Source organism: Cytobacillus mangrovibacter (assembly GCF_042865275.1).
Classification (GTDB): Bacteria; Bacillota; Bacilli; order Bacillales; family Cytobacillaceae; genus Cytobacillus; species Cytobacillus mangrovibacter.
On record NZ_JBIACJ010000007.1, the window covers coordinates 230,686 to 287,582 of the forward strand.

Sequence of the window (56,897 nt, forward strand, 5' to 3'; positions counted from 1 at the left end):
CTGTATTGTTTGGATGTTAAGAGTTCACAAGTTTTTTATGTTGAATAATAATTATTAGAGCATGACTTTCAGTTGATAAATTTTCTATGTAATCAGGACAATACTTTTATCAGGTATTGTTCTCTTACCTATTTGAGGATATTAGAGATATTATCATTTGAAAAAAATCATTTTATATTTATAATGTATTAGAGATATATTAACTCTTTAATATCTTTTATAAGGAAGGTAGAAAATGAAATATTCTAAAGCCACAAATTATGCCCTACACACAATGGTATATTTAACAATTGCTCCAAAAAATCAAACGGTTGGAGTAGATCAATTAGCAAAGGTTCAAAATTTATCGCCCACTTATTTATCAAAGATACTTACAAAATTGGTAAAGGCAGGACTAATTGAATCAACTCCAGGTGTTAAAGGCGGTTACAGCCTTACGAAACGTACTACTGATATCTCTTTTCTGGATGTTATATATGCAATTGAAGGAAGAACGAGCTTATTTAGTTGTTCACTAGAACATAGTGAGGCAAGAAATGGAGAATGTCTAATAGAAAATGTAATGATAGAAGCTGAAAAAAGGATGACAGATGAATTAGCAAATAAACATATTCGTAGTATTGCCAATCAAATTGAATCTAAGATGTTTGAAGAAAATAATTGCAGCAGCTCCCACTAATTTTTTTGCCCTAATTATAGATATTAAGAGTCCTTTATATGCTTAATTAAATGATGTTAGACTGCGCACTTATCGGTGGAAGTCCAACAGGATCGAATGCTTCTCAATTAATTGTAGCCGCAGCTAACGGAAATAAGGCTGGTATGGTAGTGCATGATCTAATAAATGAAGACTTTAGATTATACGGGGTTAGTATTGTAAATTCTAAAAGTAATGGGAGGCAGAAATAAAATGGAATTCTGGGAATCAAGTTTTATTGAAAAACAAACAATGTGGGGATTTGAACCAACAGATTCAGCAATTTTGACAAAGGACTTTTTCCTTGAAAAAAATGTTAAGGACATACTGGTACCAGGTATTGGATATGGTAGAAATGCGAAGGTTTTCATTGAAAATGGAATAAATGTTACTGGTATTGAGATTTCAAAAACGGCAATTGATTTGGCGAGGAAAAATGGACTTGATAGTAGGATATTTCATGGTTCAGTAACTAACATGCCTTTTGATAATAAACTTTACAACGGTATATTCTCCCACGCACTTATCCACTTATTAGATAAGCCTGAGAGAGAGAAGTTTATTAAAGATTGTTATAATCAGCTAGAGCCAAATGGATATATGATTTTTACAACTGTTTCAAAAAAAGCCCCAATGTTTGGTAAGGGTAAACAATTGGATAAAGACTATTTTGAGATAATGGACGATGTAAAAATGTTTTTTTATGATACTGACTCCATAAAACAAGAATTTGGAGAATATGGCCTAGTAGAATTCTCAGAAATTGATGAGCCAAATAAACATATGAAAAATAAACCTTCAATAAATTTTATAATGGTAAAATGTAAGAAAAGATAGATATAATCAATGTATAAACCCGAATCTTAGATAAGAATGAAACCAAAAAGGAATCGAAAATAATTCGATTCCTTTTTAGTTGCCATAAAACATGAATGTAATAACTAGAATCTACTTGTCCATGAAAAAAATAAAAGTGTTATAAATTCTTATATAGAATTCTAAATATCTTTAATGCTATTTGAATCCGCAGTAATTCCTCTGAATGCTTCAAATCTGTGTTTAAAATTTCTTTAATCTTATCTATTCTGTAGATGAGTGTATTTCTATGCAAGAACATTGCTTTGGCAGTTTCAGACACATTTAAATTATTTATAAAATAGTTCTCTAAGGTTGCTATATAGCTTGTGCCATGCATTTTATCATGCTCAAAGATTTTCCCGATGCATTTTGTGAAAAAGTCTTCTAGCGCTGAAATTTTAATATTAGAGTCTAACAGGTGGTAAACAGAATAATCTTCAAAATGAGAGATTTCCTTTTTTTCATTGACCTGCTGCATCAGTCTTATTACTTCATTTGCTTCGGAAAAACTTTTGTGAAGAGAATTAATCGTGCGGTATTGTTGTCCAATTCCTATTAAGAAGATTGTCTCCTTAATCTTATTTGTGAATGTCTCATGCAAATTCATAGCAAATTGCTTTACATTGATAACTGAAATAGGAGGTCTTTCATTGCTTTGACCAACTAAAATAATGATTCGATTGTTTCTGTAAAAGCATGTAATCTCCCCATCTGCTTTATATGATAAATCATATACCAATTCAACGCATTTTTTAGCGATATTCTCCATTCTGTATTTTCCACTTATCATATCTTCGTTTTTATTAAATCTCTTAGGTTCAACATTAACAACCATGCTGTAATACATATAGCTCGGATTCAACCCATGTAGATCACATAAGGTTTGTAAGGTTTCATTAGATGTGATTTTTCCAGAAAGCAAATCATCAAAAAAGTCCTGTCTTATTTTTAATTCGACAATTTCAATTTCTTTTGCTTTTATCCTTTCAAGTGCCATGACAGTAGAAGCCTGTTCTAAAATTATGTAGTCAAATTCAGTTAGTTCACGAACCGTTTGCCATACGACGATATATCCATATACCTCTTTGGATACGGCAGCGGGTAGAATTCGGCATTTTATTTCCATATTTTCTAAATGATATTTCCGTTTTATGGATTTTTTTATTTCGCTAATATTTTGTGGTATGGATTCTATGAATTCATTATTAAATACTTGTCTATTTTTTTGCAGATCAAGGCAATATTCAAGAGGGATCTTATTATCCGTATGCTCTGTGTAGTGTAATAAATTCCAATCTTTGTCCACTATAATTATCGGATTATTTATAGTCGCAGATAACATTGAAGATATTTTTTCGATTCCACCACCTTCAAGTGTAATTCTAAAGAATAAATTATGCATATCTAACGTTTTCCGATTTAATTGATCATATCTCCCAGACGCCTTTTCATTAATGATTGATATTACCCTTGAAAGTGTATATTCAAACGGTAACTCTATTAGTGGTAATCCATATTTATTAGCCTGATCAATCATATTTTGAGGGATCTTATCAAAGTATCGCTTCATCTTAATAACGAGCCCAGCACAGTTAATTTCTGCAAGCTCCTTGATTATTGTGTTTTGCAGTTCTTCATTTTCCTTGAAAATATATCCAGTCGATAAAAGTAGTTCATTAGGTGAAAGCCAATCAAATGAATCAGGGTTTTCTATTATATTAACAATAGATATTTCGTTATTAATTCCGTCTTTTCCAGCAATTATTTTTATTCCATCAATGGCTTTTATTGAAAATAATTCTTCAACTGTTAACAAATCCACTCAACTCCTTGACATAATTTTACCACAATTCATTGTACAACTTGCACAAAGAGGATAGGTTCTTTTTGGTTTTGGTACACGATGACCAATTTACACAATGTATCTAAAATGAGTATGTAAAGTTCATTACTATTCTAAAAAATCCAAAATCAAATTTGAAATGAAATGCGAAGGAGGTACTTAATGATAAATTGGACAAATTTTATTACTGGAAATAACTAATAGAGTTTGATTCAATGAGCCTTTCTAAACAGAGGTGACTTATGTGATACCTGCTATAACTGGTGATAAGGATTTTATCCACCAAATTAAACATTCGAAAATCAATGGCTTTGTTCATAGCACATTCAATCGAACATTCAATTTCCAATGTATCGAAAATGGTGAGTTATACACGATTGCTTGCAGTGAAATGGATAATGGACCTAATAGTCTTGTCATAGAAGTGGATAGCTTTGAAAAGATGAATATCGAAATTAATGACAATGTATGGACTGAAAATAATCGTATATTCATTTCAAATAAAATGGTAATAAAGATGGTCAATGTTCGTCAGTGGGAATCAATTTTACCGAAATATCCTACTGATAACAAAACATTAAAAATTAATTTAGCAAAAATGAAGAATTACATTGAAATGCATGGCAAAAGTGGTGGAATGAAGCAAAATTCAAGCTCTCAAAAAACGTTTGATTCCGAAGTGTCCAGAATGCTTAATGAACGAACGAACTTGTTAATAAAAGAGCTGCAGAACAACCAAATGTTAAAGGCATTGCAGCATGCGATTTCTCTAATAGGCCTTGGCCCAGGATTAACCCCATCTGGTGATGATTTTTTAGTTGGCTTGTTTACCATTTTGAAGATGAAAAACAGTCCTTGTTCTTCATATCAATCCTTTTGTGAAGAAGTAGTTAAAATAGCAAAAACCTTAACAAATGATATTAGCTACATGGCACTAAAAAAGGCATCAGTTGGTAAGGTAAGAGAGTCAATTATTCTATTAATTGATCATTTGATTAATGGCAATGAAGAGGAGTTACTTCTCTCATTAAATAAAGTACTAAAAATAGGTTCTTCATCCGGTACGGATATAGCCTTAGGGCTTATTGCTGGAATAGAAATAAATTTAAAAGATGGAGGTAAATGATGACTGTACAAGTTGTGATCAAACCAAACACATATTTTGACTCTGTATCATTAATGTCGTTATCAACAAAGGCAAATCAAATTGAAGGCGTTGAACAAGCGATTATTGCAATGGGTACTGAAATGAATAAAGAGGTAATTAGGAATGTCGGTTTAATGACTCCTGAAGTAGAAGAGGCAAAGAATAGCGATTTGATGATTGTTGTTAAGGCTGTTAATGATGAGCAATGCGAAAGCGCTTTCGTAAGTATTAATGAATTACTCACAAAAAAAAATACTTCCAAAAGTAAGAGCCAGGTAAAGTATTCAACAATTACATCGGCTGCACAAAGTATTCCTGAAGCTAACTTAGCGATCATAGCTGTTAATGGAGCGTATGCACCTAGAGAGGCAAGAAAAGCTCTTGAAAATGATCTCCATGTAATGATGTTTAGTGACAATGTGAGCATTGAAGACGAAATTGAATTAAAGAATTTAGCACATGAAAAAGGTTTATTAATGATGGGACCTGACTGTGGAACAGCTATTATAGGCAATGTTGCTCTATGTTTCGCAAATGCAGTGAGAAAAGGGAATATTGGTATCGTTGGTGCATCAGGAACTGGAAGCCAAGAGGTAAGTGTCCGTATTCATGAATTCGGAGGCGGTATTACTCAATTAATTGGAACTGGTGGAAGAGACTTAAGTGAAGAAGTTGGCGGAATTATGATGCTAGATGGTATTAAGGCGCTTGAGGAAGATGAAGCGACGAAAGTTATCGTTCTTGTTTCTAAACCGCCTGCATCAAGTGTGGAAGAAAAGGTGTTAGCACAAATTAAACAATGTAAAAAACCAGTTGTTGTTTGGTTTGTTGGTGGAGATGAAGAAAAGGTCACAAAAGCGGGCGGACATTTTGCAAAAATGTCAAAAGAGGCAGCGCTTAAGGCAGTTCTATTAGCTGGCGCAGATGAAAGCAAGCTTAATAAACGTGCTTTGAATATCCCACTTATTGAAGAAGTCCGTACGAAATTAAAACCTGAACAAAAATACATTCGTGGTTTATTTAGTGGTGGGACTTTGTGTGATGAAGCCATGCATGCTGCGATGGAAAAGTTTGATAATGTCTACAGCAATATACAAAGAGATCCTCATTATCGTTTGAAAGATGTGAAAGTGAGCCAGGAGCATACATTTATTGATTTTGGAGATGATCAATTTACACAAGGTAAGCCTCATCCGATGATTGATCCGTCCACTCGTATTGAGAGATTTAACCAAGAAGCGAAGGATCCATCAGTTGGAGTTATCGTAATGGATTTTGTTTTAGGATATGGTGCTCATGAAGATCCAGTTGGCGCCATGCTTCCAGCGATGATTGAGGCAAAGCAAAATGCAGAACTAGAAGGTAGACATTTGGAGATTGTTGGCTATGTACTTGGAACAGAATTAGACCGTCAAGATATCGAGGAACAAGTCAATAAATTATTAGCTGCTGGAGTTACACATGCAAGCAGCAGTCAAAATGCAGGTCTATTGGCAAGAGAATTTGTTGTGAAAGGAGAATAGCTATGAGTAAAATAAACGAACTTTTTACTAGTAAACTCAATGTTATCAATGTGGGAATAGAATCTTTCAAAGACGATATGGTAGAGCAGAATGCGAGTGTTACCCATTTGGAATGGACACCGCCTGGAAGAGGAAATCCGGAAATAATTATGGCTCTTGATAAGCTTGATAACCCTGAAACGATGGAGAAAATCGAAGCTGCAAATCAATTAGCTGTAGAAAGAATTGTGAACTCACAGCCTGTTTTAATTGGATTCGACCAAGCTATTAATGTCGTTCCTGGTATGACAAAAAAGACAATCCTTCATGCAGGACCGCCAATTACATGGGATAAAATGAATGGACCAATGAAGGGTGCAGTTACAGGAGCTATAGTTTTTGAAGGTTTAGCTAAGGATATTGAGGAAGCTGCTGAGCTTGCAGCATCAGGAGAAATTACCTTCTCGCCTTGTCATGAGCATAATTGTGTAGGGTCAATGGCGGGTGTAACGTCTGCTTCAATGTTCATGCATATTGTTGAGAATAAAACATATGGAAACATTGCCTATACAAACCTAAGTGAACAATTATCGAAGATTTTAAGAATGGGTGCTAATGATCAAAGTGTTATTGATCGCTTGGTATGGATGCGAGACGTGTTAGGACCTATGTTGAGAGATGCAATGAAGCTAAATCCAAATGGAATAGATTTACGCTTAATGCTAGCACAAGCTCTTCATATGGGAGATGAGTGTCATAACAGAAATATCGCTGGTACAACGTTATTAATTCAAGCTTTAACTCCTTATCTTCTACAAACAGATTTTACTACAGAACAGAAGAAAGAAGTATTTGAATTTGTAGCAAGTAGTGATTATTTCTCGGGCCCAACTTGGATGGCTCTTGCAAAATGTGCTCTTGATGCTGCACATGGTATTGAAAATAGCACAATTGTTACAACAATGGCTCGTAATGGGGTAGAGTTCGGAATCCGTGTAAGCGGAATGCCTGGAAATACATGGTTTACTGGTCCAGCTCAAAAAGTTGTCGGACCAATGTTTGCCGGTTACAAACCAGAGGATTCTGGTCTTGATATTGGTGATAGTGCTATTACTGAAACATATGGAATTGGTGGATTTGCAATGGCGACAGCTCCGGCAATTGTTGCACTTGTTGGCGGTACTGTTGAAGAAGCGATTGGATACTCTACTAATATGAAAGAAATAACAACAACAGAAAATCCAAATGTTACAATTCCACTCCTTGACTTTATGGGTGTCCCAACAGGAATCGATGTTCGAAAAGTACTTCAAACAGGTATTATGCCGATAATCAATACAGCAATTGCTCATAAAGATGCTGGGATTGGGATGATTGGAGCGGGAATTACAAATCCTCCAGTAGAGGCATTTGAAAAGGCTTTGCTTGCTTTTAGTGAAAATATTAATTAATAAAAACAATTTGGGAAGCTAAATGAATCTTTTATTCTAGAAAGATTTACTTGCTTCCCTGAAACTAGAAAAATGTTTAGGGAGATAGAATGTATGTATGATCAAACCTTACATGAGAACCTAATTATTGCTAGTAAAAGTGGTCATTTACCAGAAGTAGAACGTCTTTTACAAGAAGGTGCAAGTGTTAATTTTAAAGATGTGAATGGCAGTACTGCTTTAATGGCTGCCACACAAAAAAATCAAATTTCTGTAGTTAAGCTTTTATTAGAAGCTGGAAGTGATGTTAATACAAGAGATATTACCCAGTTAACTCCCTTTATTTGCTCTGGTGCAAACGGATTTCATGAAATATTAAGCTTGATGCTCAAATATGGCGCTGATCTCAAAAGCGTCAATCGATTTGGAGGTACTGCATTGCTTCCCTCTAGTGAAAAAGGATATTTGAAAACCGTTCAAATTTGCTTAGATGCTGGAGTTCCAGTTAATCACGTGAATGATTTGGGTTGGTCAGCATTATTAGAGTCAGTAATCTTAGGGAATGGTGGACGATTATATTCTGACGTTATCCAACTTCTTGTCGAAGCTGGTGCAGATATAAACCTTGAGGATAGAGATGGTAAGTCATCACTTCAGCATGCAGAAGAGCTCAATCAACAAAAGGTCGTAAAGATCCTTACCAAAGAGTATGTCGAAACGAATGCTAGCATCCAGCAAGCAAAAATGCTTTATAGAGAAAATAAATTTGTGGAAGCTATCATGATACTTAGCAAAGCACTTGAAACAGATCGTGAAAACCTAGATTTGTATTTTTATAAAGGGTATTTATTACAAGAACTAAAGAAATATGAAGAGGCTCTTGAACAATACAAACTTGCATTACAAGTAGATTCTAATGATCTTGACTTTTATTTCTATACAGCGAATTGCTTACGACTCATGAAGCGGCAGGATGAAGCGCTTGCTGAATATGATAAAGCTTGTAATCTTGATCCGAATGAGACCTTTTACCGTTATCATAAATCAAATTATTTAAGAGAACTTGGAAGACACGAAGAAGCTGTCACTGAGATGGACAAGCTTTTAGCTCTCCAACCGCATCGATATGACTTTTCTTTCCATAAAGCTAACAGCCTTAGATCTTTAGGAAGACATGAAGAGGCGATTGAAGCAATTGAAAATGCTATCAAACATGATTCGACTAATCCTTTATATCATTTACACAAAGAGCAGTCGATCGAATTACTAGGAAGAAAGTAGACAATTAATTAGGAGGTATACCAGTGGGAAAACTAGTTATTGTTGCTATCGGTGGCAACTCATTGGTTAAAGATAATGGTTTAGATTCAGTTCAAGACCAGTATGAGGCAGTATGTGATACTGCGGTAAACATCGCAGATATGGTTGAACAAGACTTTAATGTTGTAGTTACTCACGGAAATGGTCCACAGGTCGGCTTTGGATTGAGAAGATCTGAAATTGCTGGTGAAGTAGCCGGGATGCCTTCTGTACCGCTTGTTAATTGTGTAGCAGATACACAAGGTGGTATTGGTTACCAAATTCAGCAGGCGTTGACGAATGAATTTTCGAAAAGAGGCATTAACAAAAAAGTCGCTACTGTCATTACCCAGGTCGAAGTAAGTATTGATGATCCGAATTTCAAAAATCCAACAAAACCTGTAGGCTCATTCTTTACATTAGAGCAAGCTGAATTAATGAAAAAGGAGCATCCAGATTGGATTTTTATTGAAGATTCCGGTCGTGGATATCGAAGAGTCGTTCCATCACCAAAACCAATTGATATCCTTGAGAAGGATGCGATTAAATCATTGATTGATGCTGGTTATGTGGTTATTGCTATAGGTGGCGGCGGTATTCCAGTTGTCAAAACGGAAGAAAACACATATGAAGGCATAGACGCTGTTATTGACAAAGATTTTGCAACTAGTCTATTAGCGGAGCAAATTAATGCCGAAATATTGATCATAACAACAGGTGTTTCAAGAGTTTGTATCAACTTTGGAAAGCCTAATCAAAAGGCACTTGAAAACATTACAGTCGAAGAAACGAAGCAATATGTTGAAGAAGGTCACTTCCCTGCAGGAAGTATGTTACCAAAAATTGAAGCCAGTTTACATTTTATGAAAAAGAACGGTTCGCGAGTTATTATTACAGATCCAGAAAGCTTGAAAGATGCGATAATTGGCAAGGCTGGCACCCATATCATAAAGTCTGGGCACTAAAGCAGAAAGTAATCAAAATATAGTAATCTAGTACATGCTGAAATCTTGCAACATTTTTAGAAATCTAGTTTTATATGACATTTAATCGGATTGTCTATAGTTGTACACATTCCATTGTATAACATGCATAAATGAATCTATTCTTTTTGGGGTTTACTTTGCGATGACACTTTTGGGCAATATGTTTAATCTGCTATTGTCAGTCTAATTTTATCAACAGTGTTTATAGAATTGAAAGATTATTCTTGCAAAAAAAGAATTTAGTCATGAAATAGAACCTGCAATTCCTAAAATTGCTGATTGATGAAAACGTTTTCAAAGGTGAAAAGGTACTTCATTTTGAATCCCATACTTTAATTCCTATTCCAGTTTGCTGTATTAAAAAATAATACATTTTTGAGGAGAATTCACATGGGGAATGTAACTTTTTGGAAAAAGGGAGACATTGCTGCTTCCTTCGGTTTGTTCGTTAATGTTTTGACAGACTTTTTGGTTATGATCTCATTATTAATTGGTGTAGTTGGTATGCCAACAGAGTTTGTTTTTAAACGAATTGTTCCTGGCTTTGGACTTGCGGTATTGATATCCGGTGTTATTTTTGCTTATTTTGCTTATAAATTAGCTAAGAAAACAGGTAGAACAGATGTTACCGCACTACCCTCAGGTTCTAGTTCACCAGGTATTTTTCTTATCGTATTTGTGATTATGCTCCCTTTATATCATCAAACACAGGATGCTGTTTTCACAACATCAGTCGCTGTGCTTTGGGGCTTTATAGAGGCTTCCATTTTATTTTTAGGTGCATTCATAGGTGAAACGATTAGAAAGATCGTCCCAAGAACTGTATTGCTAGCAGCCTTAGCAGGTTTGGCATTTGTATTCTTAGGCATGAACCCAATGCTACAATCTTTTGAAATGCCTGTAGTGGCATTTGTTGCCTTAATAATCATCTTCATGAACTGGTTAAGTAAACACCCAATATTAAAAAAGATACCTACAGGTTTATTATTGATCGTAGTTGGAACTGCAATTGCTTGGATAGCTGGATATCAAAATCCTTCTGATGTTACTGAAGCTTTAAAATCATTTGGCTTTAATCCTCCTATGTTGCATTTAAATGGTCTTTTCGACCATATTGACGCTGCTTTGCCATATTTATTAACTGCTATACCTTTAGGGTTATCAAACTTCATTTTTAATCTAGAAAATGTTGAAGCTGCTGCTGTTGTTGGGGATGAATACAACACTAGAGACGTTATGCTTGCGAACGGTTTTTCTACTGCAATTGGTGGCATTTGTGGGAATCCATTCCCAGTAACAGTATATGTAGGTCATGCCGGTTGGAAAGAAGTTGGTGCAGGTTTAGGCTATTCCATTGCTAGCTCTGTTGCCATATTCTTATTATCGATTTTCAGTCTAATGGGTCTTTTACTAGCTGTAGTTCCAATAGCCGCTATTGTTCCGATGCTTGTGTTTATTGCGATTGTAACAGGGCATCAAGTTGTTAAAGAAAGTCCGAAATTTGAAGCTCCGGCAATCTTTGTATGTTTCTTCCCATGGGTTGCTAACTGGGCACTTGTTGCTGTTAATAATGCACTTTCAGCTACTGGTATGTCAGTAGGGGAAGCTGCTGGTCAAGTTTCTTCACTTGCTCTGCACAATGCAGGTCTTTTCTATGATGGCTTGGTTGCTCTAGGTAATGGCGCTCCTATTACTAGTGTACTTTGGGGTTGTATAGCTGTATTTACTATCCGTAATACGCCTATTGGAGGTATAATTGCTGCAGTGCTTGGAGCTGTTTTAACTTTTGTGGGTGCAATTCATACAAACACTCTCGGAATGGCACAAGATATTGCTATGCCTTTCGTTTGGGGATATCTACTAATTGCAGCATTTTTAGCGTATAAACTCTATGTAAATAAGAAAGAAAATATTGGTCCTGTTACAGAGTAAATATAGAAGCTAGTGAACATAAATTGATGGGAGGCTTTTATGATGGATTACATGAAATTAGCTGTGGATGCAACAATTGAAGGAATGAATAAAAAAATTGGTGGACCATTTGGTTCAACAATTGTACGAAATGGTGAAGTTGTTGTAGCGATAGGAAACACTGTATTAAGAGATACAGACCCTTCTGCACATGCTGAAATGGTTGCAATCAGAGAAGCATGCAAAAAGTTAGGAACATTAGACTTATCAGATTGTGAGATTTATGCTACATGTGAGCCATGTCCTATGTGTGTAGGTGCAATTATCTGGTCTGGAATTAAAACCGTATACTACTGCAGCACAAATGAAGATGCTCATGTGCATGGTTTTTCTGACAAACATCTTCGTAACTATTTAAAAGGTGAAGATGATAGTGTCCTTAATATGGTTAAAGTTGAAAATAGAGAAGATTGTGATCACTTATGGGAGCATTTCCATAAATTAAACGAAGAGAAGTAATCTAGTTTTTCATATATATTTGATCCGGCCCTATGAATCTAGTGCCGGATTTTACTATTTTTATTGTTTCTCTAAACGGAAGGTGAAAAAACATCAATGAAATCGGAGAAAAATTATTTAAGTATCATTCAATGGCTTGTTTATTTACTAGCCAACTCTATAGCGATCCCAATTGTTATCGGTGATATTTTTCAATTATCAGGTGATGAAATTTCCACACTTATGCAACGAGTGTTTTTTATTGTTGGTCTCAGTTCATTGATCCAAGCAATATTTGGGCATCGATATCCAATTGCAGACGGTCCCGCCGGGTCTTGGGTGAGCATTTTCGTTATTTACGCAAGTATAGGGATACAGCAAGGAAAACCTGTGGTCGAGACATTGCAAATACTTGAAGCTGGGCTACTGATTTCAGGCTTGATTTTATTCTTATTAGGGATAACAAAGTGGGTTCGGTATATCTTATTCCTTTTTACTCCGATTGTCACGGGGATTTTTCTACTTATATTAGCTGTTCAACTAAGTTGGGTATTTTTGAATGGAATGGTCTCAAGTGCCAATTCCGAAGTTCAAATTAATATGAACAGCATTTTGCCTTCTTTATTGGTATTTTTTCTAATCATTTTTTTAATAACAAAGGGTAAGGGATGGTTGAAGAACTATGCAATTCTAATTGGCATTTTGTTTGGGTGGGTGCTATTTTCCATTTTAGGAGAAGGAAGAATATCTTTATCGACATCAGATGAACTGATAAAACTACCAAAATTATTTGCCTGGGGGTTCCCTGACCTTAATGGCAGTATTATGATTACGGCCATACTATTTACTTTTTTATTAATCTCCAATACAATTGCTGCTATTTCTTCAGCCGAAGAAACCATAACTAATCAAAAAGGCTTGTTTCAGGAAAGGCTTTATTCGAGTACATGGGTAGGTGGAGTGTCACATCTATTATCGACCATGTTTTCGAGCATTGGTGTAGTCCCATTACCAGCAACTGCTGGCTTTGTAAAGTTGACAAAGCAATATCGAATGTTTCCATTTCTTTTTGCTTGTGTAACATTAATTGTGATTTCGGTATTCCCGAGCATTGTAGGCTTACTAGCATCACTTCCATTACCAGTTGCTAGCGCAGCACTATTAGCTACACTAATCGAAATGTATGGAATTGCACTCCGTTCACTAACAAAACAGCGATTAAATAAAAGAAATATGTCAATTATCGGTTTATCAGTCCTTGTGGGAATTGGCACTATGTTTCTTCCTGAGGATTTCTTTAGTGGTTTACCAAGTGTAATACAGTATATATGTTCTAACGGGTTACTAATGGGTACATTTATTGCTGTTTTCCTTGAATTACTTTTAAAGAATAATAAAACTTTAGTAGAGAAGATACATGAATAACCCATTTGGGTATTAGGAATTTCCATTGCTTCATCTGTTCCAATCGGAAGGCTTGTAATGCCGATACCTTTACTTCAAAAACAGGGAGTAAACGTTCTGCTTGGAAATGACAGCATTACTGATCACTGGTCACCATTTGGAATTGGAGATATCCTGCAGAAGGCACATCTTGCTGCACAATTATATAATTGGAGCAATGAATATAACCTATCTCGCTCACTAACGCTCGCTACTGGTGGCATTACTCCGTTAGATGAATTTGGAAACCAAGTTTGGCCAAAGATTGGTGACGATGCATCTGCGGTACTCGTTCCAGCAAGTTGCTCGGCAGAAGCTGTAGCACGTTTGCCAAAGCGTGTCGCTATACTGCATAAGGGGAATTTGTCTTCAGGTTCTTTGGAAAGAAGTAATGAATAAGAATTGGTAGGCAAAGAGGAAAATGTCAAGGGGAAATAGTAGAAATAAAAAAGGCTGCTAGTATTATACAAAAGCAGCCTTTACTATTTATTTCACAGATTTTTATTATTTAATCCAAATGAACTTGGAGAAACTCAATAACCTGCTTAAGTGCATTTTGCACAACAGGATGATGAAAATCTTTGTCGAATGTGTGCTCTCCGTTTGGAATTGTAATTAACTTCGTTTCTATTCCCTTTTTAAGTAATGCGGCCCTCATGAAGACAGATTGTTCATATGGCACATCCATATCATTCGTTCCGTGTAAAAATAAAGTAGGTGGATAACCTTCATTAATATTATGAATGGGGGAAAATGATAATAGCTTCTCCTTATTAAATTGCAGGTTTGTACCTGTTACTTCTTGAATCCATTCACCAGTTTGTCTTGCATATAAATATAAAAGAAATCGTTCTTCAACAGTTCCCTTCGTAATAATATGATTTGACACAAGCTTCCAAGCAATTTCTTTGGGTACGGAGTCTTTTTGACAGTAGTATTTATTGGGGCTGGTTGCCCATTTTGTACTAATATCACCGTAACCATAAAAGGAGACTAGTGCACGAGGTTTGTTTATAAAAGTTCCTGTACTAAGTGCAAGAAAACCACCAGCAGAACTTCCCATTACAGCTATTCTTTCAGGATTAATTGAAAAATATTTTGTTCCTTCCGATTCCACCCAATGTAAAGCATCCTGAACGTCTTCAAGTATGTCTGGTAATTTTGATTCCGGTGCTAGTCTGTAGTCAATTGAAAACAACGCAAAACCATTTTGAGTATATAGTTGTACCATTTCCTCGGTAAGCTCTTCTCTAGTCCCCCAAAGTAGGCCGCCTCCATGAATGTAAACAATTACTGGAGCATTTTTACGGTTTGTCCCGTAAAAATCAGCTTTAAGGGTATAGTGATCATTTTTTTTATATATTATAGTACTCTTCATTGGTGTCATTCACATCCTATTAAGTAGATCATGCAAAGAATTTATATAAGTATAGCAAACCGTTAAATTTATATCATTGTTCATGTTGCACAATTAAAGTCACTTTCATTTGGGAAGGTTATACGATGATTAAATTATTATGAAGCTTGTATAATATAAGAATCAGAATTTATGAACAATAGGATTGGAGATATCGGTATGGATAGCAGGCAGAGATATCAAGTGCTTCTTAATAAAATCAATCAATATAACTCAGGTGATAAAGGAATCACAAGAATTGCATATACAAATGAAGAACAGACTTGTACACATGCTTTTATGCGTATGTGTAAAGCAGAAGGATTAGACATACGGATGGATCAATGCGGTAACATTATCGCTAGAAGAGAAGGAAGAATAAAAGGTCTTCCACCTGTGTTAATGGGATCCCATCTAGATACTGTTTACCAAGGGGGTAAGTATGACGGAGTAGTAGGGGTTACTGCTGCATTGGAAGTTGTTAAACGACTCAATGAAAAAGGAATTGTAACAGATCACCCAATTGAAATTATATCATTTGCTTGTGAGGAGTCGTCTAGATTTGGTGTTTCAACCCTAGGGAGTAAAGCGATGGCTGGTCTTTTTGATAAAGAAAAAGTTGGAAATTTAAAAGACCGTGATGGAATGACATTGGAAGAGGCTCTATCCTTATGCGCATTTGAAATTAATAGTATTGAATTTGCAAGTAGGAGAGATGAAAAAATAAAGGCTTTTTTCGAATTACATGTAGAGCAAGGTCCGGTACTAATGAACGATAATAAAAAGATTGGTATTGTTACAGGAATAGCGGCTCCTGTGAGATTATCACTAATAATAATGGGAACACCTTCACATTCAGGTACGACTCCAATGAATATGAGAAAGGATGCTTTTCTTGGTGCCTCCGAAATAGCTCTGGAGCTTGAAAAAATAGCAATTGAAGAACAACCTTATGGAACTGTTGCTACTGTTGGTGTTGTCGATATTCATTCGGGTGCAATGAATGTTGTTCCAGGAGAAGTTGAGATTAAAGTTGATATCCGATCAACTTCAGTAGATTCAAGGCAGAGGGTGTTAACCCATTTATTTCAAACTATTGAATTAGTGGGAAGAACTAGACAGCTAGAAATCATTAGTCATGAAATAATCTCTGAGGAACCAGTATTGCTATCTGCTGAAATTAATGATGTAATACAAAAAATTTGTGAGAAAAGGAATCTCCCGTACAATATGATGCCAAGTGGAGCAGGGCATGATGCCATGAATATGGTAAAACTATGTCCTACAGGACTAATCTTTGTTCCATCTGTAAATGGTCTTAGTCACCATCCGGACGAGTATACCGATCTAGATGATATATTAATAGGTATTGAAGTGCTAGAAGAAGTTGTTCTTCATTATTCTAAAATTGATTCTGATTTTAGTTAAAGAAACGAGAAAGTTACACTATTATGACACTTTGGTAGTCCTTTTATTCTTATTATTGGTTCTTTACTGACATTACATTTTGTTCCATTTAAAAAGTCTTTAAAAAATTTTTAAAACCGCACCGATGGAAGATCCATTATTAATAATTCAACAATCTCACACTAGATGAATATATTGCGAGTAATAGCTTGATGGGCGGTGTGAGTAATGGATAAAGATATGGAACTGCTCTTGACGGGGACGGGATTTTTAGTGGCAGGCACGTTTTTCTCCGCTGTTGGAGCAACAAAAGTACTTGTGACAAGGGAAGACGATGGCCTAGCGTTTGTTGTGAAGGGGAATACGATTGAAGGGATTGGAAATAGTCTGCAGGCGATTGCTCGTGAAAAATTAGTAGAAGATCGAGAAGCAGATGAAAAGGAGCTTTTGGCGATTATCGGCTGCTGGTTTCAAGCGGGGGGCAATGCTGCAAATGCGATTGCGAACGAAATGATTCTGAAGGGTGTGGAAGAAAAGGCTGGATTGCAGTTGAATGCACTTGGCAGCGGGATTCAAACCGTCGGTGGTTCGTTTGAGGCATTCGGGGTGCAGGATGAGGGGAAAGGTGTAGTTCTAGGGGCTGCGCTTATTTCACTTGGCTCCCTGCTCGATGCGATTTCCAATCTTTATATTCTTCGGGAAAAGGAAGATAAGGGCAACTCCATTGCAGTGGCGGGTACATATATTGAATTTGCTGGTGCATTGATTGCTTTTGCAGCATTGACACAGCTCATACAATCAGAAGAAGCCGAGCGCTATCATAACTCAAATCATATGCAAGAATCATAAAATCTTATAATAGGGAAATTAGCAATATAAATAACAAGTAAAAACGCTCAGAGTAAATTCTGAGCATTTTTGGATGTAGAATTAACTATCTTCCATTCAATTAAAAGCTCCTAATTGTCAATGGGGGCTAATAAGTGCCTTCTACTCTACCTTAATAATATCTAAACTTTTGGTAGTAGAAATCAAATCAATTGTATGATTTCCTTTTTTGTATAAAACGGAAGCCCCTTCTCTTTCCCCTTTTTTCCAACCATTTGCTTTAAGTGCGATTTTGTAATCAAAAGGTATTCCATTTTCTTCAGAAGCCCTCGCCCAATCATAACTTTTTGATTTGTTACTTTCTTGAACTAATTCGCCTTTTTTAGGAATTGGGAAACCGTATAAATCTTTTGACGACTCATATAGTGATAATGTAATGAAATAGTAACCAATACCAATTCCTATTAAAAGTACCATTATAGAAATTGACCATCCTACCTTTTTCTTTATTACACCCACCTCATTTAAAGTTTTTGGTAACAACTTTTTAGTAGTTTATAAAATGATTTTAACATAAATTTTCCATTTGTCTTTAAGAAATAGTTCGCTAATATTCAGCAAACTACCTAAAGTAAAAAATATCTTTTGAGGGAACAACATATCTCCTTTCATTAAATTAGAAACCTTTTATGAAAGAAAACGTAATAATAAAAGAGTCATCATTAGTATAACTAACCTTTAAAAGGGGTGATTTTATGGCTGAAATTATTATTACAGTAATTCTTATGATTCCTTTATATGCAGTGTTGATTTGGACTTATTTTTACCCGGAAGAAAGTTTGTTGTTTGGAAAGAGATGGATGTACAATGAAGAACCAGAAATTTCTAAAGCAGCTATCCGTTATACTAAATTCGTCTCAATTATTGCTATAGTTGGATTGCCTATCTTTCTATTAAGTTTCATATTTGAAATACACGCTCTCAGATTACTGTTAGTGATATTTCCAATAGTATTTATATTAGGGGCATTTAAAATTTTTACGGATGATTGAGAGGATTAAAAAGAGTGGTAAGTATTGACTAATGGTAACTATGACGACTCAATAAACAGATAAGGAGGAACAATGTTGAAGAGAATTTTAATCATTTGCATCAGTTTGGTTATAGTACTGTTTGCTGCCGGTTATTTATGTCTGAAATTCCTTCCACCTTTTACTGCAATACAGAGTGCTAGTGCAATGGAAAATCAAATTGTATTAGTGGACGTAGGGAACAATTACCCTTTCGGTGATATCCAGATTCAAGATGTGATGGTAAATAATAATTCTAAACCATCAAAAGCAAAAGTTCAGGTAAGCAATCACTCTAAAGGCTTCATTATCTCTGACAATTTTGATGGGGAGGAAGCAAGAGAGTATTCTTTTAAAGATTTAGATGAAGTAATGCTGAAACCAAAGACGAACCCCAAAGAGCAGCTTAAAGAAGTAAATGAAGGCAAAGCAGACAAAGCCGCTATTATTTATGCGATTACATTGAGCCACGAGGAGCCAGTTCATAAGGTGATTATTAAGTATCGGTACCTATTTTATGAAGGAGAAATGGAGCTTTCTATAGATTAATAGAATTAAAGGGTCTAAAGAGACTTGAGTAAATTTCGTTTAATTAAGTGACGGCAAAGAGCAACGTTCAACTTTTTTCGCTGCTCTTTAAATTATCTTACTGGGACACGTGAGACGAAACACCGTCCCATTCGGAATTATTATGCTTATTTGCTTTTTGTTTTTGCTTGAACCAAAAATCTGGTGGTTGATAATTAATTAGAGAATAGTCAAGTTCGCCTCCATTAGTGGCTAATTGAACTAATAAATATTTTTCCTTGTTACTGGGCTGCAGATCGCCCGTTTTAATTGTTAATACTTTTACTCCAGTTCGTTTTGGTGTTCCGACAACAACCACTTGATTCCCTTTTGTATAAATACCTGTCACATCTGTTTGAAAAACAATTAAATATAGGTCAAGGTCTGTTTCATTCTGAAATGTGGGAAACGTAATTCCTATATTCTGTTGGAAATTTAATTCTCCTGAAAGCCCAATATCATAAAAAGTGAATAGCCGATGGAGAGCATAATGAATTCGAGATGGCATATAACTCCATCTTCCTCCCCAATAGGTGCTATGCCATTGTTCTTCGTAAATGGGTCTTATATAGTTCGAATCGGTTTTTATCGTTTTAAAAGGAATTTTTGTCCCTTGCTTTAACACTTCAGAGATAGGAATGATATCGGTAGGAAAATAGACTTCTGTACCTGTCTCAAAGGGAAAAGGTGAATCAATGATAGATGTAGGTTGCGGTGGTTCAAGGTTATCTAAACGCCGTTCCAGTTCTTGAATTCGCTTATCTTCACCTGTCGTTTCACTCGCTTTTGAATGGGGTGAAGGACTGAATAAAAATAAATATAAAATCATGGAAAAACAAATAATAACTTTTTTCTTCGTTTTTAACATAATCTTATCACCTCACCATATGTTTCTACTCTGGCGAGGGAGTTATACGATATATTTGAACGGATTAAATGAAGTTCTTGTAGAAAATCCAATTGCAATCATTCATAAAAATATGAGGATCAAGTTAACAAAGGAAGAAGACAAATTCACTTTAGATGAGGATCCCCTGATCAATGAGAAAGGAACAGAAAAATGATAATCAATTGGGGATGCTTGGCTACTGAACTGAAGAAAACTTTTAATGAAATCAGGCAGGGAACGTTCAAATGAAGGAGTTTTTTTGATAAAGTTAAAGTGAAAAAAGATATACGGAGGATACATAGATGACAGAAATTAATATTCAAGTTGCCCTAAGAACAGGAAATTTAGATGATGCAGAGGCTGTGTTTGAAATTCAAAAGGAAGTAATTTCAGAAAATGAATTTATGATTTCTGTAATAGAAGAATTTAATGAAACAACGGAGCAGCAAAGAAGTTGGATACAAACAATTTTAGAGAATGAAAGAGAAACAATTATTGTTGCAGAAAGCAAAGGGAAAGTAATTGGTTTAATTGTATTTCGGTCAGAAAATACGAAAAGGCTTGCCCATACTGGTCATTTTTTTATTATGATAAAAAAAGATTATCGAGAAATGGGTATTGGTAAACTCCTTATTACAGAACTATTAAACTGGGCTAAACAAAACCCTCTAATTGAGAAAGTAAGTTTAGGTGTCTTATCAACGAATCACAGGGCAATCTCCTTATATAAAAGTATTGGATTTATAGAAGAGGGGCGAAAGATTAAAGAAGTGAAGTTCAGTGAGGAATTATATGTAGATGACATTTTGATGTATAAATTGGTCTAGCCTATTTTAAATAAAAAGTTATATACAAACGAAAAAATAATGGAAAAACGCAGTAATTTACCTGCGTTTTTTTGATTTAGAAATATTATTTTATTGTCTATTTTTCCTTTGTCATTTTGATGAGTGTAATAATATCTTTTGATACTTCATCATATGGAACAGAATCTGCTTTTATATCGTTTTTAATCTTTTCAATCAGAACGATAGCCGCAGGATTTGTTACCGTTAGCGTTTGCACATTGCCATTAAAGACCTTGTTCATATAACTTTTAGCTTTAATGAGGTTATCATCCTCTTCATCGGCAGCAATGTTAACTGTATCTGCTTGGTTTTGGTCTTTTCTAGACATTCCATCCACACCATTCAGGATATGTTCCTGCATGGAATCGTATTGAGTGGAGGTCACTTCAGGAGTTGCTCGTGCAAGAATAACCGTGTCATCCAGAACAAACACCTTGATTCCGTTGATTCCTTCACCACCTAATCTTGATTCAAGATGGGAAGAGATTCCTCCATCATGTAATCCTGAGCTCCCAATTAAGCTGTATACATTCGTTCCTGCTCCATGAGAGGTTCCTCCATGTTCATCGGTTGTCTGTCTTTTTTCCCCGTTTTCACTTGGAATAATTAAGCCATCATTTATATTTCTAGTTGACACACTTGTATCATAGACGCTTGTTTCGTTTACTCCATGTGTATTATGCTGCTGACCTCCTTCTGCTTTAACCGTTTCATCAATTGCATTTTCCTGACCTGCACATGCAGTGAGGAATAAAAATCCGCTAATTATTAACGTATTTTTCCAGATTATTTTCATTATTTTCCACCTCGAAAAATTAGATTTAATGGTATCTTGCCCAAATTTTTTTCATGTATGAATAGATTTTTTCCGGGCAATCTATCCTTAAAATGTAGGAGGTGGACTTTATGCCAGAAAACACCAATCATCAGGATAAGAATGAATCTCTTTCGCGTCGCAGGTTTCTTAAGAGTTCTGGTATAGCGCTTGGAGGTTTGGCAGTAGGTGGTGCATTGGGCAGTTTAATTCCATTTAAAGAGAAAACCAATGTAGAAAATGTTAAGGTCGACAAGAAAACTGAAAACTATAATTTAGCATTAATGTATTTTACTCAAGAGCAATTTAAAATAGTTGAAGCAGCAACCGAACGTATTTTTCCAGCCGATGATAATGGACCAGGTGCGAAAGGATTAGGTGTGGCCTTCTTTATTGATCATCAGCTAAGTGGAGAATGGGGCTTTAATTCAAGGGAATACATGCAGCCTCCTTTCTTCAAGGGTGAAAAAGTCCAGGGGTATCAAGGTCGAATTAAGCGTCGTGAAATATTTGATATTGGTTTACGAGAACTGCAAAATCATAGTTTAACGAAGTATAAAAAGAGTTTTATTGAGCTGAGTGAGGAAGAACAAGACGATATTTTAACAGATTTTGCAGAGGACAAAGTCAATCTTACAACGATTTCTGCAAGCGGATTTTTTTCTATGCTAAGGAGCAGTACATTAGAAGGGGCGTATAGTGACCCATTATACAGCGGAAACCGAAATATGGAGGGCTGGAAAATGAGGAACTACCCAGGCAGTCAAATGGCCTATACGGGTATCATAGATAAAAAATTCACAGTGATTCCTCCGGTAAGTTTAAAGGATCACCTAGGACATTAGCTAGGAGTTTTCCCACAAATGGAACTACGAATGAGGTGATTGTAATGGCAAAGAAATTACCAAAGATTGATGTTGTTATCGTTGGCGTTGGATGGGCAGGTGGAATTATCGCTGCCGAGCTTACGAAGCAAGGCTTGAATTGTGTCGGATTAGAAAGAGGGAAAGAACGAAAAACTGAAGATTATTTTATGGTGCATGATGAACTGCGTTATGCGTTAAGATACGAACTGATGCAGGATCTTTCGAAAGAAACGATTTCATTCAGAGGAAATGAGAAGATCCGTGCGCTGCCTATGCGGCAATATGGATCATTCCTATTAGGGGATGGACTAGGGGGATCGGGTGTTCATTGGAACGGGCAAACCTATCGTTTTCTACCTTATGATTTTGAAATTCGCAGCAAAACAATTGAGAGATACGGTGAAAAAAAGATTCCAAAGGATATGACCATTCAAGATTGGGGAATTACCTATGATGAATTGGAGCCCTATTTCGATAAATTTGAAAAAATGGCTGGGATTTCTGGAGAAGAGAACCCGCTAGGCGGGAAAAGATCCAGTCCATATCCGACCCCACCGATGAAAACAACACCATCACTTGAAATGTTTAAGAAGGCAGCAACAAATCTAAAACTGCATCCATACAATCGACCTTCTGCAAATCTTTCCGAGGCCTACACAAATCCGGACGGGGTATCGCGTGCTGCATGTCAATATTGTGCTTATTGCGAGAGGTTTGGGTGTGAATATGGAGCAAAAGCAGATCCTGTAGTTACCGTTCTTCCAGTAGCAAAAAAGACAGGGAAATTCGAAATTCGTACGCATTCTAATGTAAGACGCGTGTTAAAAACAGGTAATAAGGCAACTGGAGTTTTATATGTAGATACAACAACCGGAGAAGAAATTGAACAACCTGCGGATATTGTTGTGTTAACTAGCTATGTGTTTAATAATGTTCGGTTACTATTGCAATCAGGCATTGGCCGTCCATATGACCCAATGACAGGTACAGGAGTCATCGGAAAAAATTACGCTTACCAAGTTCAAAAAGGAAATGCGACAGGTTTCTTTGAAAAAGAAGAGTTTAATACTTTTGCTGGTGCAGGTTCATTAGGGATGGTGATTGATGATTATAATGGAGATAACTTTGATCATTCCAATCTACAATTTATTCATGGAGGCTCCATTGCCATATCTCAAACAGGTTTAAGACCGATTTCAAATAACAAGGTGCCTAAAGGAACTCCGTCATGGGGCAAGGAGTTTAAAGCAAATTCAATAAAATATGCCAATCGTACGCTATCCGTTGGAGGACAAGGGTCCAGTATGCCATTTAAGCATCATTATTTGGATCTTGATCCAACCTATAAGGATGAATTTGGAGATCCGCTTATTCGGATTACATACGATTTTGAGGAACAGGATCGCCAACTGGCGAAGTATTTAACTGACCGATGCGTAGAAATCATGAAAGAAATGGGAGCAGACCAGATTGATTCGATGAATGAGCTAGGTCCTTACGATATTACAACGTATCAATCTACTCATAATACAGGCGGTGTTATTATGGGAGCAGATCCGAATACTTCTGCCGTTAATAATTATTTGCAAATGTGGGATGCTGAAAATGTCTTTGTTATTGGTGCTTCAGCTTTTGCCCATAATGGTGGTTATAATCCTACTGGAACAGTTGGTGCGTTATCTTATCGGGCAGCTGAAGGTATTTTATCCTATAAACAAAAGGGCGGCATCCTAGCTTAATCGACGAAATGAGGGAGAAAATATGTTATCGAATATAGGAATCCCTGGCTTAATATTGATTCTAATCATTGCTTTAATAGTCTTTGGTCCAAAGAAGCTTCCAGAAATCGGATCTGCATTTGGAAAGACATTATCCGAATTCAAACGAACTGCCACTTCCATCATTGATGATGAAGAGGAAGTTATCGAAACGAAGAAAAAACAACATTCACTATATGAGGATAAATAGTGTAAATTAAAAGGAACGCGATGATCCATAAAGGATTAATAAGTAAAAAGCCGAAAGGGGACACGTATTTGTCAACGTGTCCCTAAATATTTACACTGTTGCTTTTCTCAGCATCAAATAAGATAACCCAATAAATAATAAAGTAGGTAATATGAGCGTATAAGCTATTTGGATAGCTGTATGGGTGGCGAACCAATTAAAAATATTTATCCAAGCTCCGTAATAGTTTACTAGCAATAATGCAGCACTTATTATTAATAATAGTGATATTGCTGCAATAAGAAGACCTTTTCCTCCAAAACGACGAGTAAAGCTGGATATTAGGAATCCGAGAAAAAATAAATGAATCAATACAATAATATAGATCATTAATTGTTCAAATAATGTTCCATCATTCAAGTAGGGGAAGTGAAAGAAATGCACTCGGCCGCCCCATCCATTTGTTGCGTTTTCGATAAAGGACAGGATCACTAGCAATATTCCAAATAATATATTTGTAGCTACACTCATTGCAACTGTACCAAGGAAGTAATCCGTTCTTCTAATTGACATCCCGATTGCATAAGGGAAGGTCTGTTTTACAACCGTTATTCCAATGATCAACATATAGAAAAAGATGTAGGAAGCTCCTCCGGTGTAAATTTGTTCACCAGCTGAAATAAGTATGCTCACTAATAAAGTGAAAAGAAACACTGAGAAAAGGATAATATTGGGTATTAAGAACCAAGTCAATTTATCCTGAGAGTACATTTTTAATACACTTTGTATATTCATTCAGCATTCGCTCCCCTATGAGTAGATTCTCCCTTTGTTAAATGAACAACTAATTGCTGTAAAGACACAGGAGAAATTTCTAGTCCATTAGCTGCCCCTTGATTGTGAATTGTACTGTATTTACTTTCCATTACTGTAGCAGAAAGTAATCCACCAAACGGTTCCCGATGGATAACCTCTTTGTCTATTAGAAATGCCTCTACTTTCGATGCTTGCCCAGTTACCGTATACGCACTTCCACGTAAGTTTTCTGCCTCTTCATTAATAATTAGTTGCCCTTTATCAATCACGAGAATGTGCTCAAGTAGGTTACTAACTTCATCAATTAAATGGGTCGAAAGGATAATCGTACGTGGATGGTCTGAATAATCCTCCATTAGTCTATCGTAAAATAACCCCCTAGATACAGCATCCAAGCCTAAATAGGGCTCATCAAAAATTGTTAACGGCGCTCTGCTTGCTAGGCCAATAACAATCCCGACTGCAGAGTGCATGCCTCTTGATAGCTTTTTTGGTTTCCTTTTTAATGGAAGGTTAAAATCCTTTATTAAAGAATGTGCATATTCCTCATCCCAATTAGGAAAGATTGATTTTGAGACATTTAAAATATCAATCACCCGGAAATTATCTGGATACTGTTGACTCTCTTTAATGAAACAGACTTGACTTAATACCTTCTTATTTTCTTCAGGATGCTCACCGAAAACTTTTAATTGGCCACTGGTTGGAAATACTTGTGCTGTAATCATCTTCATTAGCGTTGTTTTGCCAGCACCATTTCTTCCGAGTAAACCGTAAATTTTATTTTCCTCTATTGTAAAACTGACATCATCAACTGCTTTGAATTCTCCGTATGATTTATCAAGTTTATTAACCTCGATTACCTTTTTCGTCATTTCTGTTCACCTCTTTTAATCATATCGGTTAATTGATCTACCGTAATCCCAAGTTTTTTTGCTTCATGAACCATCGTAATCACATACTGTTCAAAAAACTGTTCTCTTCGCTTGTTAATGACTATTTCACGTGCTCCCTTCATAACAAACATTCCAATCCCTCGCTTTTTATATAAGATTCCTTCATCCACTAATAGATTGACGCCTTTCGCTGCAGTTGCAGGATTAATCTTGTAAAATGAGGCGAATTGATTAGTCGATGGAACTTGCGATTCCTCTGGCAATCCACCATCAATAATGTCGTCTTCAATACGTTCTGAAATTTGTAGAAAGATAGGGCGACCATCATCAATTAATTGTTTCACTTGCTCACCACCATATTGGTTAATTACTTATGTAACTAACCATACAACGTTAATGAATTGGAGTCAATAGTCAATCGTAAATAAAAGTGAAATTATTGGAAAATTATTAATTTAGGGGGTTAGCGGAGCTACAGATTGAAATATCACTAATGACAGCTGGTAGGGGATAAATAGGTGGTGGAATAGTCATCATATTACATAAGAGTAAATGATGACCAAGATCAATTAGAATAGAGAAAACGGGAAAGGTTTTGGAAAGGGGTGGCACCTGTTAAAGATATAATTCTAATGCTAAATATTTAGGAGACACGGGGAAAGAGAGCTGGTTTTAGAATTTTGAAGAAGACTTTAATTATACGATTGCCTTAATTTTTCTTTTTCCTATAGGTGATAATGGTTGTCTTCAATGAAGCATATGAACCGATAGCGGCATAACCATAGAACCATCCCATAAAAAGTCCAGCAACTAAATTGTGACGGTGGCTTATAAAAACAGAAATGATTAGTCCTACAGCAAGTGCAATAGTTGGAATATATATTTTTGGTACTTTAAAAAAGACTTTAAGTAATTGGGTAACGGTCATTACAACTGGAACGGCTATAATTGCATCCCAAAAGTTTGTGTGTATTAAAGGAAAATCCATTATATTACCTTCCTTATTCGTTAAATGTGAAGGAGGTCATGTGGATATTTGACCGCAATCGATAATGTTATCGTTTCCTATCAATTGGGCAAATATCCATTTGATGCACACTGCGATTTTTATTTTCAAATAGTGTTGATTTAAATACTTACAATTTTTTATACATCATAATATGAGGGCCAATTGGAGGATAGTCAAAAACCTCACCATGGGCTTCAAAACCTAATTTGTTGTAGTATGCTTGAACAGTCGTTCTTCCTTTACACCATAATAAGTCAATTCCTTGTTTCTTAATTAAATTTTCGGCAAAAGCAATTAGAGTTCTTCCGGCACCTAACTTTCGATATTCCTCAGAAGTTGCCATTCCCCGCAATCGATACTGCTTTTCATAAGAGAAATCGAGATTTCTTTCTAGACAAAAGGAAGCAACACTAATTAACTTCCCTTGATAAAATGCGCCAACATGAAAAGCTCCACTCTCAATGTCAGTATCATATTTGCAGTCCTCAACCGTCTGATGGGGACGTAAAACGGAATGCCTTAGATTGTAAGTCATCTCAGGTTCAATAGTTCTAACATCAATCATGTTATACCTCCAGTTTATAAAAGTACTTGAATATGTATAAGAAAGTTCTAGTATCAATCGTGAAATCCTCCTTATATAAATACAAAATTATTAATATGGAATCTTATTATCGCAACTATAAGGAATAACCCTCTATCAATTTAGGAATAAGAGGTGCTTGGCTACTGAGATGAAGGAAACTCAGTGAGTTCGGTCTCCAATAGGGGTGCTTGGCTACTGAAATGAATAAAACCCAATGAGTTCGGTCTCCAATAGGGATGCTTGGCTACTGAAATGAATAAAATCCAATGAGTTCGGTCGTCAATAGAGGTGTTTGGCTACCGAAAGGCCATGTATCTCTAAGGTAAACCCTTTACTATTTATGAATAGGGGGTTATTCATGCTTGGTAATCTGATGAAAACCCTATTTAAAGGAATTAATAATTCAAAAATTATCTATTAGAGTATACTTTAATGATAAAATAGTTTACTCTAACAAGCGGAGTATACATCAAAAATATAGTAAAAAGAAAATAGATTATTTTCTAAAAGCACCAGGAGGAACAACATGAATATAATAAGTCAAGCTCGGATTAATCAGGATATTAAGTCAAATCCAAGCGTTCAAAAATCAGCAGCTGTTTGGCTGATCATCGTAGGGATTATCTTTATCGCAACAAATTTACGATCACCTTTAACTTCAGTAGGACCTTTAGTAGGGTTTATTAGGGATCAATTGCATATTTCAAATACAATGGCCGGTATGATTACCACGCTGCCTTTACTTGCTTTTGCGCTTTTTTCACCGATTGTACCCAAATTAGGAAGAAAGTTTGGGATGGAACCGGTTATTTTAGTTTCCATCATTGTTCTCTCCATTGGCATTATCCTGCGTTCCCTTTCAGGAGTTGCTACTTTATATATCGGGACAGCTGTAATTGGAATGGCTATTTCCGTGTGTAATGTATTATTGCCTAGTCTCATTAAACGGGAATTTCCGCAACGAATTGGTTTAATGACGGGTGTCTATTCTATTTCTATGAATTTATTTGGTGCCATGGCATCAGGTATTAGTGTGCCGATTGCTGTTGGTTTAGGGTTTGGATGGCAAGGTGCATTGGGAATATGGGGAATTCTAAGCTTTGTATCTATTTTATTTTGGCTGCCTCAAATGAAACGCCGCAATGAGAATGCAGCATCTGTTCATAATCAAACATCTTCAAGCAATGTAAACATTTGGCGTTCTTCGTTAGCATGGCAAGTATCATTGTTTATGGGTTTACAATCGATGGTGTTTTACGTACTTATCGCCTGGCTTCCAGAAATTCTGTTGCAACAAGGAATAAGTTCAGATCAATCTGGCTGGATACTTTCCATCATGCAGTTAGCCTTGCTTCCGTTTACATTTATCGTTCCAATTATTGCTGGACGAATGTCCAGTCAGCGTTCTTTAGTTTTCATTACGTCTAGTTTATTTTTTATTGGAACCCTTGGATTGCTTTACGGGAGTACGAGTTTGATTGTTTTGTGGGTAATCTTATTAGGAATGGGTGGAGGATTTGCCTTTAGTTTAGCTATGATGTTCTTTGGCTTGCGTACAGAGAATGCACAGCAGGCGGCAGAACTGTCTGGTATGGCGCAATCAGTCGGTTATCTGCTTGCTGCATCTGGGCCAGCACTATTCGGATATATACATGATGTAACAAATAGCTGGACGATTCCACTTCTCATTTTGATTGGCGCATCGATCTTACTCTTGCTATTCGGACTAGGTGCAGCGAGAAATCAATATATCGCGTCTAACAAATAATAATTATTTGCTGTTTTTCTTAGAATATGATAATGTAATTGGAAATTAGAGGTGGAATATAATGGTTACTTATAAGAAAATGATTTCATTGTGTCAATTACATCATCATTTAAATTAGCCTTGCTATACGATTTTTTATAAATCGCAAATAGGAAGGCTATTTATCATTAAACCGTATTTGATTAAGTTCAACACTTATATCAAGTGCGGTTTTTTATTTTACAAAAAAATAGGTGGAGGTAACTGAAAATGAGAAAAATGAATTATCAAAATGTAAAAGGTACACAAGATTACTTACCAAATGCTGAAAAGGTAAGAAAGGAAATAACAAAGATTTTAGAATATACGTTTGTCCAATATGGCTGCAAACCTCTGGAAACACCCATATTAAATTATACTGAATTGCTTGCTTCAAAGTATGGCGGCGGGTCTGAAATTTTAGAGGAAATGTATACATTATCAGATAGAGGTGGAAGAGATCTTGCCTTAAGATACGATCTCACAATCCCATTTGCAAAGGTCGTTGCAATGAACCCTACATTACGCATGCCTTTTAAACGATATGAAATTGGAAAGGTATTTAGAGATGGCCCAATAAAAACGGGGAGGTTCCGTGAATTTACTCAATGCGATGTCGATCTTGTCGGAGTCGAATCTCAGATAGCAGAAGCCGAATTAATGAAAATGGCTTTAGATGCCTTTAATAAGCTTGATTTGGCTGTAACAATCCAATATAACAATCGAAAGCTATTGACAGGAATGCTAGAATTTTTTGAAACAGATAAAAAGTTGATTAATAACGTTGTACTAATCCTTGATAAACTTGAAAAAGTTGGAGTGAAATCAGTGATTTCTGAGCTTAATGGTCTGGGATTGGCAAAGTCACCTATTAAATTAATTGAACAGTTTTTGATCGATAAAAATAATATAAGTTATAGCTATTTTGAACGAGCTTCCAAACAAAATGAACTTGTTAAGCAGGGGTTAGGCGAATTAAGAGAGCTTGATACGTATTTGGAATATCTTGATATAAAAGGGGAATGTGTCTTCAATCCATTTTTAGCAAGAGGCTTAGAAATATACACGGGTACCATTTATGAAATCTTTCTATTGGATCAATCAATCAAATCCAGCATCGGAAGTGGAGGTAGATACGACAATGCAATCGGTGGACTGTTAGGAACGGATGAAACATTTTCAACAGTAGGCATTTCATTTGGCTTAGACGTTATTTATTCTGCTATTACTTCATTAAACAAATGTATTTTTGAACAATTGAAAGTGGATTTTTATATTATCCCAATGAATACAAAGAAAGAATCACTGCTACTGGCAAGTTATTTAAGGAATAAGGGTTATAATGTTGAATTGGAGCTAAGTGACAAGAAAATTGGGAAGGCTCTTGATAAAGCAAATAAGGAAAACATTCGTAATGTTATCATCATTGGTGAAGACGAAGTTAATAATAATCAATTTATAATTAAAGATATGATTTCTGGTGAAGAAAGGACAGAAGAATTTGAGTTTAAAAAATAAGTATTGAACAAATAAATAGGGAAAACAATTGGGTTAATTGGTTATATGTGGTAAAGTTAAGCTGGGGAGGGGAGAATTTTTGTATGGGTTAGAAGCTAGCTTTTTTCTGAAATTAATTCTTTTGATAGCCATTATTATTCTTGTGTTTGTTTTGTTTGATATATTCATGAGAAAATTACTGAAAGTAGAGAAAAAGAAATTCTTTTCATATAATCATGTGAATGAGAAACACAAAAAAATCGAATGGATGATTAGGATTACTTTTGTTGTCATTCTATTTGGATTTTACATTTACAGCATGAGCGATCCGGTAGGGGGATTTTTGTATTTGCAATTTGTACCAATCGCTATGCTTATTTTTATCCTTGTAACTGAAACTTTAAGGGCATTTATGGAATGGAAATATGCAGCAAATAAAAAAGCATATATTGTAACCGTTAGCCAATTAGTTTTCGCTTCTATTTTAGTAATATCGATGTTTACGACAGATTTTTTCGGTTGGTTTGGTTAACGATCTTTAATTAAAGATAAATTTTATAGTAGAATAAATGATCAGAGAGTCATACTATCTAAGGTATGACTTTTTTAATGGAGTAAGATCTATGTTAGAAATTAGTAAAAAGGGATGGGGTTCTAAGCATTAGGAATAGTAAAGCCTAATATCTTAATAGATTATCGGGAAATTAGGCTTCTAATATAGATAAAGATTTTATTTTTGATTTATACCTGAATAATCGAGTTTATAATGTGCATGGAGTTCCATTCCCCTGAAGAAAACATAGTGATCGGGTATTTTCTTGGGAAGAGTGTGCTGTTAATCTGGTTTGGTGTCATTCCATTGTTATGTAGCTTGATCACTTCCTCCTGTAGATTTAACAAATAATCAAGCTTTTTTTGTAAAGCCGTACGCCCCAGTTCCAAATAGCCTGCATGGCTGCAAAACACATCCTGAAAATCATAGGTTAATACTTTATATAGGGATTCAATGATTGTAGGAATGCTTTCTTCTCGTAATATGACTTTTGTCTTTTCCTGGCAAAACAAATCCCCAGTGAATAATTGTCCAGTTTCACGATTCAAAAAAGCTAAATGATCAATTGCATGACCAGGTGTTTCAATCACGTCCCATGTTGCATTTTTGGATGAAAAGGTTTCGCCAATGGCCTTTGCATGGAAAGGGCTACGCTTCCCCCAAAATAATTTCCGATACAAGGGATAATCTGCCTTCTTTTTACAATAATCAAGCATCGTATTACTCATATGAATAGGTAACTTCATTTCTTTCTGTAAATAGGAGGCGCATCCTGTATGATCCTCATGAAAATGCGTAATGATTACTTGATTAATATCCTGTTGATTAAAAAAGGGCATAAATTGCTGTTCTAATGATTTTGCCCCTGTATCAATTAAAACTCCATCAACAACAAAGCAATGAACATTTAATTGGACTCCCTGAAATGCAACCGTTCCGTTTCCGATTTGAACCCCATTTATCTTTTGTTCTTTGAAGTTCCTTTTTAATAACATGATGTACCTCCAGTAACAACTCTTTTGTTAAATTTTAACACAAAGTGAATAGCGATTCATTAATGTTTTTTAAAAAACTTAATACAAAAGATTAAAGATATTGAAGGGGAGAAGATCTAATGATAGCGAACACGTTATCAAGGGGTTGTACCACATTCAAAATGTTAATGGTCTCCATTCTTGTAAGAAACAATGGATAGACCGTTTTAAGGGGGTGGCTACGAAACACCTCGATACCTACTTTGCTTGATTCCTGTTTGTCGATGGACCAGCACAGAAATCACAAAACACAATATCAAAGAATTCTTGCTTACATCATTTGTATTTGAAATGTTCAATAGTTATGGTAGTAAAGGGCAGGTTAGTTAATAAACAAATAGTGATTAAGAGTGCCATTGCTAATATAAATTATTCTTTTTATAATTGATGTGAAAAGACTAGTAAGAAGTAAGATTTTGGGAGGAAAAAAAGTGGTTTTGGATTTTGGTGCAATAAGTTATTTAGCAGTAATTTTAAGTGCGGCTGCTATTTGTATTCTCGGTTCATTCTGGTATTCACCTATGGTATTCTGGAATACTTGGCAAACGTTAAAGGGGTTGAAGCAGAAGGATCTTCCCAGCGTGGGAAAAGTAATGACTGGTTCGATTTTGATGGCTATTGTAAATTCTTTTTTGTTAGCGATTATTGCTCAATGGTCAAATATAGATGGTTGGGCAGATGGTTTGTGGCTCGGTTTAGTAGTAGGTCTTGTCATTGCCGGCACCTCTGCCACGAATGCCCTATATGAAGGGATGAAGTTGAAACTTTACTTGATAACGGCTGGTTTTCATGTTATCAGCATCATAATTGCAGGGATCATTATCGGCAGTTTCTCTTGATATTTTTCTCGAATTTAATGGATATCTTTTGGAATAGGGATAATAGTTAATTGCTGAGCCGTTAAACTAGCGGGTACTTTAATTCAATGAAACCTGCTGCAAAGGGAATAATACCGATACTCAACAATTGGGAGCGATTGTTAAATTTATAAGCCTAGTTCTTCGCTAAAAATATGAAGGGGTTAGGCTTTTTTATTTTTCAAAATCTTAAACGGCTTAAATCAACAAAAATTTAATTAGTTCAGATAACGTGATGAGAATGCAAAAAAACTAACCAATTAGTAACCATAAGAAAAAGACCAACTCAATTAAGTATCCAAAATATCCAAAAGATTTATTGAAATAATCTGCCCTTTACTTCAATAAGAATAGGCATTTCTCCTTTAAGAAACGCATCTGTCTGAGAAGTCACTCTAAATTCATTACAATTTCAAGACCTGTTGGTTTATCCAAAAAGGTGTCGCTATATTCTTTAAAAACTAACTCAATTTCTGAAATATCATCAGGTAACGGTGGTGAAACAATGAAATTGTATGTTGAATGACCTATTGAGCCTCCTGCCCGATCCTTCCAACAATTATATTGCTTGTTTATAAACAATTCAAATGTATTATTATTACGTTTGTTAATTCGATCAATTGGTGAATCATCAGGCTCATCCCAATCGACATGAAGCTGTACTATGCTGGCATTATTGTACTGCCGAATAGCAGTAACTGAATAAAAACGATCATCTATTTCTATTGATTTTAAAACAGGTAAGTGCTTTCTAAATCCAGTGGGTTCAACACGAGGTTTAAAGAAATCTTCCATTCTCAGTGCTCCAAATAATGAACTTAAATATTCTTCATAAAGATTGTACTTTATAGCCCAATTTGAGATAACATCATCAGGTGGAAAACCTGGATTATTGTTTGAAATCTCCTTACGCTGCTTCAATAAAGCACAAATTTGTTCATCAACTTGGTAAAGTTTTTTATCATAATGGTCTGTTGGACGGGGATGTCGATTTAGTTTCATTTGGTCACTACCCTTCAGAAAGTTAAGAATTCCCATCATTATTACTTTAACATAAAAATGGATATTTTGTGATTGTTTTACAAAACATTAACTGCCCGTTAGGCCAATATATTATCAGTCGTTATCTTCCGCCTAAAGAAGCCATCGTCCTCAACAAAGTCACCATAGTATTATAAATTGAATCGGAAATGAATTTTATTTATGGAATAATTACTCAACAAATTTGCAAATGTCTGAATTTCTTTTGGCTAACAAAATTCTATTAAATTATTTTTAATTCCTAATTATCGATTTAACAATCCTGCACAAATAGTTGAAGAAGCGACAGCACTTTTAAGTTATCGCCCTCGTTAGTTTAAAATCCCAAACAATTTTCCCCTTGATTTCTTGTCCTTAAGTTTATATACACCTTCCCTAGTATCACTCTCTAATAGGTCAAAATCCCGTCCCATATTTCCCCAAATCCTGATGATTTCAGTAGTTTTATCCTCATACGTTAAAGTTAATTTAAAGCTTTCGTGATTAGCCTTCTTATATTGAATATTTTGGTGTTTTCCTTTGTTAAATATCTTCGTAATTTGGATAATTCGATCATTGTCATCAATTACAATTACTTCACCGAAAGTGCCATTAGAGTGATTATACTTTTGGTATTCTACCTTTTTGATATTTGAAAAATCATTTGTAAACATAAGGACACTTACAAGAGAAATGATAATTACCAAACCGGCAACTCCTATAACCTTTTTCAAGTAAATCTCCTCCTCTATTAGTTAGACGTTTGTGTGTTTATAATGTTTCAACAGTTTGTTCGTTGTTTAGTGTAGCTATTCCGTCCGATGGTTCAATACTTTTGTTTCCATTTCTAGAATCTAGGCAATAATTCCTCCAACACACAAAAAGGAGGATATTATTTTGTTATTTTATATTTACGATGTCCATGCAAGTTGGGAAAAGGGAAGCTCAAGTTATGCTTTTATAATTGAAGTTCGATAAGGCATCTTGACGTAATAGGGGCAAGAGTTAAAGAACGGAGCTGTTGGTTAGTCAGCTTTTCTTGTATTACTAACGGATAAAATATATTGAACATTAATTTGGTTAATTAATGTCGATCGAAACAATAAGGTTTGGAAATACGGATTACTGTTGTTGTGGATAATATTATTTTAGAATGCTAAATCTAACTGTATTATTTCATGGGAGTGATATCATGAAGAAAATGATTGTTCTCTTTACGATTTTATTAATGTTATCCGTAAATATTATAGTAAAGGCTAAAAACCTTCCAGAAACAAAGGAAATTAAACCGTATGCAGATGACTGGTATGTTACACCAGAAGACATTATTAGAGATATTATATTTCCATATATAGATAAAAGGGTGATGCAAGAGTATCCTAGTAATGATTATGCTGCTTTTCGTTGGCAAGCACAAAGGATTGTTGGTATTGTGTATAACAACAATCATTCATATGATATTTCTATAAGTCTTCAAGTTCCTGACGAAAGAATTGCCCCAGTCAACTATGCACAAGACTTGGTTAAAGTAAGAGTATCTCCGAGTTGCGACAGCCCCAAAATTGGATGCGGTCATGGGTTCAAAGTGGAAGTATTAGATTATGAACATATGAATAAATAAGTAATGAGATAAGATGGTACCTTTATTCATAGCACCCTATACGAGGCAAAGGAAATTTCTATAATTAAAATATCCAAATAATTATTGCAAATTCGATACGAACGGCTATAATAATTGAAAATACTTTTTTAAAATCAATGACAAAGAGAGTAGTTGTTTGTTGCAGCAAAGCGAGTCAGGGATGGTGGAAGCCTGATCATGTGGCAAATAATGAACCGCACTTTGGAGATGCTTTTCTGAACGTAAGTAGGAGAAGTCGGGGTAGACCCCGTTATCAAATTGAGTGGTTTTTTATGAAACAAGTAGAGTGGTACCGCGGGTTAGTGAAACACCCGTCTCTTTTCTTCGGAAAAGAGACGGGTGTTTTTTATTTTTGGGAGGGAAAAAAATGGTGGATTATAAAGATGCTTTAGCAGATGTTCTCTATGGTCAATTAAAAGATTATATGGAAAAAAGTAAGTTGAAAAGTATGATTGAAAAGCCGAAATTTGAGCATATGGGCGATTTGGCATTCCCATGCTTTGAATTAGCAAAAATTTACCGTAAAGCACCACAAACGATTGCACTTGAAATTACACAGAAAGTTCAGTTGTCCAATGAATTTCAAAATGCTGAAGCAGTAAACGGGTATGTCAACGTATTTTTAAATAAAAGAGAAGTGTCCTCATACATTATTCAGGAAGTTATCTCGAAAAAAGAAAAATATGGGGATGTAAACATAGGAGATCAAGAAGTAATCACAATTGACTTTTCATCTCCTAATATTGCAAAGCCTTTCTCAATGGGACATTTACGTTCTACAGTAATTGGGAATGCGATCGCATTAATCTCTGAAAAATGTGGATACAAGCCAATTAGAATCAATCATTTAGGTGATTGGGGTACACAGTTCGGAAAATTAATTGTTGCTTATAAACTGTGGGGGGAAGAACAAAAGGTAAAGGAAAATCCAATCAAAGAGCTTCTAAAATTATATGTTCAGTTTCATGAAGAGGCTGAACGAAATGCTGATTTAAACGATCAAGGGAGACTTTGGTTTAAGAAGCTAGAAGAAGGAGACGAAGAGGCTCTGGAACTGTGGAAATGGTTTAGAGATGAATCGTTGGAGGAGTTTTCCAATATATATAAATTATTAGGTGTGAGCTTTGATTCAACTCATGGTGAAGCTTTTTATAATGATAAAATGGATCAAGTGGTTCAAATATTAGAGGAAAAGAAGTTATTAAAAGAATCAGAGGGAGCAAAAGTTGTCGTAATCGATAATGATTTACCACCTTGTTTAATTAAGAAAAAAGATGGAACCACTCTCTATGCTACTCGTGATTTAGCAGCAGCTATTTATCGTCACGATACTTACCAGTTTGTTCAGTCATTATATATTGTAGGGAACGAACAAACGCTCCATTTTAAACAATTGTTCGAAGTATTGCAAAAAATGGGGTATACATGGCATGAAGGACTCAAACATATTCCATTTGGGATGATGCTGAAAGACGGAAAGAAAATGTCTACACGAAAGGGGAAAGTTGTATTATTAGAACAAGTGTTAATGGATGCGATAAATCTTGCCAAGAATAATATTATCGATAAGAATCCAGCACTTGCATCTAAAGAGATTGTTGCTCGTCAAGTTGGAGTAGGTGCAGTTATATTCCATGATTTAAAAAATGATCGATTAAATGATATTGAATTTTCGTTGGAAGACATGTTGCGCTTTGAAGGAGAAACGGGTCCGTATGTCCAATATACACATGCTCGTGCAACCTCTATTTTGAAAAAGGGGAACTATTTGGAAAGCAATGACCAGTTAGCCCTTTCAGATAATGAAGCATGGCCAATAATAACAAATTTAATGGCCTTTCCCAATGTAATTACTCGTGCTTTTAATGATTGTGATCCGTCTCAAATGGCTAAATATGTTCTTGACCTTTCCAAGGCTTTTAATAAATATTATGGATCTGTCCGTATTCTCGATGATCAAGAACAAAAACAAGCAAGATTATCACTTGTTTATGCCGTTCAAATTGTTCTGAAAGAAGGGTTAAGATTATTGGGAATTGAGGCACCAAAAGAAATGTAATTTTTAAAGAAGGTACTGAATATTCATCACAACCATATTCTATGATAGAGTGGGAAAATAAGGAGTGTGAGTTGTACGATTTGGTTTCTAATTATCATCGTGCTTACGATATTAGCATTTGCTTTCTTTATAGACAGGAGACATAAAAAAATTAATAATCATCCTCCGATACCGACCAATCCTAACGCAAAGCCCGGAGATAGTTCAAACTATATGATGGGAGATAATCAGGATACAGGGGGATTTCAATAACTTAAGTGAGGCTTGAAATACAAGAAGGTTTTCCATTCTTGCATTTTAAGCCTGTTTTTTTACAGTGAAATGAAGTAAATCATCCCCATCATCTAATGAAAATCACATTCATAGTAACGAATAGATACTAATCATGCCTAACGTCAATCAATGAACGAGGAGATGGTATAATATAGTCGTAATCTTTTAGTGAAAAGCCTATTTTCGTTTCACTCTAATTTACTAGCTTATAAAAAAAGATTCTAGTTACTTTACAGAAGAGGAGATACCCTTTGAACCGTTCCTACTATGCATTACTTATCAGTCAAACATCAACAAATCTCGGATTTGCATTGTATACCATGGTAGTTGTTTTACATCTCTATAATGAAACGGGCTCAACAACATTGTCAGCTGCAGTCACATTAGTAAGTGTCATCGCACGTATGGGAAGCGGAATTGTTTTGCCTGTAGTGTCTGATCGATGGAAGCTTACGTATTTGCTAATATTTGCACAAGTGACTCAATTGTTATTGCTTGCAGGACTATTTGTGCTGTTTCACAAGAAATTGACTGTGGCTATTTTAGTTATGATCTTTATTCTGTTATCCATTATTTCATTTTTTAATGGCTTTTTTTCACCAATTAAAAGCTCTTTAGTAAAAGTGATTGTCCCTGAAAATGCAAGAGTGAAAGCGAATAGTCTGATTTCAAGTGTGGATCAAACATTTTTGTTTGCAGGCTGGACTTTCGGAGGGGTCGTACTTGCTTTTTGGGGAAAGGAAACAACATTTGTTATTACCTTTGGGCTAGTTGTTATTTCTATTATGTGTCTATTTTTAGTGAAAGTACAATCATCATTACACATCAAATCACAAGAAGGATTCAGGACACGAATAACAAGCGGATGGAAGTACCTGTTTCAGCATAGCGGACTCAGGATCTTGATCATCATGGATTTAATGGAGGCTTGGGTTGGAACGATTTGGATAGGGGCTGTTACTTTAACTTTTGCACAAGAGGCACTTGGGAAAGGGGAGACATGGTGGGGGTATATTAATGGAGGTTATTATTTAGGCACTATTCTAGGAGGTTTGCTTGTTTTCCGATTTTCAAAATGGATGCAAGGTCGATTAACTATTTTTATGCTTGCAGGCTCATTCCTTTTTGGATTGCTTACGTTAATGTATGGATTCGTGTCCCAGCCCTATCTTGCTTTAGTTCTTGTTCTTTTAATGGGTCCATCCTATCAATTGAGAGACTTAGCTCAGGAAACAATGTTTCAAAATAGTACAGATGATCATACGTTGACTAAGATACTTGCTGCCAGGTCTACACTAGTTCAATTTATTTTTATCTTTTCAATAATTGGGATTGGGACTTTAACAGACCTGATCGGAGTCCGAATGATTTACATAATGTCAGGAGGTTTATTGCTACTTTCAGCCCTTTACGGATTTGTTCATCTCCATATTTATGAAAAAGGAAAGTCCTTAGAAATGGATAGAGTAAATGCTTCTTAAAGTCCTTTTATGTGATAATAGTCAGATGCTTACAATTTTTTTGTGCTAACTGGGGAATATTAGTTTTCATTGATGAAGAAGAACTTGACATAAAACTAAATGGTGTTATATTATCGAAATGTAACCAAAAGGTGTTATATCATCTACTACGAGGAGCGTTATTATGACAAATCAAAACAAAGTAAAAGATATCGAACAAAAGGTGATTATTGAAGCACCTATTCAAAAAGTGTGGGAGAAAGTTGCAAATGCGGAAGGAATTGCTTCATGGTTCATGCAAAATGATTTTCAGCCAGAAGTAGGTCATGAATTTCATGTTCAGTCACCTTTTGGGCCCTCTCCATGCAAAGTATTAGAACTTGATGAACCACATCGACTTACTTTTTCATGGGACACAGATGGATGGATTGTGTCATTTATTTTGAAAGATCTAGGTAATCAAACAGAGTTTACTCTTATCCACGGCGGCTGGAAAGAAGATGATGTAGTCGTGCCAAAAGCGGGTGAACAAGCATCAGTTATTCGTGAGCGCATGAATCAAGGCTGGTCAGGAATTGTGCTGAAGCTTCAAAAGGTTGTTGAGAACTAAGTGTCTCAAGCAGCACAGAAGCATGATGTCTTTCAAGCGATAGCAGATCCCACTCGCAGAGAGGTCCTGCGATTACTTTCTAAAAAAGAACTGCCTATTTCAAAAATCACTGCACATTTTCCAATGAGCCGTACAGCCATCGCAAAACATCTTCATGTATTGACGGAAGCAAAACTAGTGAGTGGACGTAAGGAAGGCAGAGAGAAAATCTATCAGCTGCACTCTGAACCTTTGGAAGAAGTAAAGCAATGGCTTTCATACTACGAAAGGTTTTGGAGCAACAAACTATCCATTCTTAAATATATTGTTGAAAATGATGATGGACCAAATGATAAATAGTAAGAGTGTTTTATCCATAATAAATAATCATAAGAAGGTTGGCCGACATGATGAATGTCGGTCTCTTTTTTTATAAATTTATACAAATATTTCCTCTAAAAGTAAAGGGTTTATAGGGGAGTAAAAGTGATTTCAGTATATATTTTGAATGCAGGAAAATACTATCAAAAAAATGGGTAAGGAGAGTTTATTTTGCAAAAAAATATTAAGCCGATTAAATTAAGTGCTAATAAAACAAGCTCCAATGAACAGCTAAGTTCTGCAGAAATGGGCAAACTTTGGGCAACCTATATGGGGAACAGTATGTCAAAATGTATTTTAAGCTATTATCTTCAACATGTTGAGGATGAAGATATTAAAAATTTATTACAAAACGCCTTACAATTGTGCGAGGAATTTATGCAAACAACGAAGGAAATATTTGAAAAGGATGGCTTTCCTGTTCCAGAAGGGTTTGGTGAAGAGGATGTCAATCTTGGTGCCCCGAGATTATTTCAGGATGAATTCTATGTTCATTACTTGAAATATACTGCAAAAGCAGGTTTGAGTATATACAACGTGGCAATCCCACTTGTTTTTAGAAAGGATGTAAAAGAGTTTTTTATTCATTGTATGCACTCTACCATTTCTTTGATGGAACAAATAAAGGAAATATTAATAAATAAAGGGTATATTATTAAACCACCGATGATTCCTATACCTGAAAAGGTTGAATTTGTTCAAAAGGATTTTTTAAATGGTTTTTTTGGCGATGTGCGACCACTACACGCATTAGAAATTGCCCATTTTTACGATAATATTGAAAACAATGTAGCGAGTAAGACACTTATCATGGCATTTGCGCAAGTCGCAAAGGATGAGAAAATCCGGGAACTGTTTGAAAAGGGCAGAGATGGTACAACGAAAAATCTTGAACGCTACATGAAAATGCTGACAAACGAAAACTTACCTACTCCAACATTCCTTGACCATTTAGTAACAGGAACTACCTTCTCTCCATTTTCAGATAAACTAATGCTCTTTCATAAAATGGACATGTTTACAATGAAAATCAGAGCATTTGGCAATTCGCTGGCGGTAAATGGAAGGCGTGATATAGCACTACTTTACACAAATTCGTTAATGAAAGTCGCCGTTTTTGTCGAGAGTGCAACAAAAATTATGATTGAAAAGGGCTGGATGGAACAACCACCTAAAGCGTTGGATAGAAAAAACTTAACTTCAAAATAATAAGAATAAAATGAGGGCTATAAATGAAAGGGAAACAATTCGATAAACTATTTTTAATAATAGTCTTTATTAGTAATATTACTGTGCTTATTCCAGTTATTATGAGAAAACCACCGATAAAGGATTGGATAATTGTCTATTTCTTTAATGCAGCGACAAATTTTATTGCAGATAGTTTCTTATCCGCTCACAAAATCGTTAGATATCCGGTTCGTTTTTTGCCAAAAGTATTTAAAACACATATATTATTTGATTTTTTTATTTATCCAACTTTTTCGATCATATATAATCAAATGACGATAAAGGATAAACCGTTTGCTATTTTTTATAAGTTGGTCTTATTTACGTTCCCTATGTTTATAATCGAATTTTGGGCTGAACGACGAACGAATTTAATTGAATGGGGAAGAGGCTGGCGATGGTATCATACAGTTATTAGTGTTATTGTTAAATCATTAATGACAAGATCATTTATTGGATTAATACGAAGAATAAATTCAACATAGAAATAAAGGGGGAGGGTTTTTGAATCTCAAAATAAATCAGAAAATGATTACTGAAATGTGCGGAATCGTCTCCTATAAAAGAGGTGACGCTTTTTATCGTGCAAATAAGGTGACATTTATTCATTCTGGACCAAAAGGCTGTGAAGCAATTGTTGCAGCGGCTGAGGATTTTTATGTCACAATTAAAAAGGAAGAGAATGGAGCATTTCGCACAGAATGCAGCTGTCCAAAATTAGCTTCATACGATCGAAAATGTCAGCATGTCGCGGCTGTCTTACTTGCAATTTATGACCGTCAGCGTCAAGAAGCGCCTCCTTCTTTTCAAGAACTAAGTAACCAAGGGGAAAGTAACACACCTCAGGGACTCACCGAAGAAATAATCTCTCTTTTTAATGGCAAGCCCATTCGCTCAAGTGGCCATCAGCTGCATTTTGAAAATAGACAAGTTCTTGAAGCTACAATTTTCTGTACACCTATTACCATTGATAAGAACCAAATCATAATGGGAATCGAAATAGGTATAGGTTCAAATAAGGTGGAAAAAATCCGTGAATTTTTAGCGAATATTAAACATGGAAGAATAAGCCTTCTTTCAAAAACATTAACCCACAATCCAGAAATTCATTGTTTTCAAAGAGAGACAGCTGCAGTAATTGGGCAGCTTATTGAAGTTGTTAATGATGAAGACATGTATAGGAAAAGTCTATCCAATAAAATAAATGTTAAAGTAAGTGATGCTCAACTGCTTATTCCTCCAACATCATGGGAGAAGCTGCTGCAGCTCCTCGTACTTGCACCTTCAGTAAAGCTAACATATGGCGGAAATATGTATGAAGGCCTGCAATTATCAGATAAAACGCTGCCATTGCATTTTCTTTTTGAAGGAACAGTGGAAAAAGGCTATGTGTTAAAGATCGAGGGCTTGGATCAAATGATTATCCTTTATTCTTATCGTTCTGTAATATTTAGAGGGAAAATTACGGAGCTGAGAAGTGACGAATGCAATCGCCTGTATGAGCTAAAACAAATGCTTGATGCGTCAGGAACGAACCAAGTTATGATTCATCGAGATCAGATTGACTTTTTCATTGAAAAAGTGGTCCCAGGTTTGAAACGATTAGGTAAGGTCCAAATAAATGAATCAATTACAAAGCAATATTTGAAAACGCCGTTAATTGCAAAGCTTTATTTGGATCGAGTGAAGAATCGGCTGCTTGCTGGATTAGAATTTCACTATGAACATATAATCATCAATCCGCTGGATGAAAATGAAGTTAAAACGGCTTCTCTGCTTATAAGAGATGATGCAAAAGAAGAGGTTATTTTAAAATTAATGGAGGGTAGTTCATTTGCGAAAACAGAAGGTGGATATTTTTTACATAATGAAGAACTAGAATATGAATTTTTAACGCATAAGATTCCTAAATTACAAAAGCTTCTTCAAATTTATGCAACAACTGCAGTGAGAAATCGAATTTTTAGAGAGAATGCTGCTCCACGTATAAGTGTCAAAATGAAAAAAGAACGGACGAACTGGCTTGAATTCAAATTTGAAATGGATGGTGTTTCTGAAAAGGAAATACGAGAGCTCCTATCGGCTTTAGAAGAGAAGCGAAAATATTACCGTTTACGAAGTGGTTCCCTCCTTTCTTTAGAGACGTGGGAATTTCAAGAGATACAGCGTTTTCTAACTGCACTGCCTGTACAAAATGAAGATCTTGAAAGTGGTTTGAACGTCCCTATTGTGAGAGGTATACAACTCCTTGATACGTTAGAAAATAGCAAACTATTAACAATCGAGGACTCATTCAAAAATTTTCTTGAAACACTGCAAAATCCGGATAAACTAGCTTTCACTGTACCAGAAGGGTTACAATCCAAGCTGCGGGATTATCAGCAGGCTGGTTTTAACTGGATGAAATTACTCGCTGCATATGGATTTGGAGGCATTCTTGCAGATGATATGGGGCTTGGGAAAACATTACAGAGCATTGCCTATATTGTGTCTGAGCTTCCAATCATTCGTAAAAATAAACAACCGGCTCTTATTGTTTGTCCATCATCTTTAACATATAACTGGCTGAATGAAATGATGAAATTTGCACCTGAGCTACAAGCTGTAGTCATTGATGGAACAAAAACAGAAAGAGTTCATTTACAAAAAGATGTTTTGGAATTGGATGTTGTGATAACTTCCTATCCACTTGTTCGGAGAGACATCAAATGGCTGGAGAAACAATTCTTTCATACCGTATTTTTTGATGAGGCTCAAGCATTTAAAAATCCGATTACCCAAACAGCTCGGGCTGTGAAACGGATTCAGGCAAATCATCGTTTCGCTTTAACAGGTACACCAATAGAGAATTCAATAGAGGAATTGTGGTCGATTTTTCATGTTGTTTTTCCTGAACTTTTTCGAGGTTTAAAGGAATACAGTCATCTTTCGAGAAAAACAATAGCAAGAAGGGTCCGTCCATTTTTGCTTCGCAGAATGAAGGAGGATGTACTTTCAGAGCTCCCTGAAAAAATTGAGTACACAGAATCGGCCGAGCTTCTTCCTGAACAAAAGAAGCTATATGCCGCTTATTTAGCCAAATTAAAACATGATACACTTAAGCATTTAGACAAAGATACGCTACGGAAAAATAAAATCAAAATTCTGGCGGGTTTAACTAGGTTAAGACAGATTTGCTGTCACCCTGCATTATTTGTAGACGGTTATAAGGATGATTCGGCGAAGTTAATTCAGCTTTTGCAAATTATTGAAGAATCAAAGCTTTCGGGTAGAAGGGTGTTAATCTTTTCCCAATTTACGAAGATGCTTGCCATCATAGGAAGAGAACTAGCCATAAGGGACCTGCCGTTTTTTTATCTTGATGGGCAAACACCTTCAGATGAAAGAGTGGAAATCTGTGATCGCTTTAATGAAGGGGAGCGCGACTTCTTCTTGATCTCTCTGAAGGCTGGCGGTACAGGACTTAATTTGACAGGTGCAGATACCGTTATTTTATATGATATTTGGTGGAATCCTGCAGTGGAGGAGCAAGCTGCTGATCGTGCTCACCGAATTGGCCAGACAAATTCTGTTCAAGTGATTAAGCTTATTTCTCGAGGAACCATTGAAGAGAAAATGAATGAGCTGCAGGATAAAAAGAAAGATTTAATAGATGAGATCATTGAATCTGATAAGAACACTTCAGCTCTATCTGAAGAGGATATTCGAGAGATACTGAATATATAATAATTTAGTATCCATACTACTTTAAGGGTGATTATATGTATAAACTATTGACTCACAACGATTTAGATGGGGTTGGCTGTGGAATTTTGGCTAAGCTGGCATTTGGCGATCACATAAAGGTTCGTTATAATTCTATTTCTGCACTCAATCGTGAAGTAGAATGGTTTTTGGAAAATGACGAGAAAGAAACCTTTTTATTGATTACAGATCTGTCTGTTAATGAAGCAAATGAGGAAAGGCTGGAGCTATTTTACCAAAATAAAGGAAAAGTTCAGTTGATCGATCATCATAAAACATCGCTCTCCTTAAATGATTATGAATGGGGACATGTCGTTGTTGAAGATGAAGAGGGGAAATTAACTTCAGCAACATCATTATTATACAATTACTTAATAGAACATCAACTGTTGCGTTCAACTGCTGCCATAACTGAATTTGTGGAACTTGTCAGACAATATGATACTTGGGAATGGGAGAAGAACAATAATCAGCAGGCAAGACGGCTGAATGCTCTCTTTTATCTTATTTCAATTGAGGAATTTGAGGAAAAGATGATTCAGAGATTACTGGATAGTGATTCCTTCTTTTTTGATGACTTTGAGAGAAAATTGCTCGATATGGAAGACAACAAGATTGAACGCTACATAAAAAGGAAAAGAAGAGAACTTGTTCAATGCCAAGTCGGTGATCATTTTGCTGGGATTGTGTATGCTGAGTCCTATCATTCTGAACTTGGAAATGAATTAGGAAAAGAATATCCTCATCTTGACTATATAGCCATTGTTAATATTGGTGGCAAGAGGTTAGGCTTTCGTACCATTCATGATCATATTGATGTGTCTGAAGTGGCTGGCCAGTATGGTGGCGGTGGACATGCAAAAGCATCGGGCTGTTCATTGACGGAAGTTGCCTATAAACAATTTGTAACAGAGACTTTTCATATTGAGCCATTGCGTGAAGATGCGAGGCATAACCGCTATAATCTAAAAAGTTCTTCATTTGGTACATTGTATCAAGATCGAGCGGAAACCCTTTTTCTTCTGTATCCACTAAGTGAACAAGAATGGGCAATTGATAAAAACCAGGTAAAGCTTGCGGATACTTTTGAAAGCTTTGAAGAAGGCGAAAGCTATTTAAAAAGACAATTTGCAGCATGGCTAGTGAAAGACGAAGCTTTCGTAAAGTATTTAATGAATGAAGTGAAAAAGAACTAATTTTCCTTTATTACGTGTTCAAGAAAATAACATGACAAAATACTTAAAGCTTAGCACCTAGAATAAAAATAGCAGGAGAAATTCTTTTTTTAATTCTCCTGCTATTTTTTATGTCATTAAATGGGTAATTATAGGGTATTTGGTATAAGGGTAGGAAATAAGAAACCTTCTAAGCACAGTTTCATTTTTTATTGGATTATTTTTCAGATTATTGTCATAATAGGATGAAAATAACTATTAAGTCCTTTGGAGGGTGGTATTTGGATGACAAATTTATATTTTGTTAGGCATGCACATTCTACCTATACACCTGATGAACGTAAAAGACCGTTGTCAGCAAAAGGCATACTAGATGCTGAAGAAGTGACCAACCTATTAAGAACTGAAAATATAGATCATGTTGTATCAAGCCCATATAGAAGAGCTATACAAACTGTTGAAGGTATTGCAAAATTTATTGAAAAAGAAATAATCATTGAGGAGGGATTTAGAGAGCGGATTCTATCAGAAAGGCCAGTTGAAGACTTTGATCAAGCTATTAAAAAAGTGTGGAGTGATCCTGAGTTTTCTTGGAAAAGTGGTGAGTCTAATAAAACTGCGCAAGCAAGAGGCGTTCTTGCTACCTTGGAAATATTAGATTATTTTGAAGGAAAAAATATTGTCATTGGAACACATGGAAATATCATGGTTTTAATCATGAACTTTTTTGATGAAACGTATAATTTGGACTTTTGGAAAAGTCTCCAAATGCCAGATATTTATAAATTAGAATTCGATAAAGCAGCGCTTAAAAATGTTCAAAGAATTACTACTATTGGTTCTAGTGAAAGCGAGAATATGTTAAATGGCAGCTAATGAAATTACTAAAAGCATACTTTTTCAGTATTCAGGACGTACTAATAAAAATCGTCCATTCTTAGTGGCAATAGATGGATTAAGTGGTGCTGGCAAAACGACGCTTATTAAGAGAATAGAAAGTGAGATTAGAAGTAATGAATATAAGGTTATGATTATTCATATTGATGATCATATCGTTAAAAGAAATAAGAGATATGATACTGGTCATGAAGAATGGTATGAATATTATTATTTGCAGTGGGATGTGGATATGCTAGTGAGTCATTTATTTAAGACATTGCATAATAATAGTCTTGAGCTTGTATTGCCATATTATAATCATTCAACAGATTCATTTACAACAAAACAAACACCTATTCTTTCTGACGCCATTGTCCTTATTGAAGGAATTTTTCTTCAAAGAAAGGAATGGCAAAGCTTTTATGACTACATCATTTTTCTAGACTGTCCGCGTGAAATAAGATACAAGAGAGTGCTTGAGCGAGATTCATATATTGGGGATTACCAAGCTAGGCTTGATAAGTATAAAAGAAGGTATTGGCCAGGAGAAGATCATTATATGAAAGAAGAAAAGCCAATTGAAAATGCTGATGTAGTAATAGATATTTGATTAATTGATAAGGAAGGTGGAAGCACTGGAATATTCACCTATTCATTTTACTGAAAGAATGGTTAGAATGATGAGAAATGCGGAAAAAGAAGCAGATCATGTCTTAATGCCCGTACATTTGCTTATAGCTTGTCTTCAGGAGAAAATGGGTGCACTCGGGGAGATTTCCATGAAATGTGAAATAGAGATATCTTCATTAAGAGAAATGGCTACAAATGAGAAAGCTAATTTGGATGTTATTTCTGTGAAAGATGCTCGATTTAATATTCCTGTATCTAAGGAGGTCGTATTTGTTTTTCAAGAAGCAGTGAATTATATGAAACACTATAATCAAGTTTTTTTGAATGAAGGGCATTTGCTCAAGGCATTGTTAAGAACAAAAGTAATTGACTCGTATTTATCTGATGGAGACAAGAAAATCATTTTGAATCTTGGAACGACTTCTAGGGATATGATTACCCATCTTAGCCAATATCACTTTCCTCAAATAGATTTAAACATTGTTCGTAAGGTTACAATTAGCGATTATTCTAGGCTCATACAATTTGTTGAAACAAACTTTTCTTCTGAATGGTCACAAACCATAAAGGATGGATTTTTAAAAAGTGACCCTTCCATATATATTGCTGTTGCTGGAGAGGAAATAATAGGATTTGCAGCCTTTGATGTGTATAAAGGGAGAAAATGCTATTTTGGACCAATGGGCGTATCCAAATCAAATCGGATAAAAGGAGTGGGAACCATACTCCTGCATCATTGTTTAAAAGAGATGAAAGAGATCGGATATGAGTATGCCATTATCGGGGGAGCAGGTCCGATTGAGTTCTATGAAAAAGCTTGCCATGCAGTTGTTATCCCATATCATTTACCCTAAGATGGACTGTATTCAACAAATACTAATATGGCAGATATCGATAAAAATATTTTTTGAATCGGTAAATTTTTGCTGGAGACATATCCGGAAAAATATTAGGCAACTAGCAGCTCTCCCTTTAATTCAACTTACTTCGATATAATAGACTTTAAGATAGTGATTATTTATGGTATAATTTGATAGTTCAGACATTTGATTCCTTTATTAACTGTCTGAACGAATGTTTGTTAAAGGAGGCGTTCATTTATGTTGATTAAAGAACTTGTTTTTATTGAAAAGGGGAATATGCCTAGTTAACAAACTTTGCGTTTCCCCAACATTTGAGAGGGGAAATAAAATGAAAACAGACAATATTAAACTAATCGAATTAAATTCGGATAATTGGTATGAATGCTGCCTATTAGAGGTTGCGGAAAATCAGAAGGCATTTCTTGAATCGAATGCCATATCCATTGCACAATCTAAATTTGAACCAACATTAAAACCATATGCGATTTATCTAGAAGATCAAGTAGTAGGCTTTCTCATGTATAATAGTGTAGTAGAAGAGCTTGATGGCTATTGGATATATAGAATTATGATCGATGAAAAATTCCAAGGCAAGGGAATTGGAAAAAAAGCAACGGAGCTAATGGTTGCAGAGATAGCAAAAATGCCAAATGCACAGAAAATAATTGTCGGTTATCATCCGGATAATTTAGGCGCACACCATTTGTACGCAAGCTTAGGATTTGTAGATAATGGTGATCGTTTTGGGAAAGAAATGGCTGTTGTAAAGTATATAAAATAAACGTGTATTTGGAGGGTGAAGCCATCGTGCTTCACCCTTTAAAATTATAAACTGGACTTTTTCATTAATTAAAAGAATTCTTAAGCTGCACCAATAAATTGTCTAATACATACGTATAAATGAGTTGAGTTTTTTGAGGAGGGGAAATTTTCAAATGTATGAAAATTTTTATCATGGCCAGCCAACACAAATGTATAGACAGAGATTGACAAAGCAGCAGGCGCAAGAAATTGCACTTAATCGTGTACCTGGAAAAGTTCTGCATGTAGATTTAGATTTAGAAAATGGGGTTTTGGTTTACGAGGTTTATATTTTAACAGCAAATAACAGAATATATGAAGTAGAAATCCTTGCGAAATCCGGTAAAATTCTAAAAATTGAAGAAGAAAGTGATTTTGATTAGTCCGAATTATTATTGATTTATCTAATTGTGCTAATAAAAAAAGTTAGTGAGTTTGGGAACATCCAAGCTCTTTTTTCATGCGACTGGATAATTACAAATAAGTTAGAACCGAAATGATGAATTGCTGACCTTCTTTAAGGTGCAGCTTTTTTTATTTTGGCTAGAAATAAATTTATTTGATAAACAATGAAATTATTTTACATCCTAACTCGTTCTAATAGATGTAAGATGAAAACAAGTCATGCGCATGATTGTTTTTTAATTAGGAGGTCAAAATGGAAGAGGAACTTCAATGGGTGCAGGATGTGCTTGCAGGGAACAAGCAAGCCTATGCAAACATTATTAATAAATATAAAAACCAGCTTTATGCAACTATTTTACGAATGACAAAAAATCCACAGGATGCACAAGATTTAGTGCAAGAGGCATTTATTAAAGTTTACAACCAATTGGGCAAATTTGATCGTAACGGATCATTTTCTAGTTGGATGTATCGGGTAGCGATTAATCATTGTATGGATGAGTTCCGGAAAAAGCGCTATCAAATGAAGCAGGTGGAAGTCAACGAAGAAAAAGTTATTAATCCGAATCATCCAGAAGTTATTTTCCTTAAAAAAGAAAAAAGCAGACAGCTTGAACGGCTAATTGCCACTTTACCAGAAGATGAGCGAATGATTATTCTCTTGCGATATGTGAATGAATTAAGCTATGACGAGATAAGTGAATTAATTGAAATCCCTCTCTCTCAAGTACGCAATAAGCTTCATCGGGCTAAGAAGAAAATGAGAGATACGGTAAAACGTGAAGGAGGATATTTTCATGAAATGTTATGCGGCAGATAAACTCTCTCAGTATGTCGACAACCTTCTTGTAGAAGAGGAGCATGTTGAGATACACAATCATGTAAAGAATTGTAAGGAATGCTTACGAGTAATAAATGCTTTTAAAGAAGAAGAGCGTTTCATTAAAGAAACACTGCAAACGCCACCGTTACCAGATCATTTTACTGAAATTGTCCTAGATCAGCTCGAACCATATGGTCAAAAGGTAGTGAATATTAAAAAGAAATCATGGAAGAAAATTATGTACCCGGCAGCAGCAGTTGTGTTAACACTAGGTCTTTGTACAGCATTAAGTCCGAGCTTTGCCGAATGGATAGGTGGGTTCTTCACTACAGATCAAGTGGATGACGGTTTACGAATGGCAGCTGATGCAGGTCTTGCCGAACGAGTCAATCTCGAGGTAAAGGATAATGGAATTACTTTTAAAGTCGAAGATGTGGTTGCTGATACCTCAAGGATAGCCTTGTCATTTCAAGTGTTAAATGAAAAAGGTGAGCCACAGGATACTTATCTGGATCTCCCAGAATCGCGAAATAAGATTACAGCAATTGATCAAGACGGAAAAATGCTTAATCATTTAGGGAGCGGTTGGACTGAGGGCAGTGACTACGGGTTAGTTGAACTATCTTTACGGGAACAAGCTGCACTTGATAAAGTGACAATACGATTTGATTTAGTCGAATTAAACGGGATTAAAGGCAATTGGAAATTAGAAGTTCCTGTTGATTTGAAAGAAAGCAAAAAATATACAACTACTCTTTCTTTAAATGAAGCAAAAATAAGTACGGAAGGAGTGGCCCTTCAAATGAAGGAAGTTAGATTTGCTCCTTCCTCTAATGAATTGATATATGAAACTGCATTTACTAAAGAAGAGAAAGCACGTGTAGAAGATGAAATGGGTAGGCTCAAAAAGAAATTTGGAGAGGAAATCCTTTATTCCTTTACTAATTACGGCACAGCTACTCAATATCATATTGAAAATGAGCAAGGAGAGGCTGTTTATTATCATAATACCTTTTTGGAAGGAAAAGGTCATCCAAGTGATTTCGGAATGATTCAAGGTTCTGGACAAGATATGCAACAAATGGGTCATGTACTGTGGAATGAATCATTTATTCCGCAGAAAAATGATCAAAAACTTACATTTGTTTTAGATGGAGTAGCAAAGACTGTCCCTTCTGATTTATCAATAAAAATCAAGCCAAAGGAATTAAAAAAGAAGCCTGTCACATTTGAGTATGAAGGTAACTTTATGACCATTAAAGAAGCGGATACAAAGAATAAATTTTCTCTCCGTAAATCGCTCATTCCAATTGAGAAGGAAACAACATTTAATATTGAAATGGAGGGCGGTAAAGAATTACCAGCATCCGATCTGGGAGCATGGGCAATTGTTGATGATAAAGGGAATGCTTTCCAGGCCTTCCATAGTGGTTCTATTCTTAATGAGAAAGATAAAGCCGGGCGTTATAAAACTACTATAGAGCTAGAAGTGTATGACATTGACAAAGTTCCAGAGGAGGTAACCTTACACTTACTTTCTGTTACTCGTTATTTCGAGGTCAAAGAGAAATTGAATATTCCATTATATTAAATAGGTAGAGGTTTTTAGGAACGAAATCAATTATGGTTTCGTTCTTGTTTTATTATAAAAAGAATCATAGTTGAGTTCATAAGTAATCAGCTATAGAATAAGAATTATAGTCCATTGGAAAAAATATATAGGATGTGGAAATATTGGAAAGTGAAGTGTTGAAAATATTTGATCATAATTATAATCAAATAGGTGTTGCTCCAAGAGAAGAAGTTCATCGGCTTGGATATTGGCATGTATAAAATCAATCCAAAAAATTAAAGCAGATTAGGGTGATGTAATGTTAGTATCATATTTATTAGTATTTTTATTAGCAGCTATTCCATTATTTGAACTAGTTACAGTTATTCCGTTAGCAATCATTGGCGGATTATCGCCAGTTCCAGTAGCCATCCTCGGATTCTTAGGAAACCTATTAACCATTTTACTTTTAATCGTTTTTGTTGATAAAATTAAAATCCTTTTAAAAACAAGAAAGTTAAAACGAAATGTGGTCAATGAAGTAGAGGGTGTGGGAGGTCAGTATACAGAAGGAACAGAAACAGAACAAGATTCCAAGAAGCAAAAAAGAGCAAGAGCACTTTTTGATAAATACGGACTGCCCGGCTTAACAATTTTTGGGCCTCTTTTAGTAGGATCACATATTTCAGCATTCATGGGAATGAGCTTTGGATCAAGAAGAGGCTTAGTGACAGGCTGGATGATTGCTAGTTTAGTCATTTGGACGATTGTCTCAGCTGTATTAGCTAATTCTGGCGTTTCTTTTCTTGCCCCAGATTTGAAGGAAAATGGGTTTCTTTTACGTATTTTTAAGTAAGGAGGGCTGATAATTAGCAGTTAGTTAAGAAAAATAAGATCGTTAATGAAGGACAAAGCTTGAAGGAAAAACGTGAGGAGAATCGTTCATCGAGTGTATGAAGGACGAAATATGATTAGGAAACATAAGAAATGTCGTTCATTCAAAATCTCAACCTGACATAAAAAAATACTAGATTTCTCCAAATAATAGCCTAAAATGAATAATGGGAGGTTTTATTCATGCAAGAAATTAGCAATCTCGCATTATTCATTATTCTATTATTTGTCTTTGTTCCAATTATTATCTCGATGAACCAAAAGCTAGGGATGGGAAAGGATATTCTCTATTCTTCGATTAGAGGATTTATTCAATTATTATTATTAGGATTTTTTATTTCATTTTTATTTTCCCTAGAAAATGTTCTAGTTGTATTCGGCTATATTTTTCTAATGGTGATTATTGCTTCATTAAATGCATCGAAAAGGGGAATGGACAGGAAGAAGTCCTTTTTTATTTTACTTGCTGGAATTGCATTATCGGTCCTTCTCTGTATCTGTATTTGGCTAGTATTTGATATTATCCCGCTTGAAGCACAGTATCTAATTCCGGTAGGCGGGATGTTTATAGGAAATGCGATGATTGCAGGTGCGGTTGTTTTAGAAGCAATGAAAAACAATCCCGAAATGGAAGAGGAATTTTTGAAAAAGAAAGCAATTAAAATCGCTATGATACCAACAGTTGATATGTTAAAAACAGTCGGTCTTATTCAAATACCTGGAACAATGACAGGTATGATTCTTGCAGGAGCAGATCCTTTCGCTTCAGTAAAATATCAGATTTTCATTATTTTTACCTTATTAGTTGTATCCTCTTTGGCTGCCATTATCGTTTGTTTGCTAAATTATAAATATATTATCAAGGAATTTTCTTTCCAAAAGGATACAAGTATGATAGTTTAAGAGGATGATAACAAAATGCAGCAAATTCAAACCCTGCAAAAAGTTATTGATTACATAGAGGAGCGGATTAAAGAAGAGATCGATCCGAAGGAATTAGCCAATATAGCTGGATATTCTCCATATCATTTTTACCGGCTATTTAATAAGCATATTGGCTATCCCATTATGGACTATGTCTTAAGAAGAAAACTGCAATATGCAATATTTGAGCTAACAACCGATAAGAAAATAATCGAAATTGCTTTGGATTATGGCTTTCAGACACATGCAGGTTTCACAAAAGCCTTTAAGAGATGCTTCGGCTGTTCTCCGAGTCTATATAAACTTCATTGTCCTATCTCACACCCACTCAAACCTGATTTAATGAAATTGCAGCAAAAGGAGGTAGGAGGGATGATCCTACAGCCGAAGATGATTTCAAAAGAAGCATTTTGGGTTGCAGGAAAAACGTTTGAAGTCCAGTTGGGGAATATTTCATACACAAGAGATGCACCAGCTTTCTGGGAAGATGGCGGGTTTAATGACGGTTCTATAGAGACTGCCCTTTATACATTACTCAATCCAAAGAAGCATGGGGAGTATTGCTTTAACATTAATCATGATATAGATGAAAAACATTTTATGTTTCTTTTTGCAGTAGAATATGATCAATTTACAGAGCTTCCACGAGAAATGGTTAAACAGGAGATACCTGCCGCCATATATGCAGTTTTTAGAACACCTTTGGTAGAAACAAATCAGTTTGTCTCTTCCATTAAAGGGACTTGGCGTTATATTCTTGAAGACTGGCTCCCACATTCAGGCTATGAAGTAGATGAAAACAGCTATGATTTTGAATATTATGATGAAAATTGCCATCATTGGGAGCATAAGAAAATTTATATGGAAATTCATCTTCCAGTTAAAAGAAGAGGAGGGTGAACATCTCACCCTCTAGAAATTTTTAAAGCTTTTCTTAATAAGTAAAGGACAGGTGATAAGAGAACCGCACTAATAAGAATCGCTGTTTTTATTGAAAATATCGAAGCTACTCCTCCAATAATTGGACCGCCGCTTATTTGCCCGATTGCATCTATTTGTCCTTTCATAGAAAAGAATGTTGCACGTACGGACGATTCCGGAATTATCGTATTTAACCATATTTCTTCTAAAGGCTGCATGATCTGTCTAACCATTTGAATGATCAAATAAAATCCGAGCAGGGCGATTATAGACGTGGAGTAAGAGAAGCCGATTAATGAACTAATTATCAGTAAGCTTCCAATAAATAGGGAGATATAAATTAAATGTAGATGCTTATGGATCGAACTGTTATTAATTATATTAAGAACAATAAAAGAGCCAACAACAACTAAAAATTGAATGCCTCCAGTTACTAGTACAATACTTCTCTCAGAGAAAAAGGAGAGTCTAGATGCTTCTAAGAAATGTGTTAACCATAAACGATCAAATCCCTCACTATAAAACCCAAAAAACAAAGCGATTAGAAAAAGTAATCGTATCAAGCGACTTGCTTTTGAATAAATAGCTATTTTGCTTAAATTCAATTTCATATTCTTCCAAGCGGATGATTGACTTTCCAGCTTCAATGGTATGAACTTTTCTTCTTTCATATGGATCATTAAATAAATAGCAAGCCCCAACATGCAAAGTCCGCCAAGTATAATGGGGAGATTCAGCATAAATATGCCTGTAATAATACTTAAAGGAATCGCAAGTACTGAACCAAGGTTGCCTGCTTTTGCTCCATTCATAAAAGCTCCAGCCGCACGCTCTTCTCCAACCTCATCACTCACCCATGCTTGTAATGAACCACTCGTAAATGTATAACCAATCCCCCATAATATTTGTGAAAGGATAACTGCTAAGAAAAATGGAAACAACCCTTCTACTAAAAAGCCTAATCCGATTAAACTATATCCAATAATAATAGAAAGTTTTCTGCTTTTTAAATCAGAAATAACTCCTGTCGGAATTTCGAAAATAAAAACAGATAGCTCCAGTACGGTCCCAACCAATACAAGTTCAAAGGGATTGAGTTTAACAATTTGCACATGATACAACAAATTTACAGTGAAAATATAAGTAAAGAATAGCTGAGATAAGAAGCAAGTATGGATATATACGTAATATGGATCTTTCTTTATTAAATGTTTCATCATAAATTCCTCCCTCTATAAATATTGATTTATCAACGGTTTGACCCGTTGGTGGGGTGTCAAAAAAATATTTTTCGACACGCTTCCTAACATTACTTTCATATTATGTGAATCTATTCCAACACATGGGTACGC

At 35.4% G+C, this 56,897-nt stretch carries 59 protein-coding genes, 1 pseudogene and 1 other annotated feature (1 of these 61 running past the window's edge); of the genes and pseudogenes, 46 read left to right on the plus strand and 14 right to left on the minus strand.

Annotation, left to right across the window (positions count from 1 at the left end; translation table 11 throughout):
- The 4 genes from ACFYKT_RS14640 to ACFYKT_RS14655 all read left to right on the plus strand — a co-directional run.
- Positions 1-48 carry the 3' portion of a metallophosphoesterase family protein gene (locus ACFYKT_RS14640; RefSeq protein ID WP_389221013.1) on the plus strand. 654 nt of this gene lie to the left of the window's left edge, so 48 of the gene's 702 nt are visible here — the last part of the coding sequence; its start codon lies off the left edge, out of view; it ends in the stop codon at positions 46-48.
- 187 nt (positions 49-235) lie between these two features.
- Positions 236-679: an Rrf2 family transcriptional regulator gene (locus ACFYKT_RS14645; protein ID WP_389221016.1), complete on the plus strand. Its 444-nt coding sequence runs from the start codon at positions 236-238 to the stop codon at positions 677-679.
- Between the two features lie 50 nt (positions 680-729).
- A complete protein-coding gene (locus ACFYKT_RS14650; protein WP_389221019.1) occupies positions 730-909 on the plus strand; it encodes a hypothetical protein in 180 nt (59 codons plus the stop codon).
- 1 nt (position 910) lies between these two features.
- Positions 911-1,534, plus strand: coding sequence for a class I SAM-dependent methyltransferase (locus ACFYKT_RS14655; RefSeq protein WP_389221022.1), 624 nt, complete (start codon positions 911-913; stop codon positions 1,532-1,534).
- Positions 1,535-1,673: 139 nt separating this feature from the next.
- Here ACFYKT_RS14655 and ACFYKT_RS14660 read toward each other — a convergent pair whose 3' ends face one another.
- Positions 1,674-3,371 (minus strand): PucR family transcriptional regulator, encoded by a 1,698-nt coding sequence (locus ACFYKT_RS14660; RefSeq protein WP_389221025.1) that lies wholly within the window; start codon positions 3,369-3,371, stop codon positions 1,674-1,676.
- Positions 3,372-3,642: 271 nt separating this feature from the next.
- Here ACFYKT_RS14660 and ACFYKT_RS14665 point away from each other — a divergent pair, with 271 nt between their 5' ends.
- From ACFYKT_RS14665 to ACFYKT_RS14705, 9 genes are all read left to right on the plus strand, one after another.
- Positions 3,643-4,524, plus strand: coding sequence for a DUF2877 domain-containing protein (locus ACFYKT_RS14665; protein ID WP_389221028.1), 882 nt, complete (start codon positions 3,643-3,645; stop codon positions 4,522-4,524).
- On the plus strand, positions 4,524-6,068 hold the full coding sequence (gene fdrA / locus ACFYKT_RS14670) for an acyl-CoA synthetase FdrA (protein ID WP_389221031.1): 1,545 nt from the start codon (positions 4,524-4,526) through the stop codon (positions 6,066-6,068). The genes ACFYKT_RS14665 and fdrA overlap by 1 nt, the downstream gene beginning before the upstream one ends.
- A 2-nt stretch (positions 6,069-6,070) precedes the next feature.
- Positions 6,071-7,498 carry a YlbE family protein gene (locus ACFYKT_RS14675; protein ID WP_389221034.1) on the plus strand — a complete coding sequence of 476 codons (1,428 nt, stop codon included), beginning with the start codon at positions 6,071-6,073 and terminating at the stop codon, positions 7,496-7,498.
- Between the two features lie 93 nt (positions 7,499-7,591).
- On the plus strand, positions 7,592-8,758 hold the full coding sequence (locus ACFYKT_RS14680; RefSeq protein WP_389221036.1) for an ankyrin repeat domain-containing protein: 1,167 nt from the start codon (positions 7,592-7,594) through the stop codon (positions 8,756-8,758).
- Between the two features lie 23 nt (positions 8,759-8,781).
- A complete protein-coding gene (gene arcC / locus ACFYKT_RS14685) occupies positions 8,782-9,741 on the plus strand; it encodes a carbamate kinase (protein ID WP_389221039.1) in 960 nt (319 codons plus the stop codon).
- Between the two features lie 411 nt (positions 9,742-10,152).
- Positions 10,153-11,694: a xanthine permease gene (locus ACFYKT_RS14690; protein ID WP_389221042.1), complete on the plus strand. Its 1,542-nt coding sequence runs from the start codon at positions 10,153-10,155 to the stop codon at positions 11,692-11,694.
- 42 nt (positions 11,695-11,736) lie between these two features.
- The gene (locus ACFYKT_RS14695) at positions 11,737-12,192 is read left to right on the plus strand and encodes a nucleoside deaminase (protein WP_389221045.1); all 456 of its coding nucleotides are present in this window, start codon (positions 11,737-11,739) and stop codon (positions 12,190-12,192) included.
- Between the two features lie 96 nt (positions 12,193-12,288).
- Positions 12,289-13,596: a purine/pyrimidine permease gene (locus ACFYKT_RS14700; protein WP_389221048.1), complete on the plus strand. Its 1,308-nt coding sequence runs from the start codon at positions 12,289-12,291 to the stop codon at positions 13,594-13,596.
- 57 nt (positions 13,597-13,653) lie between these two features.
- Positions 13,654-14,013: a hypothetical protein gene (locus ACFYKT_RS14705; protein ID WP_389221051.1), complete on the plus strand. Its 360-nt coding sequence runs from the start codon at positions 13,654-13,656 to the stop codon at positions 14,011-14,013.
- Positions 14,014-14,122: 109 nt separating this feature from the next.
- Here ACFYKT_RS14705 and ACFYKT_RS14710 read toward each other — a convergent pair whose 3' ends face one another.
- Positions 14,123-14,992, minus strand: a complete 870-nt coding sequence (locus ACFYKT_RS14710) for an alpha/beta hydrolase (RefSeq protein ID WP_389221053.1) — start codon at positions 14,990-14,992, stop codon at positions 14,123-14,125.
- 171 nt (positions 14,993-15,163) lie between these two features.
- On the opposite strand from ACFYKT_RS14710, the gene ACFYKT_RS14715 reads away from it, so the two are divergent.
- Complete coding sequence (locus tag ACFYKT_RS14715; protein ID WP_389221056.1) at positions 15,164-16,438, plus strand: Zn-dependent hydrolase; 1,275 nt, start codon at positions 15,164-15,166, stop codon at positions 16,436-16,438.
- A 207-nt stretch (positions 16,439-16,645) separates the two neighbouring features.
- A complete protein-coding gene (locus ACFYKT_RS14720) occupies positions 16,646-17,266 on the plus strand; it encodes a DUF6944 family repetitive protein (protein ID WP_389221058.1) in 621 nt (206 codons plus the stop codon).
- A gap of 141 nt (positions 17,267-17,407) precedes the next feature.
- On the opposite strand, the gene ACFYKT_RS14725 is transcribed toward ACFYKT_RS14720, so the two are convergent.
- Positions 17,408-17,722 (minus strand): hypothetical protein, encoded by a 315-nt coding sequence (locus ACFYKT_RS14725; protein WP_389221061.1) that lies wholly within the window; start codon positions 17,720-17,722, stop codon positions 17,408-17,410.
- A gap of 278 nt (positions 17,723-18,000) precedes the next feature.
- Here ACFYKT_RS14725 and ACFYKT_RS14730 point away from each other — a divergent pair, with 278 nt between their 5' ends.
- Both ACFYKT_RS14730 and ACFYKT_RS14735 read left to right on the plus strand, forming a co-directional pair.
- On the plus strand, positions 18,001-18,297 hold the full coding sequence (locus ACFYKT_RS14730) for a hypothetical protein (RefSeq protein ID WP_389221064.1): 297 nt from the start codon (positions 18,001-18,003) through the stop codon (positions 18,295-18,297).
- 75 nt (positions 18,298-18,372) lie between these two features.
- The gene (locus ACFYKT_RS14735; protein ID WP_389221067.1) at positions 18,373-18,864 is read left to right on the plus strand and encodes a hypothetical protein; all 492 of its coding nucleotides are present in this window, start codon (positions 18,373-18,375) and stop codon (positions 18,862-18,864) included.
- Between the two features lie 97 nt (positions 18,865-18,961).
- Here the strand turns inward: ACFYKT_RS14735 and ACFYKT_RS14740 are convergent, their stop codons facing one another.
- On the minus strand, positions 18,962-19,750 hold the full coding sequence (locus ACFYKT_RS14740; protein WP_389221070.1) for a hypothetical protein: 789 nt from the start codon (positions 19,748-19,750) through the stop codon (positions 18,962-18,964).
- A gap of 55 nt (positions 19,751-19,805) precedes the next feature.
- Here ACFYKT_RS14740 and ACFYKT_RS14745 point away from each other — a divergent pair, with 55 nt between their 5' ends.
- Positions 19,806-19,946 carry a hypothetical protein gene (locus tag ACFYKT_RS14745; RefSeq protein ID WP_389221073.1) on the plus strand — a complete coding sequence of 47 codons (141 nt, stop codon included), beginning with the start codon at positions 19,806-19,808 and terminating at the stop codon, positions 19,944-19,946.
- Positions 19,947-20,073: 127 nt separating this feature from the next.
- The gene (locus tag ACFYKT_RS14750) at positions 20,074-20,598 is read left to right on the plus strand and encodes a GNAT family N-acetyltransferase (RefSeq protein ID WP_389221076.1); all 525 of its coding nucleotides are present in this window, start codon (positions 20,074-20,076) and stop codon (positions 20,596-20,598) included.
- 97 nt (positions 20,599-20,695) lie between these two features.
- Here ACFYKT_RS14750 and ACFYKT_RS14755 read toward each other — a convergent pair whose 3' ends face one another.
- Positions 20,696-21,415 (minus strand): hypothetical protein, encoded by a 720-nt coding sequence (locus ACFYKT_RS14755; RefSeq protein ID WP_389221079.1) that lies wholly within the window; start codon positions 21,413-21,415, stop codon positions 20,696-20,698.
- A 110-nt stretch (positions 21,416-21,525) separates the two neighbouring features.
- Between ACFYKT_RS14755 and ACFYKT_RS14760 the strand changes: the two genes are divergently transcribed.
- Genes ACFYKT_RS14760 through tatA form a run of 3 tightly spaced genes read left to right on the plus strand, consistent with a single transcriptional unit; the run spans position 21,526 to position 24,267 of the window.
- Positions 21,526-22,278 (plus strand): gluconate 2-dehydrogenase subunit 3 family protein, encoded by a 753-nt coding sequence (locus ACFYKT_RS14760; protein WP_389221083.1) that lies wholly within the window; start codon positions 21,526-21,528, stop codon positions 22,276-22,278.
- A gap of 44 nt (positions 22,279-22,322) precedes the next feature.
- On the plus strand, positions 22,323-24,038 hold the full coding sequence (locus ACFYKT_RS14765; RefSeq protein WP_389221086.1) for a GMC family oxidoreductase: 1,716 nt from the start codon (positions 22,323-22,325) through the stop codon (positions 24,036-24,038).
- Positions 24,039-24,060: 22 nt separating this feature from the next.
- Positions 24,061-24,267, plus strand: a complete 207-nt coding sequence (gene tatA / locus ACFYKT_RS14770; protein WP_389221089.1) for a twin-arginine translocase TatA/TatE family subunit — start codon at positions 24,061-24,063, stop codon at positions 24,265-24,267.
- Between the two features lie 90 nt (positions 24,268-24,357).
- Here the strand turns inward: tatA and ACFYKT_RS14775 are convergent, their stop codons facing one another.
- The 5 genes from ACFYKT_RS14775 to ACFYKT_RS14795 form a co-directional block, all read right to left on the minus strand.
- On the minus strand, positions 24,358-25,041 hold the full coding sequence (locus tag ACFYKT_RS14775) for a hypothetical protein (RefSeq protein ID WP_389221092.1): 684 nt from the start codon (positions 25,039-25,041) through the stop codon (positions 24,358-24,360).
- Positions 25,038-25,937: an ABC transporter ATP-binding protein gene (locus ACFYKT_RS14780; RefSeq protein ID WP_389221095.1), complete on the minus strand. Its 900-nt coding sequence runs from the start codon at positions 25,935-25,937 to the stop codon at positions 25,038-25,040. The genes ACFYKT_RS14775 and ACFYKT_RS14780 overlap by 4 nt, the downstream gene beginning before the upstream one ends.
- Positions 25,934-26,302 carry a GntR family transcriptional regulator gene (locus ACFYKT_RS14785; RefSeq protein WP_389221098.1) on the minus strand — a complete coding sequence of 123 codons (369 nt, stop codon included), beginning with the start codon at positions 26,300-26,302 and terminating at the stop codon, positions 25,934-25,936. The genes ACFYKT_RS14780 and ACFYKT_RS14785 overlap by 4 nt, the downstream gene beginning before the upstream one ends.
- Positions 26,303-26,667: 365 nt before the next feature.
- The gene (locus ACFYKT_RS14790) at positions 26,668-26,946 is read right to left on the minus strand and encodes a hypothetical protein (protein WP_389221100.1); all 279 of its coding nucleotides are present in this window, start codon (positions 26,944-26,946) and stop codon (positions 26,668-26,670) included.
- A 148-nt stretch (positions 26,947-27,094) separates the two neighbouring features.
- The gene (locus tag ACFYKT_RS14795) at positions 27,095-27,532 is read right to left on the minus strand and encodes a GNAT family N-acetyltransferase (RefSeq protein WP_389221103.1); all 438 of its coding nucleotides are present in this window, start codon (positions 27,530-27,532) and stop codon (positions 27,095-27,097) included.
- A gap of 547 nt (positions 27,533-28,079) precedes the next feature.
- Between ACFYKT_RS14795 and ACFYKT_RS14800 the strand changes: the two genes are divergently transcribed.
- The 3 genes from ACFYKT_RS14800 to ACFYKT_RS14810 all read left to right on the plus strand — a co-directional run bounded on the left by ACFYKT_RS14800 (position 28,080) and on the right by ACFYKT_RS14810 (position 31,368).
- Positions 28,080-29,321, plus strand: coding sequence for a CynX/NimT family MFS transporter (locus ACFYKT_RS14800; protein WP_389221106.1), 1,242 nt, complete (start codon positions 28,080-28,082; stop codon positions 29,319-29,321).
- 249 nt (positions 29,322-29,570) lie between these two features.
- Positions 29,571-30,857: a histidine--tRNA ligase gene (locus ACFYKT_RS14805; protein WP_389221109.1), complete on the plus strand. Its 1,287-nt coding sequence runs from the start codon at positions 29,571-29,573 to the stop codon at positions 30,855-30,857.
- Between the two features lie 79 nt (positions 30,858-30,936).
- Positions 30,937-31,368 (plus strand): DUF4181 domain-containing protein, encoded by a 432-nt coding sequence (locus ACFYKT_RS14810; RefSeq protein ID WP_389221112.1) that lies wholly within the window; start codon positions 30,937-30,939, stop codon positions 31,366-31,368.
- A 209-nt stretch (positions 31,369-31,577) separates the two neighbouring features.
- Here the strand turns inward: ACFYKT_RS14810 and ACFYKT_RS14815 are convergent, their stop codons facing one another.
- Positions 31,578-32,384: an MBL fold metallo-hydrolase gene (locus ACFYKT_RS14815; protein ID WP_389221114.1), complete on the minus strand. Its 807-nt coding sequence runs from the start codon at positions 32,382-32,384 to the stop codon at positions 31,578-31,580.
- 112 nt (positions 32,385-32,496) lie between these two features.
- Between ACFYKT_RS14815 and ACFYKT_RS14820 the strand changes: the two are divergent.
- Positions 32,497-32,753: pseudogene (locus ACFYKT_RS14820) on the plus strand (IS1595 family transposase); the annotation flags it as partial.
- A gap of 101 nt (positions 32,754-32,854) precedes the next feature.
- Positions 32,855-33,262 carry a DUF1761 domain-containing protein gene (locus ACFYKT_RS14825; RefSeq protein WP_389221117.1) on the plus strand — a complete coding sequence of 136 codons (408 nt, stop codon included), beginning with the start codon at positions 32,855-32,857 and terminating at the stop codon, positions 33,260-33,262.
- A 408-nt stretch (positions 33,263-33,670) separates the two neighbouring features.
- Here the strand turns inward: ACFYKT_RS14825 and ACFYKT_RS14830 are convergent, their stop codons facing one another.
- Entirely contained in the window at positions 33,671-34,282 is a 612-nt protein-coding gene (locus ACFYKT_RS14830; protein WP_389221120.1) for a hypothetical protein, read from the minus strand.
- 350 nt (positions 34,283-34,632) lie between these two features.
- Positions 34,633-35,034 carry a hypothetical protein gene (locus tag ACFYKT_RS14835; RefSeq protein WP_389221122.1) on the minus strand — a complete coding sequence of 134 codons (402 nt, stop codon included), beginning with the start codon at positions 35,032-35,034 and terminating at the stop codon, positions 34,633-34,635.
- Positions 35,035-35,492: 458 nt separating this feature from the next.
- Between ACFYKT_RS14835 and ACFYKT_RS14840 the strand changes: the two genes are divergently transcribed.
- From ACFYKT_RS14840 to ACFYKT_RS14930, 19 genes are all read left to right on the plus strand, one after another.
- On the plus strand, positions 35,493-35,921 hold the full coding sequence (locus tag ACFYKT_RS14840) for a hypothetical protein (RefSeq protein ID WP_389221125.1): 429 nt from the start codon (positions 35,493-35,495) through the stop codon (positions 35,919-35,921).
- Between the two features lie 128 nt (positions 35,922-36,049).
- Positions 36,050-36,264: a binding site (T-box leader), on the plus strand.
- A gap of 48 nt (positions 36,265-36,312) precedes the next feature.
- A complete protein-coding gene (argS, locus tag ACFYKT_RS14845; protein WP_389221202.1) occupies positions 36,313-38,001 on the plus strand; it encodes an arginine--tRNA ligase in 1,689 nt (562 codons plus the stop codon).
- A 524-nt stretch (positions 38,002-38,525) separates the two neighbouring features.
- The gene (locus ACFYKT_RS14850; RefSeq protein WP_389221128.1) at positions 38,526-39,755 is read left to right on the plus strand and encodes an MFS transporter; all 1,230 of its coding nucleotides are present in this window, start codon (positions 38,526-38,528) and stop codon (positions 39,753-39,755) included.
- A gap of 163 nt (positions 39,756-39,918) precedes the next feature.
- Entirely contained in the window at positions 39,919-40,344 is a 426-nt protein-coding gene (locus ACFYKT_RS14855; RefSeq protein ID WP_389221131.1) for an SRPBCC family protein, read from the plus strand.
- Positions 40,345-40,683, plus strand: a complete 339-nt coding sequence (locus tag ACFYKT_RS14860) for an ArsR/SmtB family transcription factor (RefSeq protein WP_389221134.1) — start codon at positions 40,345-40,347, stop codon at positions 40,681-40,683.
- 192 nt (positions 40,684-40,875) lie between these two features.
- Positions 40,876-41,913 carry a DUF3231 family protein gene (locus ACFYKT_RS14865; protein WP_389221137.1) on the plus strand — a complete coding sequence of 346 codons (1,038 nt, stop codon included), beginning with the start codon at positions 40,876-40,878 and terminating at the stop codon, positions 41,911-41,913.
- Positions 41,914-41,936: 23 nt separating this feature from the next.
- Positions 41,937-42,419, plus strand: a complete 483-nt coding sequence (locus ACFYKT_RS14870; RefSeq protein ID WP_389221140.1) for a CBO0543 family protein — start codon at positions 41,937-41,939, stop codon at positions 42,417-42,419.
- A gap of 19 nt (positions 42,420-42,438) precedes the next feature.
- Positions 42,439-45,660: a DEAD/DEAH box helicase gene (locus ACFYKT_RS14875; RefSeq protein ID WP_389221142.1), complete on the plus strand. Its 3,222-nt coding sequence runs from the start codon at positions 42,439-42,441 to the stop codon at positions 45,658-45,660.
- Between the two features lie 35 nt (positions 45,661-45,695).
- The gene (locus ACFYKT_RS14880; protein ID WP_389221145.1) at positions 45,696-46,874 is read left to right on the plus strand and encodes a DHH family phosphoesterase; all 1,179 of its coding nucleotides are present in this window, start codon (positions 45,696-45,698) and stop codon (positions 46,872-46,874) included.
- A gap of 264 nt (positions 46,875-47,138) precedes the next feature.
- Positions 47,139-47,729, plus strand: a complete 591-nt coding sequence (locus ACFYKT_RS14885) for a histidine phosphatase family protein (protein ID WP_389221147.1) — start codon at positions 47,139-47,141, stop codon at positions 47,727-47,729.
- Complete coding sequence (locus ACFYKT_RS14890) at positions 47,719-48,342, plus strand: kinase (RefSeq protein ID WP_389221150.1); 624 nt, start codon at positions 47,719-47,721, stop codon at positions 48,340-48,342. The genes ACFYKT_RS14885 and ACFYKT_RS14890 overlap by 11 nt, the downstream gene beginning before the upstream one ends.
- Before the next feature lie 16 nt (positions 48,343-48,358).
- Positions 48,359-49,216 carry a GNAT family N-acetyltransferase gene (locus ACFYKT_RS14895; RefSeq protein WP_389221153.1) on the plus strand — a complete coding sequence of 286 codons (858 nt, stop codon included), beginning with the start codon at positions 48,359-48,361 and terminating at the stop codon, positions 49,214-49,216.
- Between the two features lie 337 nt (positions 49,217-49,553).
- Positions 49,554-50,006, plus strand: a complete 453-nt coding sequence (locus ACFYKT_RS14900) for a GNAT family N-acetyltransferase (RefSeq protein WP_389221155.1) — start codon at positions 49,554-49,556, stop codon at positions 50,004-50,006.
- 154 nt (positions 50,007-50,160) lie between these two features.
- Complete coding sequence (locus ACFYKT_RS14905; protein ID WP_389221158.1) at positions 50,161-50,409, plus strand: PepSY domain-containing protein; 249 nt, start codon at positions 50,161-50,163, stop codon at positions 50,407-50,409.
- A gap of 275 nt (positions 50,410-50,684) precedes the next feature.
- Positions 50,685-51,251 (plus strand): RNA polymerase sigma factor, encoded by a 567-nt coding sequence (locus ACFYKT_RS14910; protein WP_389221161.1) that lies wholly within the window; start codon positions 50,685-50,687, stop codon positions 51,249-51,251.
- Positions 51,229-52,845, plus strand: coding sequence for a DUF4179 domain-containing protein (locus tag ACFYKT_RS14915; RefSeq protein WP_389221164.1), 1,617 nt, complete (start codon positions 51,229-51,231; stop codon positions 52,843-52,845). The genes ACFYKT_RS14910 and ACFYKT_RS14915 overlap by 23 nt, the downstream gene beginning before the upstream one ends.
- Positions 52,846-53,125: 280 nt before the next feature.
- Complete coding sequence (locus tag ACFYKT_RS14920; RefSeq protein WP_389221167.1) at positions 53,126-53,662, plus strand: small multi-drug export protein; 537 nt, start codon at positions 53,126-53,128, stop codon at positions 53,660-53,662.
- Positions 53,663-53,883: 221 nt separating this feature from the next.
- The gene (locus tag ACFYKT_RS14925; protein WP_389221170.1) at positions 53,884-54,603 is read left to right on the plus strand and encodes an ABC transporter permease; all 720 of its coding nucleotides are present in this window, start codon (positions 53,884-53,886) and stop codon (positions 54,601-54,603) included.
- 15 nt (positions 54,604-54,618) lie between these two features.
- Positions 54,619-55,524: an AraC family transcriptional regulator gene (locus ACFYKT_RS14930; protein WP_389221173.1), complete on the plus strand. Its 906-nt coding sequence runs from the start codon at positions 54,619-54,621 to the stop codon at positions 55,522-55,524.
- Positions 55,525-55,529: 5 nt separating this feature from the next.
- Here the strand turns inward: ACFYKT_RS14930 and ACFYKT_RS14935 are convergent, their stop codons facing one another.
- Positions 55,530-56,765 (minus strand): MFS transporter, encoded by a 1,236-nt coding sequence (locus ACFYKT_RS14935; protein ID WP_389221176.1) that lies wholly within the window; start codon positions 56,763-56,765, stop codon positions 55,530-55,532.
- Between the last annotated feature and the right edge of the window lie 132 nt (positions 56,766-56,897).

Excerpts from the sequence above, each read along its gene's own strand:
- ACFYKT_RS14795 (WP_389221103.1), bottom strand. The coding sequence starts at position 27,532 with ATGATTGATGTTAGAACTATTGAACCTGAGATGACTTACAATCTAAGG.
- ACFYKT_RS14695 (WP_389221045.1), top strand. The coding sequence starts at position 11,737 with ATGGATTACATGAAATTAGCTGTGGATGCAACAATTGAAGGAATGAAT.
- ACFYKT_RS14675 (WP_389221034.1), top strand. The coding sequence starts at position 6,071 with ATGAGTAAAATAAACGAACTTTTTACTAGTAAACTCAATGTTATCAAT.
- ACFYKT_RS14750 (WP_389221076.1), top strand. The coding sequence starts at position 20,074 with ATGACAGAAATTAATATTCAAGTTGCCCTAAGAACAGGAAATTTAGAT.
- ACFYKT_RS14910 (WP_389221161.1), top strand. The coding sequence starts at position 50,685 with ATGGAAGAGGAACTTCAATGGGTGCAGGATGTGCTTGCAGGGAACAAG.
- ACFYKT_RS14760 (WP_389221083.1), top strand. The coding sequence starts at position 21,526 with ATGCCAGAAAACACCAATCATCAGGATAAGAATGAATCTCTTTCGCGT.
- ACFYKT_RS14690 (WP_389221042.1), top strand. The coding sequence starts at position 10,153 with ATGGGGAATGTAACTTTTTGGAAAAAGGGAGACATTGCTGCTTCCTTC.
- ACFYKT_RS14900 (WP_389221155.1), top strand. The coding sequence starts at position 49,554 with ATGAAAACAGACAATATTAAACTAATCGAATTAAATTCGGATAATTGG.
- tatA (WP_389221089.1), top strand. The coding sequence starts at position 24,061 with ATGTTATCGAATATAGGAATCCCTGGCTTAATATTGATTCTAATCATT.
- ACFYKT_RS14730 (WP_389221064.1), top strand. The coding sequence starts at position 18,001 with ATGGCTGAAATTATTATTACAGTAATTCTTATGATTCCTTTATATGCA.
- ACFYKT_RS14805 (WP_389221109.1), top strand. The coding sequence starts at position 29,571 with ATGAGAAAAATGAATTATCAAAATGTAAAAGGTACACAAGATTACTTA.
- ACFYKT_RS14700 (WP_389221048.1), top strand. The coding sequence starts at position 12,289 with ATGAAATCGGAGAAAAATTATTTAAGTATCATTCAATGGCTTGTTTAT.
- ACFYKT_RS14885 (WP_389221147.1), top strand. The coding sequence starts at position 47,139 with ATGACAAATTTATATTTTGTTAGGCATGCACATTCTACCTATACACCT.
- ACFYKT_RS14650 (WP_389221019.1), top strand. The coding sequence starts at position 730 with ATGATGTTAGACTGCGCACTTATCGGTGGAAGTCCAACAGGATCGAAT.
- ACFYKT_RS14830 (WP_389221120.1), bottom strand. The coding sequence starts at position 34,282 with ATGAAACTAAATCGACATCCCCGTCCAACAGACCATTATGATAAAAAA.
- ACFYKT_RS14705 (WP_389221051.1), top strand. The coding sequence starts at position 13,654 with ATGCCGATACCTTTACTTCAAAAACAGGGAGTAAACGTTCTGCTTGGA.
- ACFYKT_RS14680 (WP_389221036.1), top strand. The coding sequence starts at position 7,592 with ATGTATGATCAAACCTTACATGAGAACCTAATTATTGCTAGTAAAAGT.
- ACFYKT_RS14775 (WP_389221092.1), bottom strand. The coding sequence starts at position 25,041 with ATGAATATACAAAGTGTATTAAAAATGTACTCTCAGGATAAATTGACT.
- ACFYKT_RS14855 (WP_389221131.1), top strand. The coding sequence starts at position 39,919 with ATGACAAATCAAAACAAAGTAAAAGATATCGAACAAAAGGTGATTATT.
- fdrA (WP_389221031.1), top strand. The coding sequence starts at position 4,524 with ATGACTGTACAAGTTGTGATCAAACCAAACACATATTTTGACTCTGTA.
- ACFYKT_RS14925 (WP_389221170.1), top strand. The coding sequence starts at position 53,884 with ATGCAAGAAATTAGCAATCTCGCATTATTCATTATTCTATTATTTGTC.
- ACFYKT_RS14920 (WP_389221167.1), top strand. The coding sequence starts at position 53,126 with ATGTTAGTATCATATTTATTAGTATTTTTATTAGCAGCTATTCCATTA.
- ACFYKT_RS14880 (WP_389221145.1), top strand. The coding sequence starts at position 45,696 with ATGTATAAACTATTGACTCACAACGATTTAGATGGGGTTGGCTGTGGA.
- ACFYKT_RS14655 (WP_389221022.1), top strand. The coding sequence starts at position 911 with ATGGAATTCTGGGAATCAAGTTTTATTGAAAAACAAACAATGTGGGGA.
- ACFYKT_RS14935 (WP_389221176.1), bottom strand. The coding sequence starts at position 56,765 with ATGATGAAACATTTAATAAAGAAAGATCCATATTACGTATATATCCAT.
- ACFYKT_RS14870 (WP_389221140.1), top strand. The coding sequence starts at position 41,937 with ATGAAAGGGAAACAATTCGATAAACTATTTTTAATAATAGTCTTTATT.
- ACFYKT_RS14780 (WP_389221095.1), bottom strand. The coding sequence starts at position 25,937 with ATGACGAAAAAGGTAATCGAGGTTAATAAACTTGATAAATCATACGGA.
- ACFYKT_RS14840 (WP_389221125.1), top strand. The coding sequence starts at position 35,493 with ATGAAGAAAATGATTGTTCTCTTTACGATTTTATTAATGTTATCCGTA.
- ACFYKT_RS14800 (WP_389221106.1), top strand. The coding sequence starts at position 28,080 with ATGAATATAATAAGTCAAGCTCGGATTAATCAGGATATTAAGTCAAAT.
- ACFYKT_RS14755 (WP_389221079.1), bottom strand. The coding sequence starts at position 21,415 with ATGAAAATAATCTGGAAAAATACGTTAATAATTAGCGGATTTTTATTC.
- ACFYKT_RS14815 (WP_389221114.1), bottom strand. The coding sequence starts at position 32,384 with ATGTTATTAAAAAGGAACTTCAAAGAACAAAAGATAAATGGGGTTCAA.
- ACFYKT_RS14710 (WP_389221053.1), bottom strand. The coding sequence starts at position 14,992 with ATGAAGAGTACTATAATATATAAAAAAAATGATCACTATACCCTTAAA.
- ACFYKT_RS14915 (WP_389221164.1), top strand. The coding sequence starts at position 51,229 with ATGAAATGTTATGCGGCAGATAAACTCTCTCAGTATGTCGACAACCTT.
- ACFYKT_RS14645 (WP_389221016.1), top strand. The coding sequence starts at position 236 with ATGAAATATTCTAAAGCCACAAATTATGCCCTACACACAATGGTATAT.
- ACFYKT_RS14905 (WP_389221158.1), top strand. The coding sequence starts at position 50,161 with ATGTATGAAAATTTTTATCATGGCCAGCCAACACAAATGTATAGACAG.
- ACFYKT_RS14930 (WP_389221173.1), top strand. The coding sequence starts at position 54,619 with ATGCAGCAAATTCAAACCCTGCAAAAAGTTATTGATTACATAGAGGAG.
- ACFYKT_RS14740 (WP_389221070.1), bottom strand. The coding sequence starts at position 19,750 with ATGTTAAAAACGAAGAAAAAAGTTATTATTTGTTTTTCCATGATTTTA.
- ACFYKT_RS14715 (WP_389221056.1), top strand. The coding sequence starts at position 15,164 with ATGAACAATAGGATTGGAGATATCGGTATGGATAGCAGGCAGAGATAT.
- ACFYKT_RS14765 (WP_389221086.1), top strand. The coding sequence starts at position 22,323 with ATGGCAAAGAAATTACCAAAGATTGATGTTGTTATCGTTGGCGTTGGA.
- ACFYKT_RS14890 (WP_389221150.1), top strand. The coding sequence starts at position 47,719 with ATGGCAGCTAATGAAATTACTAAAAGCATACTTTTTCAGTATTCAGGA.
- ACFYKT_RS14725 (WP_389221061.1), bottom strand. The coding sequence starts at position 17,722 with ATGGTACTTTTAATAGGAATTGGTATTGGTTACTATTTCATTACATTA.
- ACFYKT_RS14790 (WP_389221100.1), bottom strand. The coding sequence starts at position 26,946 with ATGGATTTTCCTTTAATACACACAAACTTTTGGGATGCAATTATAGCC.
- ACFYKT_RS14720 (WP_389221058.1), top strand. The coding sequence starts at position 16,646 with ATGGATAAAGATATGGAACTGCTCTTGACGGGGACGGGATTTTTAGTG.